The organism is Tildeniella sp. (genome assembly GCF_059505325.1).
In genome coordinates this window covers 57,672-115,342 of the sequence record NZ_JCACKI010000008.1, presented here as the reverse complement: position 1 = coordinate 115,342, position 57,671 = coordinate 57,672, and the positions used below count along the sequence as shown (strand labels likewise).

Below are 57,671 nucleotides of genomic sequence, written 5' to 3'. Positions count from 1 at the left end.
CTTGGCGAACGCGGGCGATCTAACCTCAGCCGTGCAGACAGCAGAACAAATTGGGGCAGGGCGATCGCTCTATGCTGATGCTCAGGTCGATGTAAAGCAATGGCGCAGTCAGCTACGCGCTCAAGAGCTTCAGGCACAAGCGCAGCAGAACCTTCAGAATGCTCGTCAATTAGCCAATACAGGCTCTCCAGATGGCTTAGCAAATGCGATCAAAGCCGCTGCTCAGGTGCCATCTAGTAGTGCGCTGCGATCGGACGCTGATAATGCCATTAATGAATGGAGTACTCAGCTTTTGCAGGTGGCAAAAAGTCAGGCAGTCTATGATGTGCCAGGAGCGATCGCGGTGGCTCAAAAGATTCCTTCCCGCTCTAGCGTATATGCTGAGGCACAACAAGAGATCCAGATCTGGAAGAAGGCGATCGGGCAGTAGAAACCGCAGAGACGCAGAGGGCGCAGAGGTTAACCTTGGTGATGAGAATGCAGGTTTGGTCATTCTGTTTCTCAAACTGTAACGATTCAGGGATTTCATTTTAGCAAGGGCATAATAGCAGCCATCCAATGTTCTTCGCTGAGGGCTATTGATGCTGTTATGGAATGATGCCCGCACGTATCAAATTCTCTTCTTGGCGCTCTTTCTAGTGGTCGGTCTGGGTACACGTGACTGGACACTGCAACCAGGCATGATTGTGGTGGCGATCGCAACGTGTGTAACAACTCAATGGATGATGGTAGCGGTCAGCGGTCAGCGGTCAGCTAGAAGCCAGAAGCCAGAAGGTGACTCAACACTTTATCCTTTAGCCTTTAGCCTTTATCCTTCCTTTCTTTCCTCCCTCCCCAGTGCCCTCGTCACCTCGCTTGGACTCAGCATTCTCGTTCGCGCTGATCATTACAGCACAATAGTTTTGGCATGTGTGGCAGCGATCGTCAGCAAGTTTCTCATCCGGGTTAACGGGAAGCATGTCTTCAACCCTGGCAACTTTGGCATTGTGACAGCTCTCACGCTCACACCTGATGCCTGGGTGTCGCCGGGACAATGGGGCGAAGAAGGCTGGTATGCCCTGATGTTTTTAAGCTGCGGTGGGTTGGTGGTGGGGCGAGTCGGACGATGGGATACGACGATCGCCTTTCTCGGTAGCTATGCCGTGCTGGAAGCCATCCGCAACGTTTTGCTGGGCTGGACGTGGGATGTCTGGGCGCATCGCTTGATGAGTGGTTCGCTGCTGATGTTTTCCCTGTTTATGATTACCGACCCGCGCACAATTCCCAATGCTCGGTTTGGACGAGTGCTATGGGCAGTGGCGATAGCGCTCCTCACCTTCTTTCTCCGCAACTACCTGTTTCTTTCAACCGCCGTTTTCTGGGCACTCTTCGCGCTGGCACCGTTGAGCATTTTGATCGATGCTGTGTTTCCGGGCGATCGGTTTGTTTGGCAGAGCCGAGCAGGGGAAGCAGGGGAAGCAGAGGTGGCGGGGGAAGCAGAGGAGCGAGAAATGTCAGCACTGGTTACTTACAGCGGTTACTGATTGGGTAAACCACAGTCCAGTGAATATGGGTGTGGGGTGTAGGGTTTGGGGTGTGGTGAATGCAAATAAAAACGGCTGTAAAGCTCGTAAATCTAGGCAGCTATCAGCCTTTTAGCCTTCATACTTCATACTTCCTCCCTCCTCCCTCCTCCCTCCTCCCTCATCCCTCATCCCTCATCCTCTAGCCTTTCTTTCAACTCAAAACTCCTAACTATGATCATGAAACCCTTCCGTATTCTCATTACCTTATTTTTCACCTGCCTGGTTTGCCTGCTGGTCGCTCCTAGCGCCTGGGCGTTTTGCGGCTTTTATGTAGCAAAGGCAGATGCCAAACTGTACAACCAGGCATCGCAGGTGGCGATCGCGCGTGCTGGTAATCGCACGGTGCTGACGATGGCAAACGACTTTCAGGGTGAGGTCAAGGATTTTGCGATCGTCGTGCCTGTCCCGGTGGTGCTGCGAAAGGATCAGATTAAGGTGGCTGACCCGAAAATCATCGAGCGGCTGGATGCGTTTAGTGCACCCCGTCTGGTGGAATATTTTGACGAAGATCCCTGTGAACAGCGGCTGTACGATCGGGCAGTTCCGGCTCCTTCCGCTGCGTCAGGCATGGCTCAGGAGTCAAATAGAGCGCGTAGAGATTCGCTGGGTGTCACTGTGGAAGCCCGATACACCGTTGGCGAGTATGACATTCTGCTGTTGAGCGCCAAGGAGTCAGACGGGCTGCAAACCTGGCTGACCCAAAACGGCTACAAAATTCCCAAAGGTGCAAACCAACTGCTAAAACCCTACATCCGGCAAAAGCTGAAGTTTTTTGTGGCGAAGGTTAATCTGGATGAGTACGACAAAGCGGGCTATCAATCCCTGCGTCCCCTGCAAATTGCCTATGAGTCACCGCGCTTTATGCTGCCGATTCGGTTGGGAATGATCAATGCAAAGACGGCACAGGATTTGCTGATCTACGTTCTGTCGCCTCAAGGACAAACGGAGGTCACAAACTATCGCACCGTCAAAGTACCGTCGGATTCGGAGATTCCGGTGTTTGTCAAAAACGAATTTAGTGATTTTTACAAAGCGATGTTCCAGACGGCGTACGATCGCGAAGACCGCAAAGTTGCCTTTATGGAATACGCCTGGGACATGGCAAACTGCGACCCCTGTTCCGCAGAGCCATTATCGCCAACAGAACTGAAGCAAGCAGGTGTGTTCTGGCTCGACAATTCAGACAGCGATGCAGTTCTTTTCCCATCGGGTGGTTTCCGCCGTCCGTCGCCGTCCTCCAGCGTTTTCATCACCCGTCTGCATGTCCGTTACACCCGCGATAAATTCCCCGAAGATCTAGTCTTCCAGGAAACGGGCAACCGTGAGACGTTCCAGGGACGCTATGTGTTGCGTCATGCCTTTACCGGAGCGCCGAAATGTCAGGCAGCATACCAGTATCGCCGATCGCTCCCCCGGCGGTTTGAACAGCAGGCACAAAACCTGGCGCGTTTAACCGGGTGGAACATTCAGGACATTCGCAAAAAACTGCCGCAAATCGAAGGGGATGCGCGTCCCTTCTGGCAGCGGATTCTGTCCAGTCTGGTCGGTAGATAGCAATTGATTAGCAAGTACGATCGCGCTGTCCAACTGTGGGAGGTTATCAACTGTCTTCCATTGTTGGACAGTAGGATAGAGTCGAGGGCAGAATAAGAAGGTTGCAACTCAGCGAAGTGGTTAGTTATGGACAGCTTGAACGATCTGTTTCAAAAAACCCTCTATTTTGGGGCAGGGCTGGTGGCAGTGACGATCGAACAAATCGAGCGTTTGGATGAAAGCATCGCAGCGGTACAGGTCGAGGTGCAGCAAACAGTAGATGAACTGATTGAGCGAGGCGAACAGGTGGTGACGCAAACTCAGCGATCGTCCCCTGCAACTGACTGGCAAGTAGCACCCCTGCATCGTCGCTTAGTGATGTTGCTCAACGGGAACGAATCGATGGCAAGGCATTTAGTTGAACAGGCTCAAGAACAACATCCCGATCGCTCCTTAGTTTGGATCTATGAGAAAGTCATCCACGATTTGGAGCGCGATCGGGGCTTGTAAGTAAAGTCTTACAGAAGGAAACCAAGCCAATTACTGTGACTCCAGCCAAACTGAATCACTCCGACGGATACTGCCGCTTTGCAAGACGGAGGCGCGGATGCCTGCAATGACGTTGTTATGCTTCGCAGTTGTTTGCAAAATGCCCAAATCATTAGGTAAACCAGCTTGTGCCAATGTGGTGACGACGCAGCGAGGACAGGCGGTGTCGATGCTGAGGCGCACTTTGTCACCGATCGCCAGCACACTCCCCACCCAGGCATCTTCCACGAATGAAGCTTCATCCGCTATCGGTTTAATCAGAATGTTGGGTCGAAAGCGGCGTAGATCAAATTGTCCGTCTGGGTAAAGTTCCTGAAGCCTTGCTAACGTTGCGGTCGTAATCGCGTGGACAAAGCACGAATCGAAGAATGTACCGGGAGGCAAAACCAGTTCGGTGGTCGTCTCCTGGTGTGCGGTGCCTTCAACATTGGGCCAATATTGATCCAGGCTGGCAGTCTGCGGTGCCGAAGAAAGTAGCTGCACATCTCGACCGAGCAAACCAGAGAGAATACTGCTGGTGTCGATCGCCTCACTTGTAACAGAACCCCCATCCGGCAGAGAGACGGTTACCGGAGGCAGCGCTTCTCGCATGGGCATTGCCGTGTAAGCCGCCTGAAATGACAGCAGTTTTGCCCACTTTTTGGGATTTTTCGCACTGGCGACCCTACCACTTTGGGTATCCAGCAGCGCGTAGGCTCGATCGCCCAGCAATCCCTGCTCCGTTACCTCCGAAGCCTCCAGTTCTTCTCCCAGCATCGATTTCACGGGATAGCGCCAGAGCGTTGCGACTGAACCGACGAGCGATCGCACCATACATCACACCTTGCTGACCACTGGCTAACGCTAGCAAAGCTTAAGCAATGCAGGCGTATCAGAACGTACAGGGTCGAACTTTTCCGCGCTTTCTCCATACCGTCACTGTCGCTGCGACTGAAGTTCGACACTGACCAGACCCGCTAAAATGGGGTGAGATGCCCAAGCCGTAGAGTCTGCTATGACCGTGCGATCGTCCGTTGAATTTTTGGATGCCTTTGATGTCATTGTTGTAGGAGCCGGACACGCTGGCTGTGAGGCAGCACTGGCAACCGCTCGGCTGGGTTGTCGGACGCTCTTGCTGACCTTAACGCTAGACAAAATTGCGTGGCAGCCGTGTAATCCTGCGGTGGGTGGTCCTGCCAAGTCACAACTGGTGCATGAAGTGGATGCCTTGGGTGGTGCAATTGGCAAACTGGCAGACCGTACTTATCTGCAAAAGCGAGTGCTGAATGCGTCGAGAGGTCCTGCGGTGTGGGCGTTGCGGGCGCAGACGGACAAGCGTGAATATGCGGCTGTGATGAAAACGATCGTCGAAAATCAGCCCAACCTGACCATCCGCGAAGGCATGGCAACCGATTTGGTTTTGGGCGAGAACGATGAAATTATCGGCGTGCAAACCTACTTTGGTGTCGCGTTTCAGTGCAAAGCGGTGGTGCTGACCACAGGCACGTTTCTGGGCGGCAAAATCTGGGTGGGCAACAAGTCAATGGCAGCCGGACGTGCGGGCGAATTTGCCGCTGTGGGCATGACCGAAACGCTCAATCGGCTTGGCTTTGAGACGGGACGGCTGAAAACGGGTACACCTGCGAGGGTCGATCGCCGCTCCGTCGATTTCACCAACCTGGAACCTCAACCTGGTGATACGGATGTCCGCTGGTTTAGCTTCGACCCAGACGCATGGGTAGAACGTGAACAGATGCCCTGCTACCTGACGCGCACTACGGCTGAAACTCACCGCATTATTCGTGACAATCTCCATCTGTCACCCGTTTACGGCGGCTGGGTGGATGCCAAAGGTCCACGCTACTGCCCCAGCATTGAAGATAAAATTGTACGCTTTGCCGATAAGGAAAGCCATCAGATTTTCATTGAGCCAGAAGGACGAGACACGCCAGAGCTTTACATCCAGGGCTTTTCAACCGGGTTGCCTGAAGCCATTCAACTGCAAATGCTGCGATCGCTCCCCGGTTTAGAAAGCTGCGCGATGCTGCGTCCCGCCTATGCGGTGGAATACGACTATCTCCCCGCAACGCAGTGTTATCCCACGCTGATGACCAAAAAAGTTGAGGGGCTATTCTGTGCGGGACAGATCAACGGCACGACAGGCTACGAAGAAGCAGCAGCACAGGGCATTGTGGCAGGCATCAACGCCGCGCGTCTAGTGCACAACCAGGAAATGGTGATCTTTCCGCGTGAGCAGAGCTACATCGGCACCTTAATTGATGATCTGTGTACCAAGGATCTACGAGAACCGTATCGCGTGCTGACTTCACGATCGGAATATCGCCTGCTGCTGCGATCGGACAATGCGGATCAACGCCTCACACCCCTCGGTCGAGAGATTGGACTGATTGACGATCGCCGCTGGCACTTATTCACCCACAAACAAGCACGTATTGTTGCCGAAAAAGAACGCCTGCACGAAACTCGCGTGAAAGAGCATGACGAACTGGGTCAAAAAATTGCAGCGCATACCCAACAGGCAATCAAAGGCTCAGTGACTTTAGCTGACTTGCTGCGAAAGCCAGGGTTTCACTACGTTAATTTAGAGCAGTTTGGTTTAGGAAACCTGGAGTGCGATCGTGCTGAAAAAGAAGGTGCGGAAATTGACATCAAATACGCGGGTTATATCCAGCGGCAACAGCATCAAATTGACGCGATCGTCCGTCAAGAGCATCGTCAGCTACCACCCGATTTAGACTACAGCGCGATCGCCACCTTGTCTAAAGAATCCCGCGAGAAACTGGCGAAAGTGCAACCGTTGACAATCGGGCAAGCCGCTCGTATTGGTGGTGTCAATCCTGCCGATGTGAATGCCTTATTGGTTTATCTCGAAATCCAGGCACGTCAACAGATGAAAGTGGGGGTTTTATGACTGCGTTCATTATCAATTTTGATGCGATCGTTCAAATGACTGACGAGCATTTAGAGCAGCTTTGTCGGGCAAATCCCGATGTCAAATTTGAACGCACCGCTAAAGGGGAATTAGTTATTGTGGCACCCACAGGCGGCGAAACAGGCAGCTATAACTCTGAATTAAATGCAGACTTTGTGATCTGGAATCGGCAGACAAAACTAGGGGTCGTTTTCGATTCATCAACCTGTTTCAAACTTCCCAATGGAGCGCTCCGTTCTCCTGACGTTGCCTGGATTAAACAAGACCGTTGGGATGCACTCACTCCAGCACAGAAAGCAAAGTTTTCACCGATCGCGCCTGATTTTGTGCTGGAATTAATGTCACCCAGTGATGAACTCAGCGATGCACAGGCGAAGATGCGAGAGTATATTGAAAACGGTGTCAAGCTTGGCTGGTTGCTGAACCGCAAAACGCGCAATGTGGAAATTTACCGCCCTCATCAGCCCGTAGAAAATTTGGCATCTCCACCAATACTTTCGGGTGAAGATGTCTTACCTGAATTTGTCCTAAATGTTCAATCGATCTGGTAATTAATATTTGCGTATATACGGCACAATCGTCTCCTAAAGCAACACATATTATGATTACCCGAAGCTTTCAACCACATAGTAAGAATTACCATAGCCGCTATCGATAAAAATCAGACTGCTGTCATCACTTCCTAGTTCTCGACTGCCCGCAATACCGCGATTGAGAATGTGGATAAGCTGTTGAGGCGTAAAAGATTCTAGCTCAACCATATTGCCTGCTTCTAACCACGCAATCTCTTCATCTGAAAGGCTCGATCGCACGTCAGATGGCATCTGTTTTGCGGTTTGAATAGTATCAGCCGCACGTTGAATAAATATGGATTTACTGAGAAAAACTTGTCGCGGTAGCAAGCCAACATCAAAAATTTCAACGTTGCTATTTTGAAACCATTTAGGACTGGTTTTGATTTGATGAATCAAGCTGATGCCTCTAGGATTGCAATCATGAAAGGCATACACTTTTAGTTCAGGATTGCGGCGTAGCATTGCCATTGTGGTGTCAAAAATACCCTGTGGATAACCTGTAATACTGAGAATCGCACAGTTATTTTCAAAGTGAAAATTGTTGGCAATTAAGATTTGAGCGATCGCAGCACTACTACAAACAACTAGCCGATCAAAGCTATAAGCAGTAATATCGGGATTCACTGTTGCAGGTGTTGCACTTTCACGAGTCGGTGGTAGCAAATTAGATGCCAAACCATTAATTTGCTGCCAGCGATCGAGCCAACCTTGAAACTGAGTAGGATCAACCGTAAATTCTTGATATTTCAGTGTTTGGTGTCCGCGCAAACGAACACCTAAGTAGAGCATTCCAATTCCTAGAAGAACGCTGATAAAAAATAGAAAAAATGAGTTGCCTACAATACCAGCGATGATGCCTACTGCCAGAACGATGCCACCAATGATTTGCAAGATTCTGGCGCTACTCTGGCGTAGTTTAGGATCAGATTTAGTAGAACTACTTATTTTGAATAGGATGATTCCTGCAACGGTACTAAGCAGAATTCCAGGTGCAAAGAGAGCCAGAACGCTTCTTGTTCCCTCAAAGAGAACAGAACCTGCGGTAAATGTTGCCATCGTTGCTAAGAAAAGGTAAAGAAAGAGACAGCCGATCGTTGGTATCGTCCCCTTCTTTTTAAAGCGTTTATCGAGAAAATAAAGGAATTGTTTGGATGTAAAAAAGAGCGTATTGTTTGCTGAAAGATCGGCGATCGCTTTTGCAAACATTGGATCAGTTACTTTAACTTTGCCCATCGCTGTTGGCTCAAACGCAAACGGGTGCTGGCAGCTTTTACACCGACCTTGATTGTCCGTCCGATCTTTTAATGTATTGTCAGTGCTACAGCGAATACATTTCATATAGCCTCCGGTGAATAACTTAAAATACCTGATTTTCTATTAGTGTGCTGTAGCTTTCTCGCGTCCGAATCAGGCGATGTTTTTTGTTTTCTAGTAACACTTCGGCGGGGCGGGGACGGTGCAAAAAATGAGAGGACATTGCATAACCATACGCGCCTACATCCAAAATGGCGAGAATGTCACCTGTTTTTAGAGCTGGCAACTGACAATTTTTGCCTAGATAATCACGGGAGTAGGTCGTGTTGCCGCAGATGTTTGTGAGAAAGTCGGGAGTCGGGAGTCGGGAGTCGGGAGTGAGGGGGTGAGGGGGTGAAGGGGTGAAGAGGAATGTGGATTCTGAATCAGCTCTGCCTTCTGCCTTCTGCCCTCTGCCTTCTGCGTTCTGCCCTCTGCGTTCTGCCTTCTGCCTTCTGCCTTCTGCCTTCTGCCCTTCTTGCCACGCTGCGATTTCTCGGTACCCGCCGTGAACAGATGGTACAGAAAGATTTGCAACAGTGGTGTCTACGCCAACGATTTGCTTGCTATTTTGCCATTTGACAGAGACAACTTGAGTTAGAAGTGTGGCGCAGGACGCGATCGCAGCGCGTCCTGGTTCAATCACTAGATCAATTGGTCGATCGAGTTGCGAGAGACGATCGCTCAAGGCAGCACCAAATTGATGCCAGTCGAATGTAACGCCATCGTGATGATAGGGATAGCCGAAACCGCCACCAAAGTCGAGATAAGTCCAATCTGGTAGTTGGCTGGCAGTGGCGAGAACGATGGCGATCGCCTCTGTAAAAGCAGTCGTGGCGTTAGTTCCCGTCCCTTTGTAAAAGTGCAGCCCACTGATTTTAAGTCCAGCTTGCCGAGCCATGTTCACCGCAGTGGGAAAGTCATCCGGATGCACCCCAATCCGACTCTTGCCCGTCAGTGCAGGAAAATTAAGCCGAAGCCCGATCCGAAGCGGTAGAACATTTTGAGCTAATAAGCCTTCTCTGCGCCTCTGCGCCTCTGCGGTGTCCTCCTCCTCTACCTTATTCGCTGATCCCTCGCTCAACGATCGCCAAACCTCACCACACAACTGCAACTGTGCGAGGCTATCGAGGTTGAGCGTAGTAACGCCCCAGCGAAGAACTTGCGCCATTTCAGCGCGATCGAGGTTGCTACCGCTGTAGATAATCTGGCTAGGATGAAAGCCTGCATGAAGTCCAAGGTAAATGTCACCAGGGGTATTGGCATGAAGCCCCCACCCTGACTCGCGGAAAATTTGCAGTAAGGCAATATTGCCATTGGTCACGCTGGCAAAGTGAAAGCGAGTCTGTGGATAAAGAATAGACTGCGTGATGTGTCGAATGGTCTGGCGCAGGCGATCGCCCTCATAGACGTACAAAGGCGAACCATACGTTGTGAGTAATTGTGTTGCCAGCTCCAGACAGAAAGGTGGAGATGGGGCTGAAACCGCTACCATTGCTGAGCCTCCCGTTGCAGCCGAAGGTATTGCCGTCCCAGCAAAGCAGGCAGCCAGAAGGGATGATCCAACGAAGCAGATGGGCGTGTCGTACCGAGAACGACGTGTTGCCACACCTGCCACATCATAAGCAACCAAAGGCTCTCACCGATACGGCGACCTTGAATAGTGCCAAGCTTGCCAGCCGCAATCCGAGTTGCCACATGAGGCTGCCACACACCTTCGTCGCGCAAACAACCAGGGTTCAGCCAGACACCCAGTTCATGCCACAGACCATCTAAACACCAGGAGGTTAAAGGCACACCCATGCCACGCTTCTGCCGCCAGACAATGTCCGCTGGTAGCCAGGGTTCCACCGCTCGTTTCAGAATGTACTTCTCGCAGGCAGCGTTCAGGTGCAGTTCGCCTGCGAGTTGAAATGACCATTGCGCGAGGGCTAAGTCGCAAAAGGGCGATCGCACTTGCAAGCCATGTGCCAGCCCTAAATTTGTTGCACGGGGATGAATATTCTGTGCCCCTTTCAGCATTAAGGTAGCGCGACGGAGACGATGTAGCAATGTGCGCGAAAAGCTTGGATTCAATGCCTCGTGCAGCCAAGTTTGCGGCGCGATCGCTGGCAGTTGAGCCAGAACCGTTGGCTGAAAAATTTCTGCCTCGTAGCCCCACAAGCGATGAAAAGTACGAAGGTATTGCTGCTCAAAGGACTCTACTGCCTGCACGGTTTGATACAGATCGGCTGCAATCAAGGGTTTATTCGTCCAACCTGCAAACAGTTGATCGCCTCCTTCACCATTAAAGATCACCCGTACATCCTGGCTGGCAGCCTGCATTACGAGAAACAGTGGCACCGTCACACCATCACCAAAGGGCAGATCCAGCGCTCGTACGGTCGAGATCAGCGCTTGCCGCACACGTTTGGGACTGGCATCGACTTTGACCAACGGAATATTGAGAAATTCAGCTACCTGCTCGGCGTAGGGATACTCTGAAATGCCATCGGTCCCAAAATCAAGGGTATAGGCACGGACTTTGATGCCTGCTTCTACTAACAAGGCAGCCACGATCGACGAATCTAGCCCACCTGACAGCAAAACACCCACTGGTTCATCGCTCAGATCCGTGATTTGGCGTTCCACTGCGTCCTTGAGCAACGATCGCAGTTGGGCGATCGCGATCGCCTCATCCTGAATTTGCTCTGACGCTTCCTGCCATTCGAGCGATCGTGTTTCATTGAGTGCCGACAACGTGCAGGTATCCTGATCAGCGATCCAGGTTTGCTCGGTTCCGGCTGGTACAGAGTGAATCTGAGCAACAGGGGTCAGTGGAGTCGGCACATAGGAAAAGTAACTATAGCCATAGAGCGCAGGAATGCTGACCTGGGGCGCTTCCACTAGAGGCAGCAGTAGACTCAGGCGTGAGGCAAACCAGAGCACCTGTCCCCTTTGAGTCCAGTACAGCGGCATCCGTCCAAAGAGTTCTCGACCCAGCGTGAAGCGATCGCCGCCCAGTGTTGCCCAACCATCCAGTAAGGAAGCACCATCGGCTTGCTGACACTGACCAGACGCAGCGAGGGCGGCGATCGTTCTTACTGGCAACTGTGAACCGTCAGATAACTGCAACCCCAGGTAAGCAACACCCCAAACCTGCCTAACATCACTGGACGATTGACCCAGTTGGCGTGTGCATTGATTGCTACCATGATTGGCACTCACACTGCCAAGCACACAGGTCAGCATCTGTTCCAGGTCAGCTTGGCTGCCATACCCCCAGTAACCGACTGCATGATGAGGCTTGATTGCAGTCAGAATTGCCTTACCCATAGCAAATAGCTTTAGTGCAGACTACTTTACGTCAAATTTGGCATCGCTGAGTGGGCGATCGTCTAACCGCAGCCGCACCTGCCAGGTTCCCGTTGGTGCAGAGGCATCAAGCCGATAGCGGCAGTGAGTCGTCCAAACCGCTGTGTCAATTTGGCGAGTCTCATAACGATTTTGTTTGACAACCTGTCCGTTAGGGGCAACCCAATCGCAAGTGAGGGGGAGCTTTTTACCCACTGGCGCATCGTTCAGCGTCACATTGTAAAACAACTCTGGACTGCTTTGGCGAGACAGGGTTCGATCGTCGCAGCTATCCTGAGCTAAAGCAACACAGCTTTGCTCTGCCGAAACGCGATTAAGGGTTTGATTTTGCTGCTGCATGAAAACTGTGACACCTGCGATCGCCACGACCAAACTGGCGATCGCACCACCGATTAGCCAACGTTGGCGGCGTTGTTGCACGATCAACGCATCCTTGCGCTGTAGCTGGATCATTGCCTCATCTAGCAGATCGGGCGACAGGTTGAGTTCCCGCAGAATGTCTTGCACCTGACCACGATCGAGTTCGTCTTGCTGTCGTTGAGAAAGCCGTTCGACTTCGCCAACCAGTCTTGTTAGCTGTGCCTGTGTCAATCGGTTTTCCATTGATCGACCTCTTTTTAGTGTTTCAGAGAATGTGTTGAGTCAGTGGATGGGACATCAATCAATTAGGAATATAGAAGGGCGCGGTTCTTGAAGGCACTCACCACATCTAAAAGATTTTTAGGTGTGTCATACCTAACGGCTCTGCGGATGAAGGCAGCAGCCTTAGACCACCATAAAGGAGAAAAACCCCAGAGGCAATATGGCTCTGAGGTTTTCTCGTTTTCTAAAGGTGAGGTTAGATCGCTATGAGACGGATGCGCTCACGGCAACTGGCTGACCTGTTACCTCGGTGACAATGCGACGAAAATCCTCACCTTCGATCGTTTCTTCCTCTAATAGCAGGTCAACCAGGCGATCGACCAGCGTGCGGTTTTCCCGAATCACCTTTCTCGCTTCTTCGTAGCATTTAACGGCAATGCCCCGCACTTGCTGGTCAATCTGCGTAGACATGTCTTCCGAGTATTCGGTGCGGGGTGACAAGCCACGACCTAGAAAAACCTCACTGCCTGCGCTTTCCAGCGCGACCAGTCCTAGCTCAGACATGCCGTAGCGCGTGACCATTTCTCGCGCCAAATCAGCCACCGCTTTAATATCGCTGCTGGCACCTGCTGTCACTTCAGCATCCCCAAACACCTCCACTTCGGCGGCGCGTCCACCTAGCGCAATCGTAATGCGATCGGTTAACCAGCCACGAGTGTAAAGACCGCTGTCGATCATATCTTCATTAAATGCCTGCTGAGCAAAACCGCCAATGCCACCCGATCGCGGAATGATGGTCACTTTGTTGAGCGGGTCGGAGTTTTTGAGCAGGGTCATCAGCAGCGCATGACCAATTTCGTGATAGGCAATCAGCCGTTTTTTCTTGCTGTCAAGTAGAGGCGTAAGAGTTAAACCGATCGTGACGCGATCGATCGCATCGTCAATCTCCAGCATCGTGACGGCATCTTTACGACGACGTGCAGTGAGAATGGCAGCTTCATTGAGCAGGTTTGCCAGTTCCGCACCCGAAAAACCAGGAGTCCGACGAGCGATCGCCTCTAGAGAAATATCTGTGTCCAGCTTCTTGTTGCGAGCGTGAACCTCCAAAATACCCAATCGCCCTTTGTAGGTGGGCAAATCGACCATCACCTGCCGATCGAAACGACCAGGACGCAGCAGCGCCGAATCCAACACATCAGGGCGGTTGGTTGCCGCGATGATGATGATGCCCGTATTACCCTCAAAGCCATCCATCTCGGTCAGCAACTGGTTGAGGGTTTGCTCCCGCTCATCGTTGCCGCCACCAATGCCTGCACCGCGCTGCCGTCCCACAGCATCAATCTCATCAATAAAGATGATGCACGGCGCATTCTCTTTCGCTTTCTTGAACAGGTCACGGACGCGAGAGGCACCCACACCCACAAACATCTCCACAAACTCAGAACCAGAGATGCTGAAGAAGGGTACGCCCGCTTCACCCGCGATCGCCTTGGCTAGTAAGGTTTTTCCCGTACCCGGCGGTCCGATGAGCAGCACCCCTTTGGGAATTTTGGCACCCACTGCCGTAAAGCGTTCGGGCTTTTTGAGGAACGTCACCACTTCTTGCAGTTCTTCTTTTGCCTCTTCAATGCCCGCGACATCATCAAACATCACGCCTGTTTTCGCTTCCATCTGAAAGCGGGCGCGGGACTTGCCGAAGCTCATCGCCTGTCCAGGACCACCGGGAGCATTACTGGAGCGGCGCAAAATCATGAGCAAACCGCCAATCAGCAAGAAAAACAGCAGTAGGTTTGCCAAAATTCCCATGACGGCGCTGTTATCTTGCGTTGGCTGCACGGTGATGTCAACTTTATTGGCTAAAGCTTTCTTTGTCACTTCACCGTAATTGTCAAACAATGGCACTTCGCGCGGCGGATCGCCTTTCTTCTGCCCTTCCATCGTCACGCGTGCAACCCGCTGCGTCGGATCGATTTCAATCCGATTGACCTTGCCAGCATCAATTTCTGTCAGCAACGCACTGTAGCTCAGCGGCTCACGAGTGCTTTGTGCAGCGACAGGTAAGCTGAGCGTCATCCCATGAGCAATGACCCAAAAAGCGGTGGCGATTCCCACGGCGGTAGAACCTCGTCGGGGCAGTCGTTTTACCAGTGCATTTGTCCAGGAACCTTTCATACGTAGCGCCTTCTACCTGTTACCTTTGTTTTGCTGATGATGCCCCCGCTTTACGGCACTGCTCGATCGCTTCTTTCAGCGTAAGCACAAAACTGACGGGACTTCTTCCAAGTTTAGCTCACTCATCTTTATCCTAGCGAACGAAATACTGGTGAGTGGAGTGCTTCTAGGCAAAGCCATCGTTGCCAGAGAAGAAATGAAACCACACTTAGCACTCAAAAATTGACAGCGTGAAAATTGACAGTGTGAAAAATAAATCGCTATGATTAAATCGTAGTCGTTATGAGTTTATTTTCTGCGGGGTCGCTACATCAAGCGCTCTAATAGAAAAAACAATCGTTCTGGTAAACGTTACACCGATTTAAACCGTTCTCACGATGTGTGGGGCAGTCGAAGGGGTCGGTTTGAGCACTGTCGGTTTGAGCACTATGGAGTCGGTTTTGCTGTTGCTTTAAGACAAACCCCCTCCTACAGATATGTGCCGTGAGCGCAACTTGATTTGGCGCTACTCGAGCATCGCAGTCTAAGCTATCCAATCTCACGCAAAAGGGTTTCTGAACAATGGTTAGATTCGTAGGTATTGCTGGTAGTCTCCGAGCTGATTCCTACAGCCAGCAGGCATTACAACTTGTAGCGCAGCGATTAGAGGCGTTGGGAGCAACGGTCGAAATTCTCGATCTTCGGACTTTAAAGCTGCCGTTTTGTGATGGTGGCAAAGAGTATCCAGATCACCCAGATGTCGATCGGCTGCGTCAGGCGTTTCATCAAGCAGATGGCATGATTTTGGTCACACCGGAATATCACGGCAGTGTCAGCGGTGTGATTAAAAACGCGCTAGATCTAATGAGTTTCGACCAGCTATCGGGTAAAGTGGCTGGACTGGTTAGCGTTTTAGGCGGGCAGCCAAACAGCAACGCGCTGAATGATCTGCGCCTTATCTTACGCTGGGTTCACGCCTGGGCGATTCCTGAACAGATTGCGATCGCGCAAGCCTGGAAAGCCTTTGGTGCCGATGGCAAGTTACAGGATGAAAAGTTATCAGAACGCTTCGATCAGTTTGCTCAAAGCCTGGTCGAAAATACGCAAAAGCTGAGAGAAGTCGGTTGAAGGAGCGGTCAGTTATCAGCTATCAGCGATCAGCTTTTACTGATGGCTGACGGCTGACAGCTCTTATTTTTCTGACCGCTGGCTGCTGACGGCTATTTCAATGATGGTGATGTCCGTTGCCGTGCTGGTGCCCATGATCATGGTGGTGATCGTGATGCTCATGCTTAGCTAGGCTGGGGTTCACAGCTAGCGCTTGCTCTGCTAACAGTGCCTCAATTTGAGGGTGTGCCCAGTCTGCGACCATCTTGAGAAATTCTGGACGATCGTTCGCGCATTCCATCTGCACATACGTGACTTCAGGATGCTTGCGACGCAGCGTATGGATGATGTGATCCACATCCAAGAGGGTTTCGTGGTTCTCAGTGGCAAACCCGATCGGCATGAAAACAAGTGCCGTTGCACCTAGATCAATTAAATTTCTCGCGGCGAGTTCTGCGTTCGGCTGCGTCCATTCAATGAGTGGCGTTTGGTGGTTGAGCCAGCCAACGGATGTAAGGGGATAGCGGTAGATCAGCTTTTCGCGGATGCGATCGTACAACGCCTGACTCTCGTCAATGCCGGACGTAAAGCCTTTCGCTTTGTGAGGGCAACCGTGGTTCATCAGTACAATCCCAGTCTGCGAGGGAAGATGCGCCACTGCCAGATCAGCTTTGATTTTGTCCTCAACCATCCCTGCCATGAGATCGATATACTCAGGCTCACTGTAGAAGGATGGAATGTAGCGAGTGCCTTTGACCCAATGCTCATTGCCATCTGCCAACTGCGTGAGTGCCTTGTTGACTTGCTCAACCGCAATGCCACTCGTAAAGATGGAATCGACGACCAGAAGGGGATAGATCAGTAGCTTGTCAAATCCTTGTGCCTTGACCTCAGCTAGCACCTGTTCTGGAAGGAAGGGAGCACAAAAGTTGAAGGCTTTAAAGACTTTAACGCGATCGCCCCAACGCTCTTGAAGAGACTGCTCAACGCCAAGGCGCTGGCGCTCAAAAATGGCATTGTGCGGTGATATAAAGTGGTCGTGCTGATGGCTCCACTCGTGCAAGTCAAAAGCGGCTAACAATTTGGCTAGCGGTGGATAGATCCATGTTGGCACAGGCGCAAACTTCGCTGTCAATAGGTTCAACGCTTGCTCATTATAGTTGGCAAAGTCTTCGTAGCTTTCGACCTCACCATAGCCCATTAACAGCACTGCCACCCGATCCTGAGGGAAAGAGACGTTAGCTAATGGCTGGGTTTTTTCAGGAGTAGCGACCACTGATACTGCCTCAACGTTGTTGTACTGGTTTTAGTCACGATCGCTTAAGCAGTCGGTTCACTGCCCTGCACAGGCAGTGTTCAACTCAAAAGCCTAATTGACCCTTACTAGACTAACATCCTATCCAGGGGGAGGGCATAAAACTGGCACTAAGTTGTCTCATTAGGACTCACGCAGTCAAAACGCGTCAGTCCTGCTTCTAGGACGTAGCTAAATCAGTACGAGAAAACACGGAATCGAGACCAGACACGATTAAAGATGAACAGCCACTACGACAGTCATCTTAACTTTTTAGCTCATCCTCAGTTTCGAGAGGAATAACAAAGTGGGGATTGTGCTCTGCCCTGGAATACACGATCGGAGGCTAACGCAGCAGTTCATTCAAGGATTGCTGGAAGCTGCCGATAACACAAGCTTACGTCCAGAATCGCTGCTGGTTTTTCCAGTCGAACGTTATCCTGCGTACTCAGGACTGCACATTTTGCGCTTTCTCCACGAACAGCTTAGCCAGCGTGATCCGGATTTGGCGTTCAGCACACCGATAGTATTAATTGGGTTTAGTGCGGGTGTCGTCGGTGCCGTCAGTGCTGCTTCTGCTTGGCAAGCGATGGGTGGAACGGTAACAGCACTGTTTGCGATCGACGGTTGGGGCGTACCGCTTGTGGGTAGGTTCCCCATGCACCGACTCAGTCACGATACTTTCACACATTGGAGCTCAGCACTCTTGGGCGCTGGAGAGGACAGTTTTTATGCTGACCCTGCTGTAGCGCATCTCGAACTCTGGCGATCGCCACAAGCTGCCGACGGTTGGTGGCTTGTACCCGATCAACGACAACTTCCCGTCGCCATCTCGGCTGCCAGTTTTCTAACTGCCCTGTTGCACCGCTATGGTGAGCTGTAATGAGCGAACTTAGACTAAGAAAAACTTTTTTGTTGCAGGTGGGAACACTAGAATAGCTCAGCTTGTAGTGTTGGATTAGGTATTAGCTGTTACCGAATCTGATTTAAAACTGCAACGGGGAGTTGTGCTTCACCGCAACGACGCAAACGAGGGAGGACGTTCAACTGGTTCCCAAACGCTTTTCTAGACGAGACGCTATGCTTCCAACCAGCTCTTCTGATGGTGGGTTCGGTACACTGCTGAAAAATCGACCCTTTCTGGCGCTGTGGACGGCGCAGGTTTTGTCGCAGGTTGCCGATAAGATTTTCTTTGTGTTTCTGATTGCGCTGCTCGTTAACTATCAGCCACCTCCTGGGTTGGAGAATTCGGCTCGCTCAGCACTCCTGTTTGCGATCACGTTGCCTGCCATCTTGTTTGGTTCAGCAGCCGGAATCTTTGTCGATCGCTTCGATAAACGGCAAATTCTGGTGGGCTGTAATCTCTTACGCGGGTTGCTCATTCTCGCCATGCCGCTGTTGCCCAGAGAATTTGTCATCCTGATCATCATTGGGTTTGCGGAGTCTGTTTTAACTCAGTTTTTTGCGCCAGCAGAGCAGGCTGCCATTCCGCTATTGGTGCCACGGCAGGGCTTGATGAGTGCCAATGCACTGTTTACGACCACGCTGATGGGATCTTTGATCGTGGGTTTTGCGATCGGTGAACCGCTGCTGACTCTGGCAAAAACAGGCGGGCAGTTTGGTCAAGAAATTCTGTTAGGTGGACTGTATATCTTGGGTGCTGCTATCTTGTATTTTCTGCCGATTCGTAAAAGTGGCGCTGATCCCCAAATTGTGCAAGCGCACCCCTGGCATGACTTTAAAGCAGGGTTGGCTTATTTGAGAAGCGATCGCTTGGTCAGCAGTGCGATGGTGCAGTTGACCATTTTGTATTCTGTCTTTGCCGCCCTGACCGTGCTGGCGATCAAACTGGTGCCAAAAATTGGGCTGAAAGAAACTCAGTTTGGCTTTCTGCTAGCTGCCGCAGGCATCGGCATGGTCTTCGGAGCTGCTGTATTAGGGCACTGGGGCGATCGTTTGCACCACAAACCGCTTCCGCTCATTGGATTCCTCATCATGGCGGCGAGTTTGACCATGTTTACATTCACTAATAATCTGTGGCTGGGCTTGACGTTAAGTGTACTGCTGGGTCTCGGAGCATCAATGGTTGGCGTACCGATGCAGACGTTGATTCAGCGGCAAACGCCAGAGTCGATGCGTGGCAAGGTGTTTGGCTTTCAGAACAATGTCGTGAATATTGCCCTGAGCCTACCGCTGGCGATCGCAGAACCACTGACCCATGCCGTTGGACTGAGAGTGGTGATGTTGGGCATGGGTACGATCGTCAGCCTGGCTGGACTGTGGGCATGGTATAGTACACGCCGCGTGTTGCAAGATGTTATCTAATGCAAGCCGTCCTTTGCAGATGTAGCGCACCTTTTCCAAAAAACCTTGAGCTGATCGCTTTACCAATGGCTAAAGTTTTTGCCTCCATTACCAACGACCTTCAGCGCTTTATTGAGGCGCAACAGATGTTTTTTGTCGCCACCGCTCCGCTTACAGCCGATGGGCACATTAACGTGTCTCCAAAGGGTTTAGACAGCTTTCGCATTCTCTCTCCTAGTCGAGTTGTCTATCTTGATGTGACTGGCAGCGGCAATGAAACGTCCGCGCATTTGCAGGAGAATGGGCGCATTACCCTTATGTTTTGTGCGTTTCAGGAGCCTCCTTCCATTCTGCGGCTCTACGGCACGGGGAAGACTATCTTACCCGATGCACCAGAATGGGCTAAGCTCTACGCACTATTTTCACCCATTCCTGGGACTCGTCAGATGATTGTTGCAGACATCGATCGCGTTCAAACATCCTGCGGGATGGGCGTGCCGCTATATGAATACATCGGACAGCGAGAATCGCTAGTTAAATGGGCTGACAAAAAGGGGGAAGAGGGCTTACGCGAATATCAGCAGCAAAAAAACGCTGTCAGCATTGATGGTCTGCCGACAGCGTTAGCAGGAAAGTAATACGGTTCAAGTTTTGAGTTCAACTTAACCCCGGAATTCAGAAGCAGGAGGAAGCAGAGGGGCAAGGGAAGCAGGGGAGGCAGAGGCTCACTCCGAACTCAAAACTTAAAACTCAGAACTCTCTAAGCCGCGATCGCCTCCATCTCAGGCTCATACTGCCCCAACGCTGCGGCACTATTGAGTTTTGCTCGACGATACAGTTCCTTCTGAGCCGCTGCAACATTCGCATCCTGCCCGTTCCAGGTCTGCATAGCCGCTTGCTGGAGCGCACGACCATAGGAAAACGTCAGTTGCCACGGCAGTTGGTCTTTGAACAACACATGCATTGCATTCAAGTGAGCCGTCGCCGCTTCGTCACTTTGTCCACCAGAGAGAAAAGCACAGCCAGGAACAGCAGCCGGAACACGCTCTCTCAAGCACTTCACAGTCCACCGTGCAACATCTTCAACGCTCGCCTGCTGAGGACACTTCTCGCCAGGAATGACCATGCTGGGCTTGAGGATCATTTGATCCGGTTCCACGCCCTGAACATACAACGCATCGAATACGGTCTTGAGGACTTCGTGATGCACACCGTAGCTTTGTTCTAAGGTGTGATCGCCATCCATGAGCACTTCGGGTTCAACGATCGGCACCAGTCCCCCTTCCTGACAAAGCGCGGCGTAACGGGCAAGCGCGTGAGCGTTGGTATCAATACATTTGTGGGAGGGAATGCCGTCACCGATCGTAATGACAGCACGCCATTTGGCAAACCGCGCACCCATTTTGTAGTACTCGGCAATGCGATCGCGCAAGCCATCCAAGCCTTCTGTCACTGTTTCACCAGGTGCTTTTGCCAGCGGTTTTGCACCTTCGTCCAACTTGATGCCGGGAATAATGCCAGCGTCCAGCAAGACTTTCGTGAAGGGAGTGCCGTCCTTCGCTGCTTGGCGGATCGTCTCGTCAAATAAAATCACGCCGCTGAAAAAATCGCCGATACCAGGAGCAGTAAAGAGCATCTCGCGGTATGCCCGACGCATTTCTTCGGTTGTAGGAATGCCAAGCTTCTCAAAGCGCTTATTCGCAGTGCTGTAGCTCTCGTCAGCCGCCAGAATACCTTTAGCAGGGGCGACCATTGCGTTTGCTGTAGCAATCAATTCTTGCTCATACATAGTTGTACCTCGGTCAGGAGCGATACGTCAGCAGTTTCACTAATGCTTCTTAAGCCTAGCTAATCTTCTGAAATCTGTTCGTTTGCTGCGTCACTCTATGGGCAAAGGCGCACCAGACCCTCATTTGATGCAAAAATCGTGCGTCAGTCCTATAGCGATCGCACGTGTTCAAGTAACTCAGCATCTTGACCACTTGATATCCGTTCGACAAAAAATCAGGAATCTTACTGAGCAGTAGCGCTTGCCCTCGTGGGAACGCTAACAAAGTAACGTCCACTTGGGGAGTGCTCAAGCGAGTGAAAACCGCGTTTGAAGCTAAACTGCAACATCTTGTGCAACAACGGCAGAGTCAGGGGTTCACGTTGATTGAACTGCTGGTGGTGATCATGATCATTGGCATCCTATCGGCGATCGCCTTACCGTCGTTCCTCAATCAAGCGAGCAAAGCCAAAGAGTCCGAAGCAACGCAGTTGATTGGTGCAGCTAATCGTGCCCAGCAGGCGTATTATCTGGAACGAAACCAATTTGCAGCGGAATTCACATCACTGGGCATTGGTGTCAAGACCAGCACGAATAACTTTACTTATGCCGTTGACACGACGGCTGGCAGCACCTCGGCGATCGTCCGCAACGTCTCCTACCCACGGAGTGCGACGGCGTTGCGGGCATACACAGGCGCGGTTGAGCTTGACAATGTAAATACGGGGATCTTTACTGCCATCGCTATTCTTTGCCAGTCTCAAAAGCCATCCGTTGGTGATCCGGCAGGTGTTACGCCTAGTGTTGCTACTGGGACTCTTTCTCAATGCCATACGGGTTGGCAAGACTTGAGCCAATAGCGAGAATCCTTTCGGTCATGACTCGGAGCGTAGAGCGATAGAATGGGAAAGATTATTTTTTCCTGTTTCTATGCCCGATCGCGCTGACGGTTCTAAGAAAGCTAACGGTTCCAAGAACGCCGTGGCTGAGTCGCATGATGGTCATCCCGCCAGTCATGCCATCGCTCAAAATACGATTCGCATCCGGGGAGCGCGCCAGCACAACCTGAAAGATATTGATCTGGAGTTGCCGCGCGATCGCCTGATTGTCTTTACAGGCGTTTCTGGGTCAGGCAAGTCCTCGCTGGCGTTTGACACCATTTTTGCTGAAGGTCAGCGTCGCTACGTCGAATCACTGAGCGCCTATGCCCGTCAGTTTTTGGGACAGGTTGACAAACCCGATGTGGATGCGATCGAAGGCTTAAGTCCCGCCATCTCCATCGACCAGAAATCCACCTCGCACAATCCCCGTTCAACCGTCGGCACCGTCACCGAGATTTACGATTACCTGCGGTTGTTGTACGGACGAGCAGGTATTCCTCACTGTCCTCATTGCGATCGCTCCATTTCACCTCAGTCCATCGATCAAATGGTCGATCGGGTCATGGAACTGCCCGATCGCACCCGCTTTCAGATCCTCGCGCCTGTCGTGCGTGGCAAAAAAGGGACACACAAAAAGCAGCTATCCAGTCTCGCAGCCGATGGCTTTGTGCGCGTTCGCATTAATGGTGAAGTGCGAGAACTGAGTGACGCGATTGAACTCGATAAAAACCAGTCGCACACGATCGAGATTGTGGTCGATCGCTTAGTCAAAAAAGCAGGCATCGAAGAACGCCTGACGGATTCTCTTGGCACTTGCCTCAAGCATTCGGGTGGCATTGCCGTGATTGACATTCTGCAAGGGGAGGCAGCTAAAAGTCAGGAGGCAGAAGGCAGAGGGCAGAAGGCAGAAGGCAACGTGGTCGAACTCCCTACTGGACAAGCTCTCCGCGCCGCTGAAAAAGGAGGCGACTACGGCAACAACCCCACACCCCACACCCCACACCCCACACCCCTCGTCTTCTCCGAAAACTTCGCCTGCCCCGAACACGGCGCAGTGATGGAAGAACTATCGCCTCGCCTGTTTTCTTTTAACTCGCCCTATGGTGCCTGCCCTGCCTGTCACGGCTTGGGGAGCCATCGCAAGTTTTCGGCAGAGCTGGTGGTGCCGAATCCCGATCTGCCTGTGTATGCGGCGATCGCGCCCTGGTCAGACAAAGACAACACGTACTATCTATCGCTGCTTTGTAGCGTCGCCGCTGCGTTTGGGTTCGATATTCAGACCCAATGGAGCCAGTTAACGGATGAGCAGCGCCACATCTTGCTGCACGGTTCCAAAGAGGCGATTTGGATTGAAACCGATTCTCGCTATCGGCAAAACAAAGGCTACCAGCGGAAATATGAAGGCGCATTACCGCTGTTAGAGAAGCAGTATCAAGAAGCCAATTCAGACGTTTACAAACAGAAGCTAGAGCAATATCTGGTTGATCAACCCTGTGAAGACTGTAAGGGGAAGCGGCTCAAGCCCGAAGCGCTGTCTGTGAAGCTGGGACAGTTCCGCATTGCCGACCTGACGGGCGTTTCGATTCGAGACTGTCTGAACCAGGTGAACAGCATTGCGTTGAGCGCACGACAGGCGCAAATTGCCGATCTTGTCCTCCGCGAAATCAAAGCCCGCTTGCAATTTTTGCTGGATGTGGGCTTAGACTACCTCACACTCAACCGGACGGCGATGACGCTGTCGGGCGGCGAAGCGCAGCGCATTCGTCTGGCAACGCAGATTGGCTCTGGACTAACTGGCGTTCTCTACGTCCTGGATGAGCCCAGCATTGGACTGCATCAGCGCGACAATGCCCGCTTGCTCAAAACGCTCCACCGACTGCGGAATTTAGGCAATACGCTAATCGTGGTTGAGCATGATGAAGAGACGATTCGGGCAGCCGACTATGTCGTGGATATTGGTCCGGGTGCTGGGGTGCATGGTGGACGCATCGTATCTCAAGGCAGCTTGCAGGCTATGTTAGACGCTCCCGATTCTCTCACAGGAGCATATTTGTCAGGGCGAGAAGTCATTGCAACGCCTGCTCAGCGTCGATCGGGCAATGGGCGCGTCCTCAAAATTCGTAATGCTTATCGCAATAATCTGAAGCAGATCGATGTCGATATTCCTCTCGGCGCACTGGTTTCAGTGACGGGTGTCTCTGGCTCTGGCAAATCTACCCTGATTAATGAACTGCTCTATCCAGCGCTGCAAAACCACTTTGGCAGCAAGACCCCACAACCAAAGGAGATGGAGCCGATCGCTGGCTTAAGTGCATTGGACAAGGCGATCGTCATTGACCAATCTCCGATCGGGCGGACTCCTCGCTCCAACCCTGCGACCTACACAGGCACCTTCGATATCATTCGGGATGTGTTTGCTGAAACGGTCGAAGCGAAAGCAAGAGGCTACAAGCCCGGTCAGTTCTCCTTTAACGTCAAAGGTGGACGCTGTGAGGCGTGTGGTGGTCAGGGCGTAAACGTCATTGAGATGAACTTCTTGCCCGATGTCTATGTACAGTGCGAAGTCTGTAAAGGTGCCCGCTACAGCCGCGAAACGCTTCAGGTAAAGTTCAAAGGGAAGTCGATCGCCGATGTGTTGGGCATGACCGTCGATGAAGCGCTGGAGTTTTGCCAAAATATTCCCCAGGCGGCAGCACGGCTACAAACGCTGGTAGATGTGGGTCTGGGTTACGTTCGCTTAGGACAAACCGCACCCACCCTTTCTGGTGGTGAAGCGCAACGGGTCAAACTGGCAACAGAACTTTCTCGCCGTGCTACAGGCAAAACCCTTTACCTCATTGATGAACCCACCACCGGACTCTCCTTTTATGATGTCCACAAACTGTTAGACGTGCTGCAACGCCTTGTAGACAAAGGCAACACGGTTCTGGTGATCGAACACAACCTGGACGTGATCCGTTGTTCTGATTGGGTGATCGACCTGGGACCCGAAGGCGGCGATCGGGGTGGCGAAATTATCGCAGTGGGCACCCCCGAAGACGTTGCCGAAAACACTCGCTCTTACACAGGGCACTATCTCAAACAGGTGTTGCAGCAGTATCCGTCGGTACCTGCCACCGCATGAGCTAGCAGTATAGGACAGCAAGATAATTGACTTCGACATTTAGCAATAAGATTGATACTTTATTGCTATGGACTACTGCTGAAAATATATGAGTACAGATCAAGAGTGGGAGAAATGGGGCAAGGTAGATCCTTACTTTGCAGTCATTACTAATGCTAAATTTCGGGCGGAAAATCTCACCCAAGAAGCAAAAGAAGAGTTTTTTGAATTTGGTAAAGACCATGTTAGCCATGTACTAGAAGTCTGTAGACAGCATCTTGATCAAGGTTTTACACCTAAACGAGCTTTAGACTTCGGATGCGGGACTGGAAGAATTGTCATGCCACTTGCAGAGATAGCTGAACACGTTGTTGGACTTGATGTCTCCAACTCAATGCTAGATGAAGCTTGTAAAAACTGCGAGGAGCGCTCTATCAGCAATGTCAGCTTTCTCAAGTCTGATGATAACCTTTTCTCCTTAGATGGCTGTTTTGATTTTATTCATTCAGCTCTTGTCTTTCAGCACATAGCTCCCAGTAGAGGAAAGCTTATTTTAATGAATCTTCTAAAGCACCTAGAGAATGGAGGTATTGGCGCTATGCAGTTCACATACGCCAAAACAAAATATGAAAAAAGCTATGGTCTAGAGACATCAGGAGAAAGGTTATTAAACCCACTTAAAAAACTCGTTAAAGCTTTTCTTAGAGTGTTGCCACATCGAGATCCAGAGATGCAAATGAATTTATACAATTTGAATGAGCTACTGTTCTTAATCCAAAGTACGGGAATATGTAACTTTTACGTTGAGTATACTGATCACGAAGGACAACTAGGAGTCTTCTTGTTTTTCCAGAAATTTAGAAAGGTAAAAGAAACAAACGCTTAATGAATAATGAAACCTGAAATCTGCTGGCTTAGTGAGTTAAAGCAACTAATAACTGAGTAGCGAAGACACGATGTATTTTAAAGTGCCAAAAGCTGTACTAGACTTGAGTATTATTTCTCATGACTCAAAGTGTTGAAATTATCTGCGTTGGCACCGAACTGCTCCTGGGTGACATTCTTAACAGCAATGCCCAGTTCTTAGCGCGGGAACTGGCGCAACTAGGGATGGCTCATTACTATCAAACGGTGGTGGGCGATAATCCCGAACGTATCAAAGGGGTGGTTAAGGCTGCGGGCAAGCGATCGCAACTCCTCATCTTTACAGGCGGCTTGGGTCCCACACCCGACGATCTTACCCACGAAACGCTAGCAGACTGCTTCGGCGTTTCCCTTGTAGAGCATCCCGCCATTCTTGCCGACATCACCCGTAAATTCGCCCAGCGCGGACGCACCATGACCGCCAACAATCACAAGCAGGCGTTGCTACCTGAAGGCGCAGCAGTGCTAACGAATGATTCAGGCAGTGCTCCTGGCATCATCTGGCAACCCCGTCCTGGTCTTACGATCCTGACCTTTCCCGGTGTGCCAGCCGAGATGCAGCGCATGTGGCGCGAAGTCGCTATACCCTATTTACGCAGCCAGGGCTGGGGGCAAACAACGATTCACAGCCGGACACTCAAGTTTTGGGGCATTTCTGAATCGTTGCTGGCAGAAAAAGTAAACTCATTTTTCGATCTCCAGAACCCGACTGTTGCGCCCTATGCCAATCATGGCGAAGTAAAGCTGCGAATTTCTGCCCGCGCCAACTCAGAAGCAGAGGCACAGCAGCTCATTGCACCGATCGAAACACAGCTTCGTGCGATCGGCGGTTTAGATTGTTACGGTGCAGATAGCGACTCTCTGGCATTCGTGGTTGGTGCGTTGCTTAAAACCACGCGATCGACCCTTGCCGTTGCCGAATCCTGCACAGGCGGCGGCTTAGGCGAAGCAATTACGTCCGTCCCTGGCAGCTCCAGCTATTTTTGGGGCGGCATCATTTCCTACGACAACGCCATTAAAGTACGACTGCTGGATGTCAACGAGCAAGACCTGAACGCGCATGGTGCCGTCAGCCATACTATCGCCAAACAAATGGCAGAAGGGGCACGATCGCGCCTCGGCACCACCTGGGGACTCAGTATCACAGGCATCGCTGGACCCGACGGCGGCACTCCAGAAAAACCTGTCGGCTTAGTTTACATTGGGCTGGCGGGGCTGGATGAGGTGCAAAGCGTTGAGTATCAATTTGGCGCACTACGCGGGCGAGATTGGATTCGCAGACTCAGTGCGGCTACGGCGCTAGATTACTTGCGACGGCAATTGTTAATAAATCATTAATAAAATCGAAATCTCTGCCCGATGCGCTTGCTTATTTGCAACGTTTGATTAAGACTTAAATCAGGTACTCATAATTTACGAAATTTATACAGTTTCTTTCCGGGCTGTTAACTAATTGATAAATTGGGTACAATTCTAGATAAGTAACCAGGCTCAGTCTGCCCTGCGATCGCAATTCAGAGGCGTAGGCGGCAGCTAGGCTTTAGCAAAGGAGCAATCTGTTCGATGGATTACCTTGAAAAGGTGCTTGAAAAAGTTAAGGAATGGGCGCGTAAGCTGATTGAGGCGATTCTTGGTCCCGAAGCCCAGCCTGAAGGCGAGTTAATCCCGATTCCGGTGAAAGACTCCCAGCGCCGTTAGTCGTCGGTTCACATGTTGTTACGCTTCCCTTTTCGGCATGTATCGTAACCGCCGTGTATCGACAGGCGGTAAGAGAGGCAGGCGTGAGAGCGACTTCGGTGAGCAATTTTTTGGACAAACAGCTTTCTTAGGCAGGCAACTTTTTTGCTCATTTTGTAGGTCAAGAGGCTTGGCACGGTTGATTGGTATTTTGGTGCTGCACGGACCAAACTTGAACTTACTGGGTCAACGAGAACCGGGCATCTACGGTTCCACAACGCTGGAAACGATCAATGCTCAGCTAGAGCAAGAGGCTAAGGCACTTCAGGTCAGTACAACATCGCTTCAGTCTAACCATGAAGGTGTTTTGGTCGATGCCATCCACGATGCGTTTGCGCGGTATCAAGGCATCTTGATTAACGCAGGGGCTTACACCCACACCAGTGTGGCACTTCGAGATGCGATCGCGGCTGTTGCTATTCCCACCGTAGAAGTGCATCTCAGCAACCTTTACCGTCGTGAGGCATTCCGCCATCACTCATACATTGCCCCTGTTGCCATTGGTCAAATTAGCGGTTTCGGGGCTGACAGCTATCGCCTTGGGTTGCAAGCACTTGTTCATTACCTTCAAGCTGAGTAAGTGAGCGATCGTACGCTATCTGTATGTCAGCTAAGAAAGTTAGCTGCTCATAACTTGGGAAGGTCACACTGACGTGAGATAATGCTTGCAATGTACATTTAACGCTTGATGGCTGCACTGCCCTACCACCGTCCCAAACAGCTTTCGCTCGGTCCCCTAGAGGCTGAGATCTTACACATCGTTTGGGACATTGGTACCGTGACGGTCAAAGATGTGCATGATCGCATTTTGTCTGACCCAGAGCGTGAACTAGCTTACACATCGGTCACGACGATCCTTCAGCGTTTGACTCAGAAAGGCTGGCTACTCTGCGATCGCCAGAGTCGAGTTTACACGTGGCAGGCACTCATCTCAAAGGAACAAGCGCTTGCATTGCGGGCGTATGAACAGCTCAACCAATTTTTGGCAGTCGGTAACCCTGATGTGGTAGCCGCCTTTGCCGACAGCCTAGACCAAACCAGCGTGGATCAACTGGAAGCGATCGCTCAGAGACTCCGCGCCATTCGTGAAGCAAGAGAGGATCAGTGATGCATTTGACGCTGCTGTTTTTCGGGTTGTCTTGCGCTTGTGGGCTGCGACTGCTAGAGATGCGCCCTGAGGGTACGTGGCAAGAGCGCTGGCAACGATCGCTAGGTCTCTTTCTCTTTCCGCCGCTCATATTGCTGATGACAGCCGTGGCTCTCGTTTGTATGGGACCGCAGGGGCAGATGGTGCGCTGGTGGGAAGGCTGGATGAGCTACTGGCTAGCAGTCGGGTTTCTGGCGGTTGCAGGCGTTCTGATACTCAAGCTTATGGTGGAAGGACAGCGATCGCTCCGCCAAGTGCATACATATTCTCAAGTGGCTTTGAGAGGACGGTACGGTCGTCTATTAGCAACGCCAATTCCGTTTATTGCACAAGTTGGGTTTTGGCGATCTGAACTAGTAGTCAGTCAGGGCTTGTTGGATACCTTCAGCACCGACCATCTAGATGCAGTGTTAACCCATGAGCAGGCTCACGCTCACTACCACGATACGTTCTGGTTTTTTTGGTTGGGCTGGTTGCGCCATCTTAGTACCTGGCTGCCGCAAACTGAAGCGCTGTGGCAAGAACTGCTGCTGCTGCGAGAACGCCGAGCCGATCGCTGGGCAGCCCAAACGGTTGATCCATTACTACTAGCTGAATCACTACTGCAAATGGTGCAAGCACCCGAACTTTACGCTGAAACGATCTGTGCCACGTTTAGTAGCGCTACACCACGCAACCGTCTTGAGGAGCGCATTGATGCGTTGCTGTCAGTACCAGAAGCCTTGCAACCAGCCAATCCCTGGATGTGGACTTGGCTGCTACTGGTCTGCCTGCCTTTGCTAACAGTGCCTTTTCATTACTAGAAATCGTTTACTGAGATCATTGGCTGCTTGCGTTCTAGCTATAGTCTAGGGCGTTGCAGTCTGTCGCTGCTCTGTCGAAAGAGCCAACAGATTTGAAATACTATCATGCTACCTGTGTCATGTAGCCGTACGCTCATGGTTGAACTTAAGGGTTATCTACGATTCGGACTGAAGGGTGTTAGTGCTAATTTGCGAGATGGAGCGATCGCGATACCCTCTCCCGCCCTTCAGCGACCAAAATGGCAACACGAAGCAATCAACTCCACGCCCCTTTGCCTGAAAATGAGCCTGCCCGACGACAGGCTTTGCTAGAATGCAAAATTTTAGATACAAAGCCAGAACAAGCGTTTGATGACCTAACCCAGTTGGCTGCTTATCTTTGCCAAACGCCGATCGCACTGGTGAGTCTGATTGATGCAGAGCGCCAGTGGTTCAAAGCGAGAGTTGGGCTAGAGGCTACACAGACACACCGTGATTTAGCTTTTTGTGCCCACGCTATTTTGCAGCCAGAAATTTTCGTGGTGCCTGATACGCTGAAGGACGATCGCTTTGCCCAAAATCCCCTGGTCACAGGTGCGCCACAGATCCGCTTCTATGCTGGAGTGCCATTAACCACCGTTGAGGGCTATGCACTAGGTACGCTTTGCGTCATTGATACGGTGCCTCGACAGCTTAATACAGAACAAATCAAGGCGCTATATACTCTAGCAAGGCAAATAGCAAAGCAGCTTGAACTACGGCGTAGCATCGCAGGATGGAAGCGTACAGCAGTAGTCCGTCAGTCGCTAACGAAGCCGCGCTGGCAGTGGTTACAAACAGCAGCATTGGGCTTGAGTCTTGCTTCAGCAGTATTGATTGACATTAGCATTGCATCGTACTGGAACGTTAACGGCGTCACGATCGACCAACTGATTGGCAGCCTCTTGCTCAACGTCAGCACACTGCTACTCATCTCTTACCTGAGTTATCGAGAAATCACCAAACGGCAGCAGACTGAGAGTCAACTCAAACAGGAGCGCGATCTAACAGCTGCGATTACAGATACGGCTGCCGTATTGATCGTCGTACTTGATCGCCAGGGCTGCATTGTTTGCTTTAATCAAGCGTGTGAACAGGCAACAGGCTACACTTTTGAGGAACTAAACGGCAGGCGGTTGGACGAGGTATTGCTACCAGCCGAGGCTATAAAACCCATGCAAGCCGTGCTGGAGCGCTTGCAAACAAAGCAGCAGCTAACTAGCCAGTATGAGCATTACTGGCTCACACGATCGGGCGATCGTCGCCTGATTGCCTGGTCTACCACAAGCCTTTTGGCTGCCAACCATACGGTGGAGTACTTTGTCCAGACGGGCACTGATATTACTGAGCTGCGGCGTTCTGAAGCGGCTTTACAAGCAAGTGAGCATCGCTACCGTTCAGTCGTTGATAGCGTCAAAGAGATTATTTTTCAGCACGATCTGGCTGGTCAGTGGATGTTTCTCAACCCAGCCTGGACAGAAGTCATGGGCTTTTCAGTCAGCGAAAGCTTGGGCAGATACTTTTTGGACTTTGTTCATCCTGACGATCGCCCGTACGTTTTGCACTCTCTCCAGCCCGTACTCACCGGACAGAAAGACTACCATCGCTACAAAACTCGCTATCTCACGAAAATGGGCGATGTTCGCTGGGTAAACGTTTCTGTGCGCTTGACCACCAGTGTGGATGGAGACGCGATCGGCGTTTGCGGGACGCTGAGAGACATTACTGAGCAGGAGCAAGCTGAGCACCGTCGCCATGCTCAATATGCCATCACAAAAGTTTTGGCAGAGTCCACAACGCTGGCTGAAGCTACTCCCCGGATTTTACAGGCTCTATGCGAAAGCTTGCATTGGGATTTAGGACAGCTTTGGCGCATTGATGCCGAAGCTGCCATGATGCACTTTATCGCGACCTGGCATCAACCCGCGCTTGATGTCGCTGAGTTTGAAGCCCATACGCAACAATTGACTTTCACCCCTGGCGTTGGGCTGGTCGGTCGCGTTTGGGCAGAGAAAAAATCGGTTTGGGTGGTTGATATCGCTCAAGAGCAAAACTTTCAGCGTCGATCGACTGCCCTGGACGCAGGCTTTAAGCAAGCGTGCGCCTTTCCCATTCTGGCTGAAGACACAGTCTTGGGCATTATTTCTGTCTTCAACCAGAAGCCGCAACAATCTGATGATGATTTGCTCGCGATGATGACCGCGATCGGGCGGCAGATCGGTCAATTTATCGAGCGCAAGCGGGTAGAAGAAGCTATGCAGCGGCAGAGTCAGCGATCGCACCTCCTCTCTGCCATGACCCTCCGTATCCGACAATCGCTAGATCTGGATGCGATTCTCAGCACCACCGTTGCAGAAGTACGAGAGTTTTTGCGCGCCGATCGAGTGCTGATCTATAAGTTTCACAATCATTGCGACAGCACAATTGTGGTTGAATCGGTTGGCGCTGACTGGATGCCCCTGCTTGGCTTTCAAATGCCGAGTGCCTACTTTGAACATGGGCTGCTGCACAAGTGTCTCATGGGACAGATCATCGCGATCGATAGCCTTGAGCAACCCGACGTACCCCAATGGCACAAAGACTTACTCAGCCAATTTCAAATTCAAGCCGCTCTGGGTGTGCCGATTCTAGAGAACGACCAGTTGTGGGGCTTACTGTTTGCCGATCAATGCTCAGAGCCGCGACACTGGAAACCGTTTGAAATTGAGTTTCTTAACCAACTGGCAGATCAAGTTGGCATCGCTCTAGCGCAGGTTCGCCTCTTGACGGTAGAGGTACAGCAACGCGAACAACTCACACAGCAAAACCAGGCATTGAAACAAGCACGTGAAGCAGCAGAGCAAGCACGCAAAGCAGCAGAGCAAGCAGCAGAAGCAAAGAGCAACTTTCTCGCAACCATGAGTCACGAAATTCGCACACCAATGAATGCGGTCATCGGTATGACAGGTTTGTTGCTGGATACAGCCTTAGACTCACAGCAGCAGGATTTTGCTGAGACGATTTGTCGTAGTGGTGATAATCTGCTGACCTTAATTAATGAAATACTCGATTTCTCAAAGCTGGAAGCGGGAGAGGTAGAGCTAGAAATACTTACCTTTGATCTCACAACGTGTGTGGAAGAAGTGGCTGACCTATTAGCCACCACTGCTCAAACCAAAGGCTTAGAAATTACCACTTTTATTCCAACAAATGTGCCCGTTGCTCTACGTGGTGATGTGACTCGGTTGCGCCAGATCTTGATCAATCTAACCAGTAATGCGATTAAGTTTACGCATCGCGGAGAAGTCATTATACGACTGACGTTAGCGACAGAAACCGACACCACTGCAACGATCGCCTTTTCTGTTGATGATACGGGCGTGGGCATTCCAAAAGCAGCCCAGGCGTTATTGTTTGAGCCTTTTACACAAGTAGATGCCTCAACGACACGAAAATATGGTGGTACAGGGTTAGGACTGGCGATTTGTAAACAGTTAGTCGAGCGCATGGGTGGCACGATCGGAGTCGAAAGTAGTGCCGATCAAGGATCACAATTTTGGTTCACGCTAACGTTTGAGAAGCCATTATTAGCAGACAAAAGTCTGGATGACCGTACACATCAATTTAAGCAACGCCGATTACTGATTGTTGATGACAATGCGACTCATCGTGAAAGTGTACGCTGTCAAACGGTTGCTTGGGGTCTGGCAGTAGATGAAGCCGATGGTGCGATCGCTGCTTTAAAAGCACTCAAACAAGCAGCGTTAGACGGTAAACCTTACGATGTAGTCCTTCTAGATCTGCAAATGCCAGCTACAGATGGCGAACAGTTAGCTCGACAAATTAAAACCGATGACGCGCTCAATCAAATCCCATTGATTGCCATGACTTCACTGAACCAACGAGACATAAAGCAACTGCTAGACGCTGGGTTTGTATCCTATCTTGTGAAGCCAATTCGTCGATCGCGGCTGTTGAATTGCCTCGCTGATGCTCTCATGCAAATGCCGTATGCTGCTATGCCCCAAACGATAAAACCAGTACAGAACGCATTACAAGCAATTAATTCGATCGCTTCACAGCAGCCTTCACCTTTGCCGCTTACTGCTAAGTTAAAAATATTGCTGGCAGAAGATAGTGCTGTCAATCAAAAAGTGGCACTCCATCAATTAAAAAAGCTGGGTTATGCCGCTGATGTAGCTGCTAACGGTCAAGAAGTTCTAGCTTTAATGGCAACGATTCACTACGATGTGGTGCTAATGGATTGCCAGATGCCAGTGATGGATGGCTATGAAGCAACACGTGCGATTCGTGCGGCAGAACACTCAAACCAGCACACCATCATTATTGCTATGACGGCAAACGCGATGAAAGAAGACCGCGATCGCTGCCTTGACGCTGGTATGGATGACTATCTCAGCAAGCCTGTACGTATAGAAGATTTACAAACAAAGCTTGCTAAAGGAAGCCAGCTTCTTCAAGCTACTGCGCGTACCCGTCAAACCTCAGCGTAGTAGCACCAGCAGCAAACTGATCAATACCAGACCAATGAGTGCCAGTAAACCAGCTTTGCGCTTCACCCAGGCTTGGAGGCGAAAACTGCCTGTATAACCAGGACGAGCCACTAATAACTGCTTTCTCACGTCGGTATACAGCGTACAGTCCATTGCCAACGGTCGTTTGGGAAAGGTGCAGGTATTGTCCGCATGATAGGTGCATGTCAGGCACAGCGGCTCATCTCCTGTAGCCTGGTAAAGCGGCATTCCCGGATGTCCATACGCTTTCAGCAGAGTACGGCAATGAGGACAGGCGATCGCTTGTGGCTCAACGGGCTGGTGACAACGAGGACAGTCTGGCATCAATGATGGAGTAGGGCATATCGTCTCCTACTCTAGCAATTCTCGATCGACTGCCGTTTAGGTAAGGCAGGAGGCAGGAGGCAGGAGGCAGGAGGCAGAAGGCAGGAGGCAGGAGGCAGAGGGCAGAAGCTAATACACCTCACACCTCACACCTTACTTCCGCGAAGAGCTGACCGCTGAAAGCTGAAAGCTGACCGCTGACCGCTGAAAGCTGACCGCTAAAAGCTAATTGCTCATGGGTGAAACGGAAGCTTGCGGCGCACGCTCTCAATTTGGTCTGGTGTCAGCACATCAGTTGCCTGCTGCCGTGTGGACATCAAGATTTGCATGAGTTCGGTTTGCTGCGCTGGAGACAGGTTAAGCGCTACGATCGCCGCCTGACTGATGCCATCGGTACTCTCTAGAACAGCTTCAAGTTGTGTCAGTTGTTTTGATGTGAGGATGGTTTGCAGTTCCGATCGCGTCTGTGCGTCGAGTTGGTTCATAGGTTCTGCTTGCTCTGAAGCCAAGGTGATACCCGGTAGTCCAGGAAAACTAGACAGTGCTGGCTGAGCAAGAGACAAAACGGGGGCAATGGCTGAAATTGCCCCCGAAACCGTTAGCACACCGATCGAGTAACCGATCAGCTTCATGTGAGCACCTCTTACGGTCTTCAGTGGATAAATTGAAGACCGTGGGTTCATCGTAGAAGGGTGCGATCGGTTGCACATGAAGCAGAAGTCCTGACTCTCTCAGCCCAGAAGTACTGCACTGGATCAGTACTATAGTCATGACTCATGATGAGTAACCATGACGCTAGTTTCTGGTCGCACAGGGCTTCGTGACCTACAGTAAAGACAAGTCAAACTACTGATGGTTAACGGTTGTGAAACAGGTGTTTCCAGTGCAGCGCAATGTCTTTCGTCTGCTTCTCTGCTTAGAGTGGCTCTTGCTGGGTATCGCTATACTGGCTTCACTTTTGCCCAACCCGATGAATCGGTTTACGCCGTTGCCGTTACTTACCATCCCAGCGATCGTAGTGTTGGGACTAATGGGGTTATGCGTCCCTAAAGATCGGCTGGTTGTCAAGCTGCTCTACACCAGCCTGGAATTTGGGTTGATTATTCTGCTACACCCTTTCAACAGTGGAGTTGGTCTCTTTCCGCTGCTTTATTTGATCGTGGCGATTCGCAGTTGTGCCATGTTTCAACCACGCGGTCGTCTAGTGGTTGCAGGTCTAACCTTCCTTTCTTTTGTACTGACCATTTTTTTCCGAATGCCTCCGCTGCCGCATCACTCGGCTAATGCAATGATGCAAGAGCTAAATGGGATGACGGTCTTCACCTTAAAGTTAAACGCCACACTGACCTTTGGACTCACGCTGGGGTTTGTGCTGCTTCTGGTGAATGCACTGCTGGCAGAACGTGAAAGCCGTGAGCAGTTGGCAACCGCCAATGAACAACTACGCCAATATGCGTTACGCATTGAGAATCAGGCGACCTTACAAGAGCGCAACCGGATCGCCCGTGAAATTCATGACTCATTAGGGCACTTGCTCACAGCACAAAGCATTCAGCTTGAAAACGCGCTGCTCTTTTTGCCGCCAGAGGCAGAGAAAACGCAGACCTTTCTCACTGAAGCAAGACAGCTTGGCTCTGGTGCCCTGCACGAAGTCCGGCAATCGGTTGCCACTTTACGATCTGATCCCTTGCGGGGAAAATCGTTGGAGACTGCGATCGCCTATCTAGTCAAGAATTTTCAGCAAACAACAAGCATCATTCCAGACACCATTCTAGAGGTGCGATCGCCCCTACCCTGTGACGTAAGCACTGGCATTTACCGCATTCTTCAGGAAGCGCTGACCAATATTGCCAAACACGCTGCTGCTACCCAAGTCTCCCTACAACTCTGGGAAAAACCAGACGGCGTTCATTTGCTGGTCGAAGATAATGGCTTTGGTTTTCACCCCGATCAAAACACGACAGGCTTTGGTTTGAAAGGAATGCGAGAGCGGGCGATCGTCCTGGGCGGACACTTCACCATTACCAGTCAACCTCAAACAGGCTGCCAGATTGCGGCGGTCATACCCTTATCGAGACAGTTCCTATGATTCGCGTCCTGTTAGTTGACGATCAGACCATTATTCGCCAGGGCTTGCGGAGTTTGCTGGAGTCGAAGCCCGATTTGACGGTGGTGGGGGAAGCGGAGAATGGTCAGAAAGCGCTTCAGCAGGTCGAAACGCTGCAACCGGACGTGGTGCTGATGGATATTCGTATGCCCGGTATGGATGGAGTTGCAGCAACCCAATCAATCACCCAAAAATTTGCAAACACCAAAGTTCTGGTGTTAACCACGTTTGATGATGATGAGTATGTTGCTCAAGCGATGCGCGTTGGCGCAAACGGCTACCTGCTCAAAGACACCCCTTCAGATGAAGTGGCGCTTGCCATTCGCTTGATCCATCGCGGCTATACGCAACTGGGACCCGGTTTGCTTGAAAAAGCCTTCTCAGCCCCTGCTGAACCTGCCGTACCTCCGATCGTGCTGCCCCAGGAATTGGCAGAACTCACCCCTAGAGAACGTGAAGTGCTGTGCCTGATTGCTGGAGGAGCAAACAATCGTGAAATTGCCGAAGCACTCCACATTGCTGAAAGCACGGTTAAAAACTATGTCACCAATATCTTGAGTCGCCTGCATCTGCGCGATCGCACTCAAGCAGCGCTTTTTGCCAACTCATTTTTGCCTCTCCTAGAGAATTTGGGTTGAGAGAGTGAGGGGGCGAGGGGGTGAGGGAGAAGACGCAATTTAAGTCTTCTGATGCCCTTTTTAGCCTTCAGCCTTCAGCCTTTAGCCTTTAGCCTTTAGCCTTTAGCCCTCCTCCCTTACTTGTGGGTATTTAACGCGTTCTTGGGCATAGTAGTGGTGAGATTAACTTGCTCTTCACCAAACACCTGTTATGCTGCCACAGGAACCAGAGCCTCCGTTGAGCGCAAATACCTCTGAGACAGACGATCGCCCGCCCAACAACGTTCACTGCTCTGAGCGATCGCGTTTTCTGGTTTGCGGACTCGGCAGTTTGGGGCAGTATTGCGCGATGGTGCTCAAAGAATTTGAGGTGCCTGTGAGTGCCCTCACAAACCCAATGCCGGAAAGCTGGGAGAGCACAAAGCTGCCAGGACTGCTGGATGATCTGGTCATTGGTGATTGCCGTCAGCCAGAGAGCCTGGAGAAAGCAAAGATACACGCCTGTCGTGCGGTCTTACTGGTGACGAGTGATGAGCGGGTCAATGTTGAGGCAGCGTTCGCTATTCGGTTGCTCAATCCAGAGGTGCGACTGGTGGTGCGATCGGCAAAACAAAATTTGAATGCACTATTGGGTGAGAGTCTGGGTAATTTTGTAGCGTTTGAAGCCACTCAACTGCCTGCTCCTGCTTTTGCGATCGCGGCTCTGGCGAGTGAAGTGCGGGGTTTTATCAATCTGGGTGAAGCGTTGCTGCGCGTGGTGAAAGTGCCGATCGACGCTGATCACCGCTGGCGAGATTTGCGCCTGCTGCATGAACTCAACACATCAACCCGACGATTGCTTAGCCACATTCCAAACAGCCAACCGTTGCCAACAGAATTCCATCAATGGGAACCAGATGCCAGAGTACAGGCGGGTGATCTGGTTGCCTACGTTGAAGTCACGGGAAATTTAGCCGATCTTGCCGCTACGACAGCTTTAGCCTCTCGCTCGGAAAGTCGTGTCAAGCACCTCTGGCAAAAGCGACGACAGGTTCTGTCGGTCAGCTACTTACGGCAGAAGCTACTGTCATTCTGGCGTGCTACAGCGCAGCAGCAAACCAAACGAGTGGCGATCGTGGTGGGCAGTACCATGCTCTTACTGTTAGTCTGTGGCACTGTGATTTTCAAGCTGGCGCAACCCGGCGTTGGCTGGCTTCAAGCATTCTACACAGCAGGGGTCATGCTGCTCGGTTCGTATGACACAGTGTTTGGCATTCTCAGCCCCCAAGATGCGATTCCTCTGTGGATGCGGTTGATGAATCTGAGCTACATGATGGCAGGCACAGCATCCATTGCGGTACTCTATGCGCTGTTAACCGAAACACTTTTAGCTGCCAAGTTTCAATTGCCCAAAAAGCGCCCCCCGTTGCCGCAGCAAGACCATGTGGTGCTGATTGGTTTGGGTCGGGTGGGGCGACGGGTTGCTACGTTTCTACAGCAGATCAAGCAACCGCTGATAGGGGTTAGCAATCAGGCAGTCGATCCTAACCTGTTGCCTCAGATGCCGCTAGTCGTGAATGAACTCACTAACACTTTAACGAAAGTGAATTTGGCGACGGCGAAAAGCGTAGTGATTGCAACCGATGATGAAATGGCAAACCTGGAGCTTGGCTTGATGGTACATGCTGCCAATCCTCATTGTGCGCTGGTGATTCGCACGTTTGATGCACGGTTTAGTGCCAGTATCGATCGCCTGTTGCCCTACGCAAAAGTGCTGTGTGCTTACGATCTAGCAGCGGAAGCGTTTGTCGCCACAGCCTTTGGTGAAAACGTGCTCAATCTGATTCGCCTGAACGAACAGACGGTTCTGGTCACTGAATACACCGTTGCACCAGATGACCATCTACAAGGACAGTTACTGGCTGAGGTTGCCTATGGTTACGGTGCTGTACCGATCTTGCACCAGCGATCGACGCAGGCTTCTGTCCGCTTGCTGCCATCGGATGACACTCGCCTGGAAGTGGGCGATCGTCTGGTCGTCCTGGCAACCATCAACAGTTTGCAGCAGATTGAGCGCGGTGAACTGCTGCCCCGTCAATGGCAGGTCTGCATTGACAAAGCCTTATCTAAAGACGCTCTGTTTGATGGTGCGACCACGATCGCGCGGATCTCTGGCTGTAGTATCAACGTGGCACGCGATCGGATGAATCAACTTCCAGGCATTTTGCCCGTTCCGCTCTACAAGCACCAGGCACAGCGCCTTGCACGTGAACTGGGTAAAGCGCAGGTGCTTGCCCACCTAGTGCCACTTTAGAGTTGCTGGCAGTTGGACGCGCCTACTTGAACCAAGTCTGCCTCCGCAGGCTGACAGCCAAAGTTTTAACCCGCACAGGCGGTTTTGTTTCTGTAGTGGCGGTTTTAACCGCCACTACAATACCGAACTATACCAAATCTAAAAATAGACGCTACAGATCAATCGATCCGCCCTCACCCTAAATCCCTCTCCCAAGGGGCGAGGGACTTTGCCTTTAGCTCCCTTCTCCCTGGGGAGAAGGGCTGGGGATGAGGGCAAAAGATCTGTAGCCTTTGCAATTTGATGTGGTATTAAACTGCGATCGTTGACGCTTAATCAGTCCTGCCTTGTTTAAGTCGGTATGACTTAGCGCGATCGTGATCAGACAAAGTAACATCGCGATCATGCAAAGCAACATCGTGACCACACAAAGCAAGATCGGCGCATTACTTAGTGCGATCGCGATCACGCAAAGTAACATCGCGACGTTACAAAGTATGATCGCGATCATACAAAGCAACATCGTGATCATACAAAGCAACATCGTGACGTTACAAAGTTTGATCGCGATCACGCAAAGCAAGATCGGCATGTTACTTAATGCGTCTCCAAGACGATAGCGCTCACCCTCGCCAGCGCAAAACAACGACCTCTTCTCGCATTTGTTCATTGGTGGCAGTTGCAAGCCGCGTCCGAAAGAGGTCGATCGCCACAACTTCGTAGCCGAGCGATCGCGCAATGTCCGCCAGAATCTGTCCCGTGCGGATCATGACCCGTAAGTAAGACGCTTGATCGCCGACCACATAGGCAAGTTGGGCACCGGGGCGCAAAATCTGTCGGAGTTCTGCGAGATGTCGTGCCATCCCACCAAAATAGAGTCTGGTCGCTCTCGCGTAGAGTCGCTCAAATCCGCTCGTTTTACCCAGGGCAATGCGTCGAGCCTCGATTTCGTTCGCAATCCGTTGCACTTCAGGTTGTTCAGCCACCCAGCGATCGTCGTCATCGACGGTATAGACATTTCTGGTGTTAGACCGCACCAGTCCTTGCTTCAGGGAGCGCAGATCCGCTTTGTCCTTAATGAAGCCCAGCAGCACAGATTCTAAGCGAGTAGTGCGCGTATAGTCCTTCTCGTTGGGATAAGGTGGTGAGGTAATGACGGCATCGATCGACTGTGGTTCTAGAACACTCAGTAACTGGCGCGAGTCGGCATGATGCACGATCGCCTCTACGGGTGGAGACTGTCCCAATTCACGCAGATCGCTGGCAATGGTGGCGATCGCGGCTAGCCAAACGTCAACAACGGGTGCATCGAGCTTCGCACGACCAACACCGACCTCAGGACCAAAGTGTAGATTGCTGATGGTGTTAACGACCGACTGGGCTAGAGCCAGACGCTCGTGGTCAGAGAATGATGCATCCGCTTGCTGCTGGAGGTGATCGAGCAGCACCAGGGTTTTATGCAGCGGGAGAGGACTGATGGAGTTCTTAAGGATCAGCTTTTCTTGCTCACTGTTCAACGATCGCAGGCATTCAGTCGCAATCGCGCGATCTAACTCCGCGATCGTGGCTTCAGCTACTTGCGTGGCATGGGCAAGCAGGCGATCGGGATCGGGGCACCAATCGACTTTTACCTGCCCAGCAAAATGCGCCATTGGGTTCGCCTCAACCCCCACGCTGGGAATACCCAACTTTTTACATTCCACAACCGTTGTGCCCGTCCCGCAAAACGGATCTAATACCCGATGCTCCGATGTCACCCCAAAGCGTTGCAGATACTCCCGCACCAGATGGGGTGGAAAGGAAAGCACGAACCTGTACCAGTTGTGTGCCGCGTGGTCAGCAGTAAAAAGCTGGTTGATTTCACTACGATAGCGGGCTTGTTTTGTTGTAGCGGCGGGAGCATCCAAAGGCGGCACAAGCGTTAAATCGTCGGTGATTAACTAAGAGGCTGTTTGAAAAGTGTCTGGCGGTTAAAACCGCGACTACATCAACAAAGTCCGCCTGCGCGGACTACCTCAGCACGAGGGTTTTGGAACCTGCGTAGGCAGGTTTTGTGCGTGTAGCCGCGACTTCAGTCGCCAGAGCTACACGCATCTGGACTTTTAAAACATCCTCTAAGAAGGACAGTTTAACCCAATACTTCTCGGTTAGAAGCGATTGTTCGCGTCGCGTTCCGACGGATAAACGCAGGCGTTGTCTTTGGGAGCCGCAAAGTGATGCGTCAAGACTGAACCGCTGGTTAACTGATAGAACTTTTGTTCCCTCTCCTTTTGGAAGAGAGCTAGGGTGTCGCTTGCTTCCAAAAGCGTGGGCAAGTTGAGGCATTCATACATCAATTCAGCAACACCCGCTATGTTAAACGTCTGCCGCGCAGGTTTACTTCGTAGAAGCAGTGTTGACCGCATCACGGAGTTGTGGAGCTTCTGCAAGAATGGCGATGATACCCGTGCGCTCGGTTTCAAGGGTGGCATCGCTCAACAAATCAATGACAGGAACTCCCACAATCTCCTCGATTAAGTTCTTCAGGTGTGGTCGAATCGCCTCATCCAGTTCATCATGAAGTTCCTCGACTAGCTCATCTTCACCCTGTCCGACTAAAAGCTGCTCTGGTTGAGTCACTGATTGCTCCAGGACGATCGCAATCTTTGCCTCTAAAAGTTCGCAGTCCACTTCGCTCACGCGATGCCCTAGCTGGCTAAGATAAAGTGCTCGAATGCGTTGGGAAAGCGATCGTTCGAGCTGACCGCGTGTGGGAAGTTTAGTACTCATAGATGGCTGATGACGAAGGAAATAATCTTGATATGGCAGATAAGTGAGATTAGACTGTTTAAGCCACATATCGCAAGAGTAATCTCAACTTTTAGCCCAATAACCGCCAGAAAGTAACTACAGGCTAATCTTCTACAGAGGGCTTATTTTTACTCAGAAGCTATCCGTTTTTAATTGCTTCGTTTAAGATCATGCTCTAAAATGTAGCTGAATGTATAATTTTAGAAATAAGTCTCAGCTTCACTAGCTTGTTGCACTGTCTGAGGTCACAGCGATACAACCTGGTGTTTGCACTAAGATGAGTCATTGAGAGCGCCGTCTAGCCGCTTAAAGAACTTCGTCCTTCCTTTTTCAGAGACTGCGTTTTTGCTGAAAGGAGTATGGATATCCAACCTTCCCCTGCGATCGGTGCTCAGGTAAAGATTCTAGTCGTTGATGACGATCAAGATAACCTGTTGCTCGTCAATTACCAATTGCTACAGTTGCTCGACTGCACCGTGCTCAGCGCCCAGGATGGTCAAACAGCACTGTCATTGGCTGAAACGTACGAGCCAGACTTGATTCTGTTAGACATCATGCTGCCTGAAATGGATGGCTTTGAGGTTGCGCGCCGTCTAAGGGAAATGCCTCAGACGCAGAAGATTCCGATTATTGCTGTGACAGCAATGGCTCGATCGCTCGATCAAGACTTGGCGCTTGCTTCAGGCTGTGATGGCTATGTTTGCAAGCCCTATGAGATGGAAACCCTGGCAGCCGCGATCGAGCGTCACCTTAACTTGCCAGCTTCACTGCTGCGTCTTTCCTGAAGAGCGGTGTTCTCACCATACGGTTTGCCCTCTGGTTATTGACTATGGGCTGTCATCAATGACCACTACACATGACTTGCAGCAAGGGTTCAAGCCCCTAGCCTGATGTGTTGGGGCGGGCGCGATCAGGCTGATACCGCAAGGTTTTAGAGCTAATTGATGACGCGCCCTAACCCTTTGGTGCTGCCTTTGCTTGAGCGACCTGCATGGCTGTCACTAGCTGCGCCAACGCGTATTCTAACTGTGCCCCTGCATCCATAGCGACCCAGCCTTCGGGAGTCAGTTGACGAAACTCAAAGTGTAGGTGAGGTCCAGTAGACAGCCCTGTGCTACCCACGCGACCAATCACCATGCCCTGCTTGACCCATTCCCCCGGCTTGACGAAGATTTCGGAAAGATGAGCATAAACGGTTCCCTGTGTGCCTTTGTTGTGATCGAGGGCAACGGCAAGACCATAGCCACCTAGAAAATCAGCGATCGCCACTTTGCCAGCATAAGCTGCTAAAACGGGTGTGCCCAGCGGTGCTGCTAAATCGGTGCCCGAATGAAACCGCTGTGCGCCCGTCACAGGATGCACACGCCAACCGAAAAGGGAGGAGATGGGAGCTGGAATTGAGAGCGGAAATATAAGGCGAATGTTGCCATTTCCCAACCGTCCAGACGGACGTGCTGTACGTTTGTAATACGCTTGCCAGGTAGGGGAGGCACTCGTTCCAAGTCCAGTCACACTCGCCAAAGCGCTGACGCTAACCGCTGGTAAGCCACCTGACGCGATCGACGCTTTGGGTGTCTGCCGCCGTTCGTCTAAGGCACACGGACTTCCCTCTAACACTTGCCCACTCTGCAAGACGGCACGGCATCCCGTTGAGCGTTCCGTCAGCACGATCGAGGTTGGTGCGTCGTAGCCATCGTCGGGACGGGAGTTGGTTGGGCTTGGCTGTACGATGCTTGGCTGTACGATCTTCTCCGGTGCTGTCGGTGTCACCACCAAATGCGGTATTGCCGCTTCTGTGCTTGGCAACGCTACAGGAGCCGTCACTGAAGGACTAACCTCTACTGGAGAAACAGCAGGTGAGGCTATCTGCACCGCATCGGTTGCCCCTTGAGCCAGCGCCATGCTGCTCAGTAGACTCACTCCAACACAGCTAAGCCCACAAATAAGTAGGACGCGGGTTCGACGATCGGGCAGCGCGGGACAGGCGTTTAAAGTCATTTGCAGTTCCTGAAGGGGCGATCGGTTTGGGGCTAGCAACCTAGTCGTGCAGATGGACTGCTTAGTTCCGCAAGGAATGAGCAATGGACTCTAGACTAAAGCTTGTAGCCATCTTATGTCTGTAGCAATCTTAGTCGATACGTTGTGATGTGGTTGCAAGGTCAAGCTCATAACGAAGCACTCATTCAACCTATAGCTCACAGCCTCGATCATTGTACCTGGCTTTGAAAAACCTTCTTCAGTAAGAATACGTTCAGTCGATTTTCGCGTTCTTTGCTCTCTTCTTTATACCCCATGCATACCTGGCACTGGCAAACCTGGAATGAACTGCCCTACCTCACCTGTAGCTTATTAGAACCGTGGTCACATGGCTTTTTCACACAGCAGTTTTGGCAGCGATCGCCCAACGAGCTGACTGAGATTTTGGAGCCAATGGCTCAGGCGTATCGAGTCAAGCAAGTGCATGGCAACACAGTCTTGACACCGTCCGAAGTCAAAGCTTGCGAGTCAAACGAGGCTCCGCCAGCAGATGGATTGATCACGGAGCAAAGCAATCAGGCAGTTTGGGCGTGTAGCGCCGATTGCACACCCGTTCTCATTGCTGATACTGTCACGGGGCAAGTCGCAGCCGTTCATGCTGGCTGGCGGGGCACCGCACTAAAAATTGTGCCGCAAGCGATCGCCCGTCTATGTAGTCAAGGCAGTCAATTGCAAAACCTGCGTGTGGCAATGGGTCCCGCGATCGCGGGTGAGGTCTATCAAGTCTCCGAGCATGTTGCGGCTGAGGTCGGATCTACCGTCGTTACGCTTGACGATCAAGCCGCATTGCTGGATGCCTTACACCAACTGCCAGATTCTCCATTGTTAAACGATCCTGAACCAGGACGGGTGCGACTGGATGTGCGTCGCGTGAATGCGCTACAGCTAGAGCAACTGGGCATTCACGCTGAACAAGTGGCGATCGCGCCGTACTGCACGTATCAAACACCCGATCGGTTTTTTTCCTATCGTCGTAACCGCGAGAAAAAAGCTCAGTGGTCTGGCATTGTCAGTCGCTAAACGTTTATGTTTAACTGCACAGTTAAACATAAACGTTCAACTTTATGATCAGCACAAAGCTAGCGGAGAGAAAAATGATCTCCTCTTGCCAGCTTTGCTTTATTTAGTGAGTCTCAAAGCATGAAGACGGTTAGTTAAGTGCTGTACTCATTAGGACTACGCGTTTGTTGCGATCGCAGCCTTAACTTCTTGCCAGACTCACTTTCTGTCAGACTCACTTTCTGTCAGACTTACTTCTTGCCAGACTTACTTCTTGCCAGACTTACTTCTTGCCAGACGCACTTCTTGCCAGACGCACTTCTTGCCAGACGCACTTCTTGTCAGACCATCAGTCAAGTGGCTTCGTCTTCTTGTTTGGTGTACCCTCGAACGGCTGCACACCAGTTTCGGGGTAGGCATCATCGCTGGGTCCAAAAATGCGTACAAACGCACCTGAGAAGTATTGAACCACGTTATCAAACTGCTTGAAAACAGACATAAACGTTACCTCAAAGAAACATAGCTTAATTTGAGTTCAACAGCAGCAAAGCTTTGTTTTCAACACTGCATACATCAACACTTTTATTATGCCGTAGCAGCAGAAAAGGAATCTTTTTCGTATTAATTGTTTAGAGGATGTCTGAAAAGGTATGGTCTGTAAGCTTAAGCACTCAGCGATCCCCCCTGCCCCCTTAAAAAGGGGGAAAATATGTCTGTAGTCCCCCTTTTTAAGGAGGATTGAGGTTTAAGGAGGATTGAGGGGGATCTAGCTTTTTGCTACTAACAGGAGGACTCTTTAAACATCCTCTTAGAGTTGATTGGTTGCGATCGAGCGTGGCTACTTTGATGATTCTTCAGGCAACCATATGGTTTGAGACCGCTGAGCACAGCCGTACTGATTAGCGAGCCTTGAGCAGGGTCAAGAACCGATGAGAAAAACAGGTGTTTTAATGAGATTCACTATAAACAAAAGGCTTTTAGATGGTAAAAAATAGTGTTTCTCTTTGATTAACAAGATACTTTAGGCGTTTTGGAGGGGAAATTCCGGTGTTCACTTTGGCTTCTGTTTTCTAGTTTTGGTTTTTCTGACTATAATCAAGAAACGTACATCTCACGAGTCGATCGATGGGTATTGCCATGACCGCAAAGCAATTGACCAACAGTGAATGTCTTTTCGATCAGACTCGATCGCCGCTCCAACAACAAGCTTCGATCGCCCATCAAACAACTGTAGGCTCCACGCCTGAGTTGCCCTCCTATCAATTAGATGAGCAGCTAACTGTTTCACCGCAAGATTACAGCCTCCTGACTGATCTCTACCAGCTCACAATGACCGCCTGCTATGTCGGTGAAGGGCTGGATCAGCGACGTGCCAGCTTTGAGCTTTTTACGCGACGGTTGCCTGAAGGCTTTGGCTACCTAGTGGCAATGGGGCTGGCACAAGCATTAGACTACCTGGAACGATTTGTCTTCAATGCAGCGCAGATTGAGGCATTGCAGGCAAGCGGTATTTTTGCCGACGCACCCGATCGCGTCTGGTCGTTGTTAGCAGACACCCGTTTTAGCGGTGATGTATGGGCAGTCCCCGAAGGCACGATCGTCTTTGCAAATGAACCGTTTTTACGGATCGAAGCACCGCTCTGGCAGGCGCAAATGGTTGAAACGTACCTGCTCAACACACTCAACTACCAGACGTTGATTGCGACCCGTGCGGCTCGTCTACGCGATGTGGCAGGTTCACAGACAACCCTGTATGAATTTGGAACGCGGCGAGCCTTTAGCCCTCAAGCTTCTCTGTGGGCAGCGCGGGCAGCTTTGGCAGCAGGGTTGGATGCAACCTCTAACGTGCTAGCAGCCTTCAAGCTGGGGCGCAAACCTGTGGGCACAATGGCGCATTCCCTCGTCATGGCGTTGTCGGCAACCGAAGGCAGCGAAGCGGAGGCATTTACGGCTTTTCATCGCTATTTTCCGGGCGCGCCGCTGCTGATTGATACCTACGACACGATCGCCGCCGCCAAACACCTTGCGACCCAATTGCAGCATCACGAAATGGAGTTGGCAGGCATTCGCATCGACTCTGGTGATTTAGCAGCATTGTCTCAGCAAGTGCGTCAACTTTTGCCGGGTGTCCCCATTTTTGCCAGCGGTGATTTGGACGAATACAAGATTACTCAATTACAAGCGGCTGGAGCCTGCATTGATGGCTATGGTCTGGGCACCCAATTGGTAACAGGCGCACCTGTAAATGGTGTTTACAAACTGGTAGAAATTGATGGCATTCCCGTGATGAAGGAAGCCACAGATAAAGTGAGCTATCCAGGGCGCAAGCAGATTTTTCGCCGCTATGAGCAGGGGCAGGCAGTGAGCGATCGCTTGGGTTTGATGGCAGAAGGTGAGGAGCAGCGGTCAGCGGTCAGCGGTCAGCGGTCAGCAGCACATTCCCCCGGCACCTTCACTGGAGAACAAGCGCTGATGCAGTTAGTCATGAAGCAAGGTCAACGTTTGTACTTGCCTGAAACACTGGAGACGATCGCTCAACGCACAACTTCTTCCGTCGCCAGTCTCCCAGCCACAACACGCCAAATTTACAATCCTATCTCCATCCCAGTCGAACCATCCACTACTTTACTCGACCTGATTGCAACCACTCAGCGCAGACGGCAGAAATAGTAGCTTAAAACAACCTCCTTTATATATTTACTCCCTAATCCCTAATCCCCACTCCCTAATCCCCACTCCCTAATCCCCACTCCCCACTCCCCACTCCCCATGCTCACCATTGCTCTCTTTGGTACCAGCGCCGATCCACCGACCGCAGGACATCAGGCAATTTTAGTTTGGTTGTCTCAATACTTCGATCGCGTAGCCGTATGGGCAGCAGACAATCCCTTTAAGTCGCATCAAACGCCGCTCATCCATCGGATGGCAATGCTGCAACTGTTGATTGACGACATCAACCCGCCTCGCCACAACCTCCATCTCGATCCAGAGCTGAGCAAATCGCGCACCATTCATACCTTAGAAATTGCCGAAGCCCTGTGGACTGATGCCATCTTTACTTTAGTGATTGGCTCTGACTTGATTTACCAACTGCCCAATTGGTATCAAGTTGAAACGCTGCTAGAACGGGTTAATTTATTGATCATTCCACGACCGGGATTTGTGCCAAACGATATGGCTCTGGCAGAATTGAGGCGACGGGGAGCACGACTGACGATCGCCGACTTGACGGGTCCCGATACATCCTCCACCGCATATCGTGAGCATGGAGATACTGATGCACTGACACCTCCCATCGAAGCTTACATCCACCGGGAGCACTTATACCCATGCCAGAACGCCTCCAACGAAAAGCAGCCCATTCACCAACCCATGCATTGAGCGATCGTGCCCTTGCAGACTTCAAAGTGGGCGTTGACAACGTGATTTTCTCGGTCGATACCGCACAAAATCGGCTGCTGGTACTCCTGGTGATGCGGCAAGAAGAACCGTTTCTCGGACAGTGGAGTTTCCCTGGTACCCTTGTGCGACGCGGTGAATCGCTTGAAGATGCCGCCTACCGTATCCTTGCTGAAAAAATTCGCGCCCGCAATCTTTACCTGGAGCAGCTTTATACCTTTGGCGGTCCTAACCGCGATCCCCGCGAGGCAATGGACAGCTACGGCATCCGCTATCTGTCTGTCAGCTACTTTGCTCTCGTTCGCTTTGCTGAAGCCGAACTCATTGCCGATGGAGTGAGCGGTATTGCCTGGTATCCACTCGATCAGGTGCCCCAACTTGCGTTTGACCATAACGAAGTGCTGGAATACGGTCATCGTCGCCTCCGCAACAAGCTGGAATATAGCCCCGTTGCGTTTGAAGTGTTACCCGAACTGTTTACACTCAGCGATTTGTATCAACTTTATACAACCGTTTTAGGCGAGAACTTTTCTGATTACTCCAACTTTCGATCGCGCCTCTTAAAGCTTGGCTTCCTATCAGATACAGGCGTAAAAGCCTCTAGAGGCGCTGGCAGACCTGCAAGCCTTTATCGCTTTGATGCCGAAGCGTTTGCACCTCTAAAAGATAAGCCTTTAGTCTTTATCTAGTTTTTGGTTGTTAGTTGTTAGAAGTACGATTTCCAATGCTACATCGACGTAAGAAGAAACTTTGCTTTAAAAGTGAGCGAGATTTAGAAGATTTTGTTTGGGTTCACTTAAATGACCTTTTTGCACTTAAAGGATTAAAACGTCAACATATGCTCAAACAAGATGTATGCGACATTTTAGCCATTGATGAAATCGGAGCATTAACAGTTCTGGAACTGAAGAACACAGCCGATCGCTACATAGTCCAGCAACTAACTCGCTACTACGATCGCCTCATCGCCGAAAAGCCACTTGCTGCCGAAATAGACTATAACTTGCCCATTCGCTTGATTGCGATCGCGCCTGCATATCATGAACACAATTTAATTGATCAAAAATATAGCGCGTTAGAAATTGAGTTTTTAACTTACGAAATCTCAGAATTAGAAGATAAGTCAATCTGCTTTATACTAAGCGATTTGAAGAAAGCGCGTTATGCACAGGTTTTAATTTCTTCATCCCAGGAGCATAAAGAAGATAGTGGCGAACGCTCTGAAAAAGAACTAAAGCAAGAAAAGATTGATCGGATTCTACATCATTACGTCAGAGTTCGCTGTGCCCATAAGCTAGGCTTGCCAGATGTCAGCCCAGAGGAACTTGCCGCTAGTAAAGCAAAGTTCACTGCTAAAGGCTCTAAGTTTTTTAAGATTCGGTTGAATGAGTATACACCTTCTGGTAGTCCCAAGTTTGTCTCTGTAAGAGTTCCTTCAACGATTGGAGTATATGCTTTCATGAGATGGGTTGGAAAAAATGTTCCAAAAGCTGTTGCCATTAAATTAAGTGGGCACACCTGGGATGTAGGTGCGTATTGTAGAGAAGAGCTAAATCAAGTTGATGAAGAGGAACCAAATCAAGCTGATTTTGAAGCTGTTGATGCTCTTTAGCAGATAGAATTTTGAATTCTTTTAACTAAGTAAAAGCGAAATATTATCTAAAAAATATTATGAGTAGAGAAGTGCAATTTAAGTCCGATCGCTTGGCTGTGTTGATTGATGCAGACAATGCGAATGCTGATTTGATTGAATCGTTGCTGAAAGAAGTCGCTAAATATGGCACATCGCATGTTAAGCGCATTTATGGCGATTGGACTAGCACACAGCTTGGCAAATGGAAAGATAAACTGAATAAATTTGCCATTCAACCCATTCAGCAATTTCGTTATACCGTTGGTAAAAATGCAACCGATAGTGCGTTAATTATCGATGCAATGGATTTGCTGTATACGCGAAACTTTGACGGCTTTTGTATTGTTTCAAGCGATAGTGACTTTACAAGATTAGCAAGTCGCATTCGGGAATCTGGCTTGGTTGTGTATGGGTTTGGTGAGAAGAAAACACCGTTAGCTTTTATCAGTGCTTGTGATAAATTTATCTATACCGAGATTTTAGGGCAAGCAAAGGAATCGACCCCAGCTACTTCAACTGATAGCGCTATCGAGAAAGATACCAAAAATTTAGCTAAAGATAGCTCAAGCCAAAAAGTAGAAGCGCTGAATAGCCAAACGTTAAAGCGCGATCGGGAATTAGTTGATTTACTCAAAGATGCGTATCAAGCGATCGCCGAAGAAGACGGCTGGGCAAATCTAGGATCATTTGGAGCACAACTAACCAAAATTTCGCCCTCCTTTGATCAACGCAATTACGGGTATGAAAAGCTGGGGAGTTTAGTTCGAGCAACTGACATGTTTGAAGTGAGAGAAATTCCTCACGATAAGAATCCGGCTGCTAAGCAAATACACATCAAATTCAAGTCTTGACGTATGAAGATTGCGATCGCACAACTCAATCCCACCATCGGCGATCTAACAGGCAACGCCCAAAAAATTCTGGCAGCCGCACAACAAGCCGCAAACCAGGGCGCACGACTGTTATTAACACCAGAACTTTCACTGTGTGGCTATCCACCCCGTGATTTGTTGATGCATCCTGGTTTTATTGCATCAATGGCAAAAACATTGGAACAGTTAGCCCACGACCTGCCGCGATCGCTCATTGCCCTAGTTGGCACTGTAGAGGTAAATCCACACGCTTTGTTGAAAGGCGGCAAGCCACTGTTCAACAGCATGGCACTCCTTGAACACGGCAAAGTCCGACAAATTTTTCATAAGCGCCTTCTGCCCACCTACGATGTGTTTGACGAAGACCGCTACTTTGAGCCAGGGCAGCAGGCGAATCATTTTGTGTTGGAGATTGGCAGTCAGCAGTCAGCAGTCAGCAGTCAGCAGTCAGGAGTTAGGAACCAGAAATTTCAACTTTCTGCCCCCCTCACCCCCTCACCCCCTCACTCCCCCACTCCCCACTCCCCACTCCCCACTCCCCACTCCCTCCGCATCGGCGTAACCATTTGCGAAGACCTCTGGAACGATGAAGAATTTTGGGGCAAACGTAGCTATACAGCGAATCCGATCGCGGAACTGGCGCAGCAGGGCGTTGATCTCACCATCAACTTGTCTGCGTCTCCTTACACAGTGGGCAAACAACGGTTACGCGAAGCCATGCTCAAGCACAGTGCGACTCGTTTTGCTCAGCCTGTTATCTACGCTAATCAGGTTGGTGGCAACGACGACCTGATTTTTGATGGCTGTAGTGTCGCGTTCAACCGTCAAGGGGAACTTGTCTGTCGTGCGCGTGCGTTTGAAACAGACCTGGTGCTGCTGGAGTTTCAGGATGGTGACTTGCAGCCCGGTGTTATTAACGCTTTGCCAGAAAGCGAAGACGCTGAAATTTGGGCAGCGCTGGTTTTGGGAGTGCGGGATTACGCCCAAAAGTGCGGCTTTTCAAAGGTTGTCATCGGGTTGAGCGGTGGTATTGACTCAGCCCTGGTAGCGGCGATCGCTGTTGAAGCACTCGGCTGTGAAAACGTTCTGGGTGTTCTCATGCCCTCCACCTACAGTTCCGACCATTCCATCAAAGATGCGCTGGCGTTGGCTAAAAATCTGGGCATTCATACCGAAACCCTACCCATTGGCGATCTAATGCAGGCGTACGATCACACGTTTGCCAATCTGTTTGCAGGCACCGAGTTTGGGCTGGCAGAAGAAAACATTCAGTCGCGGATTCGTGGCAATTTGCTGATGGCAATCTCCAATAAATTTGGTCATCTGCTGCTTTCGACCGGCAACAAATCTGAGATGGCAGTCGGCTACTGTACGCTCTACGGCGATATGAACGGTGGGTTAGCCGCGATCGCCGATGTACCAAAAACTCGTGTTTACTCACTGTGTCGGTGGCTCAATAGCTTTCAGCCGTCAGCCATCAGCTATCAGCCATTAGCTTGCAGCACTCAACACTCAACACTCTCTAGCGTAGCGGCGCAAAGCGCTACTCAAAACTCAAAGCTCAAAACCGAAATCATTCCGGCAAATATTCTCACCAAGCCTCCTAGTGCCGAACTCAAGCCTGGTCAGGTTGATCAGGATTCGCTGCCTGACTATGACACGCTGGATGATATTCTGGCGCGGTTGATTCATCACCGTCAGACTCCCGATCAGATCGTGTCAGCGGGACATGAGCCTCAAATTGTCGATACGATTGTGAAGCTGGTGACACGCGCCGAGTTTAAGCGGCGGCAAGCCCCACCCGTGCTCAAAGTGACCGATCGCGCCTTTGGGACTGGTTGGCGAATGCCGATCGCCTGTCATGTAACGCCTTAATCTCTACAAGTAGAAGCGACTCGCTATCTTCTCTGAACAAAGCTACTGGGGAACTGATTACTGTTTTCGCGTCAGGCTGACGAGTCTTTCCCGCAGAAGTCCTTCTTGTTTGGCATCGTCTAGATTGCGGGCAATTTCGATCGCCTGTTGGTAGCTCTGCTGTGCTTTGGGCGCATCACCTACTTTTTCGTAGAGTTGACCCAACGCTTGTAGCGAGATCAGTTCCTGACGATCGTTCTCCAGCATATGGGCAACCCGTAGCCGATCGTTGAGCAACTCTAGCGACTGGTTATAGCTGCCGATGGTGTTGAGGGCAACTACCATGCCATCGATCGCACGGAACTGATTGGGACGATCGCGGTTGATATCGGTCAGTTTCACCGCCAGCCCGTAGTATTTCATCGAATCGCGGTAGTTGCCTGTTGTTTGATAGAGGTCGCCTAGATTATTCAGCGTGGTCGCTTCCCGAACGGGACTGCTTGCTCGTCGAGCGGCGGCTAGTGCTGTCGTGTATTGCTCAAGGGCACGATCGTTGTTGCCCAACCCAAACGCCAGCAATCCCAGGCTATCGTGAGACAGCGCTGCACCATCGGCACTGTTGATGCTCGCTGCAATCGCAAGCGCTTCGTTGAACAGCGCTTCCCCCGATCGAGTGCCACCACGCTGTGCCAAGACCCTGCCCAAACTGTTCAAAGCGTAAATTTGCCCTTGAAAGTCCTGCCCATCACGGGCGATCGCCAACTGTCGGCGCAAGACATCTTCTGCTTCTGTCGGTCGTCCCAAACGGGCATACGCTGAACCAAGGTAGCTATAGGCAAGTGCTTCGCCAGGGCGATCGACCAGATTTTGGTACAGCCTCAGTGCCTGCTGCCACGATTGGACAGCATCTGTCAGAGAACCATCAAAGTCCTGATCCTTGCCCAGTTGCAACAGTCGATCGGCTTCATCTCTGGAGGCACCGCGTGTCCCATTGTTGATGTGTACATTCAACTGCTGATTTAAATCGGCTGCCCTGGCAGGGAGAGAAAGTAACACGATCGCACTGGAACCTAGCGCCATCGCTCCAAGGATGATTGATTGGCTCAGAAGGTTTATGCCCCGACGGTTCATCATCCTGCCCCTAGCGAGTGTTTGGCTGACTGAAATATGATTGAGCAATCTACTCAACGCTGGTTTCTACCGGAACCGTGCTGAAGCCCAAGCTACTTCTAGAGTTCCCTTCCAGATAGATTGTTCGCACATCGTCTGGTAGTGTTGCTTCCAGCAGTCGGTAGCCTTCTTGCACCTGCGATCGTACCTCTGCTGGAGACATCACTTCACCCTCAGCCCTCAAGTAAGCTGAAATCCGTGTCTCGCTCCAGTTAAACGTTTGCGCCATCAACACAATCAACCGCAGCGTGGGAGGCATTTGATCCAGCGCCCGCTCAATGTAGCACCACAGCGGGGGCGGTGCCGCTTCGAGCTTGTATTGGATAGCCTCAACAGGCGGTAGTTCTGCTCGATTGATGCAGATCGCTGTCACGTTGATCAACCAGCTTTGTAACGTCATGCCCGCTTCACTTTCACTGCTGCCGCTACGTAAATCAACGCCGCCCAGTTCATGAAAAATATGTCTCCAGGTATTACCAAAAAGATAGTCTGCCTGCACGGGCGATCGGGCTGAGTGCCGAATCAACGTATAAACCATCGGGCTGTAGCGACAAAAAATTGTCGTAAAGTATTGCCCAGAGTCTGGATAACGCTGGAACAACGTCAGCAAATCCTGATCACTGTAGTGCGTTAGCCCTTTCACCACTGGGTGGTTACATTCGGGGAAAGACGGAATTGCAGGAAAGGTAGGAATGGACACAGCCCAAATGACCAGCTAGTTGTGCAAACGACCTCCAATATATAAGCGGTTTTGAGTAAATTGACACGCTTTTTTTATAAATTGGTAAGGAATGGCGAGTCGGGAGTCGGGAGTCGGGAGTCGTATTAAGTATTGAATTGCTTCCCCTGCTTCTTCTGCCTCCCCTGCTTCCTCTGCCTCCCCTGCTTCCTCTGCCTCCCTTCGACCTCCTGCCTTCGACCCGCTCACCGACTCCTCCCTTTCCACTACGATTCTTCTTGATAGAATGGTTAAAGGTGCTTAACCTTAGAATGCCTTTAGACAAATCGATATTTTGCTTTCCGCCATCCTGAACAGCGTTTGCTTTGTTCCCGTTATGACTTTACCCATCAGTAATATGCAGGTTCCTTTTCAACCGTTGCCGCTGGCATCCTTCATTCCTGGCTTAGATACGCTGTTCTCCACTCAAGGCATTATGGTAATGCTGCTAGGCGCATATGCTGTAGCGATGTGGATGTTTCTGACTAGCGCACCGAAGGTTCACACCATTATGGTGACAGATGTGCAACTGGCGCGGAACCTGTATGAAGGGTTGCTAGAATTGCCAGCGGCAGATATTCCGTTGCACTATTACTACAATTACGAGCAATCGTTAGGCACGGCGGCGATCGATCCCCTGTACGTCACTCCGGGCATTGGACGATCGAGCATTAACGCTGCCAGCACCCCAGAAGGTCTCTGGTATCAACTGAAGAAAAATACTCAACTGCACGTCATCTCTGGGGCAAGCCTGGGCGAGAAAAATCGTCAGCGCCATGTGTGCTTCGATCGCGATTGCCTGGAGCAAGTGCTGTTACGGGTGCAAATGCGAAACGTGAAGCACAAGATTCGGCAGGAGAAGCCTTTAAACTTTCTGGTAAAAGATTACGACGGCAACGTCATTGAAATGGCAGAAGTGTCAAATTAAGGTTGGGAGGCAGAAGGGCAGAGGGCAGAAGGTGGGTGAAGGCTGACCGCTAACCGCTGACCTCCCAATCAACTCAAAACTCAAAACGTTCCTTCTCCACCCCTCACTCCTCACTCCTTATCGCTATGCAATATCGTCGGTTTGGGCGCACAGAACTAGCGATGCCTGTCTTTTCGTGCGGCGGCATGAGGTATCAGTACAAGTGGCAGGATGTCTCGCCCAAGCAGATTCCTGCGGATGGTCAGGCGAATTTGGAGGCAACGATCCGGCGATCGCTAGAATTGGGCATCAACCATATTGAAACAGCACGCGGCTACGGCACATCAGAAATGCAGTTGGGGCAGATTTTGCCAACCCTGCCACGTGAGAAACTCATTGTTCAGACAAAAATTTCACCCGTTGCAGATGCGAAGGCATTTCGGCGCACGTTTGATCAATCGCTGTCGTATCTGAAGCTGGATTACGTTGATCTGTTGGGCTTACATGGCATTAACACACCTGAACTGCTGGACTTTTGCATCCGTCCAGGTGGCTGTCTGGACGTAGTACATAGCCTACAGGCACAGGGCAAAGTACGATTCGTCGGCTTTTCGACGCATGGTCCGACGGACGTAATCGAGCAGGCGATCGCTACCAACCAGTTCGACTACGTAAATTTGCACTGGTACTACATTAACCAAACCAACTGGTCTGCGATCGCAGCCGCCACCAGACATGACATGGGTGTTTTTATCATCAGCCCGTCTGAGAAAGGCGGGATGCTCTTTAAACCGCCGCAACGGTTAGTGGAACTATGTGCGCCGCTGAGTCCGATCGTCTTTAACGATCTGTTTTGTCTCAGTCATCCCCAGGTGCACACCTTGAGCATTGGTGCTGCCAACCCTCAAGATTTTGACGAACATCTGAAGACGCTGGAGCACCTGGAGCACGCTTCAGACGTTTTACCGCCGATTTTAGAACGATTGGGGCAAGCCGCGATCGCGCGTCTTGGTGCAGACTGGATGCAAACCTGGCATATCGGTCTACCTGCGCCAGCCGAAACACCAGATGGATTGAATATTCCAGTGATGCTGTGGCTCAGAAATTTGGCGATCGCTTACGACATGGTGGACTATGCCAGGATGCGCTACAACTTGCTGGGGCAGGGCAGCCACTGGTTTCCTGGCGGAAATGGCGATCGCATTGCAGAGCTAGATTTGCGTCAATGCCTTGCCCATAGTCCTCATGCAGACAAAATCCCTGCTCTTCTGATCGAAACGCACGCGCTTTTGGGCGGTCAAAAAGTGCAGCGCCTGTCTCGGCATTAGTCGTCGTATACCAAATATACCGTTTAGGTCCGTCGCACTGTTCCGTCTAACAGTTCCAGCGTTAAGGTTAATATCCTTCTAAGAAGGTTTTCACGCTGCCGTCAGGGCTGAGCACCAGCCGAATCTTGGCGTTCTGTCTACGATCGAGGGCTGAAACAAAGGGTTCCCCCGTGAGCGGTATGCTCGTGCGATCGACGTAATCGCCTGCAGCTTGCCCTAAAGGAACAGTGCGCTGAATAGAGCCATTTGCATCGACCAGAAGCGTATACTCCAGGGTTTGCGTCAGCCCCTGGGGTGGCTTCCAGCGCTGTTGAAAATACTGTCTGGCTTCTGCCACTTGCGGAATCGTATCAAAGACTGTGCCCGTTTGCTCAATCTGAGCGCTGCGATCGCCAACAGACGATCGCGCCTCTGCACTGGCTGGTTGATTTGATGGCGCGTTGGCAAGCTCTCGCTTCAGGGAAAGGGGGGCTGGCATCGGTCGGGCAGGCTGCGATCGCGGCGTAGCAG

Annotated in this window: 52 protein-coding genes (2 of these 52 cut by a window edge); 33 read left to right on the top strand and 19 right to left on the bottom strand. The window is 51.0% G+C overall.

Features of this window, described 5'->3' with window-relative positions:
• The 4 genes from AC5JO6_RS03885 to AC5JO6_RS03870 form a co-directional block, all read left to right on the top strand.
• On the top strand, window positions 1-430 hold the final stretch of the coding sequence (locus AC5JO6_RS03885) for a chromosome segregation ATPase (RefSeq protein WP_496079728.1). The gene continues 1,535 nt to the left of window position 1, outside the view; only the last 430 of its 1,965 coding nucleotides appear in the window; its start codon lies beyond the left edge, outside the window; the stop codon is at window positions 428-430.
• Window positions 431-581: 151 nt separating this feature from the next.
• Window positions 582-1,523: an RnfABCDGE type electron transport complex subunit D gene (locus tag AC5JO6_RS03880; protein WP_496079727.1), complete on the top strand. Its 942-nt coding sequence runs from the start codon at window positions 582-584 to the stop codon at window positions 1,521-1,523.
• Between the two features lie 219 nt (window positions 1,524-1,742).
• A complete protein-coding gene (locus tag AC5JO6_RS03875) occupies window positions 1,743-3,119 on the top strand; it encodes a DUF2330 domain-containing protein (protein ID WP_496079726.1) in 1,377 nt (458 codons plus the stop codon).
• Window positions 3,120-3,245: 126 nt separating this feature from the next.
• On the top strand, window positions 3,246-3,608 hold the full coding sequence (locus AC5JO6_RS03870) for a hypothetical protein (RefSeq protein ID WP_496079725.1): 363 nt from the start codon (window positions 3,246-3,248) through the stop codon (window positions 3,606-3,608).
• A 30-nt stretch (window positions 3,609-3,638) separates the two neighbouring features.
• Here the strand turns inward: AC5JO6_RS03870 and AC5JO6_RS03865 are convergent, their stop codons facing one another.
• The gene (locus AC5JO6_RS03865) at window positions 3,639-4,460 is read right to left on the bottom strand and encodes an MOSC domain-containing protein (RefSeq protein WP_496079724.1); all 822 of its coding nucleotides are present in this window, start codon (window positions 4,458-4,460) and stop codon (window positions 3,639-3,641) included.
• Window positions 4,461-4,641: 181 nt separating this feature from the next.
• Between AC5JO6_RS03865 and mnmG the strand changes: the two genes are divergently transcribed.
• A complete protein-coding gene (gene mnmG / locus AC5JO6_RS03860) occupies window positions 4,642-6,558 on the top strand; it encodes a tRNA uridine-5-carboxymethylaminomethyl(34) synthesis enzyme MnmG (RefSeq protein ID WP_496079723.1) in 1,917 nt (638 codons plus the stop codon).
• Window positions 6,555-7,130: a Uma2 family endonuclease gene (locus tag AC5JO6_RS03855; protein WP_496079722.1), complete on the top strand. Its 576-nt coding sequence runs from the start codon at window positions 6,555-6,557 to the stop codon at window positions 7,128-7,130. Before mnmG ends, AC5JO6_RS03855 begins: the two co-directional genes overlap by 4 nt.
• A 54-nt stretch (window positions 7,131-7,184) precedes the next feature.
• Here AC5JO6_RS03855 and AC5JO6_RS03850 read toward each other — a convergent pair whose 3' ends face one another.
• The 5 genes from AC5JO6_RS03850 to ftsH form a co-directional block, all read right to left on the bottom strand.
• Window positions 7,185-8,492 (bottom strand): toprim domain-containing protein, encoded by a 1,308-nt coding sequence (locus AC5JO6_RS03850; RefSeq protein WP_496079721.1) that lies wholly within the window; start codon window positions 8,490-8,492, stop codon window positions 7,185-7,187.
• 19 nt (window positions 8,493-8,511) lie between these two features.
• On the bottom strand, window positions 8,512-9,942 hold the full coding sequence (locus AC5JO6_RS03845; RefSeq protein ID WP_496079720.1) for a diaminopimelate decarboxylase family protein: 1,431 nt from the start codon (window positions 9,940-9,942) through the stop codon (window positions 8,512-8,514).
• The gene (locus AC5JO6_RS03840) at window positions 9,936-11,762 is read right to left on the bottom strand and encodes an asparagine synthetase B family protein (protein WP_496079719.1); all 1,827 of its coding nucleotides are present in this window, start codon (window positions 11,760-11,762) and stop codon (window positions 9,936-9,938) included. Before AC5JO6_RS03840 ends, AC5JO6_RS03845 begins: the two co-directional genes overlap by 7 nt.
• A 21-nt stretch (window positions 11,763-11,783) precedes the next feature.
• Complete coding sequence (locus tag AC5JO6_RS03835; protein WP_496079718.1) at window positions 11,784-12,404, bottom strand: DUF3859 domain-containing protein; 621 nt, start codon at window positions 12,402-12,404, stop codon at window positions 11,784-11,786.
• A 243-nt stretch (window positions 12,405-12,647) separates the two neighbouring features.
• Complete coding sequence (gene ftsH, locus AC5JO6_RS03830; RefSeq protein WP_496079717.1) at window positions 12,648-14,555, bottom strand: ATP-dependent zinc metalloprotease FtsH; 1,908 nt, start codon at window positions 14,553-14,555, stop codon at window positions 12,648-12,650.
• A 561-nt stretch (window positions 14,556-15,116) separates the two neighbouring features.
• Here ftsH and AC5JO6_RS03825 point away from each other — a divergent pair.
• Window positions 15,117-15,662: an NADPH-dependent FMN reductase gene (locus tag AC5JO6_RS03825; RefSeq protein ID WP_496079716.1), complete on the top strand. Its 546-nt coding sequence runs from the start codon at window positions 15,117-15,119 to the stop codon at window positions 15,660-15,662.
• Between the two features lie 97 nt (window positions 15,663-15,759).
• Here AC5JO6_RS03825 and AC5JO6_RS03820 read toward each other — a convergent pair whose 3' ends face one another.
• On the bottom strand, window positions 15,760-16,917 hold the full coding sequence (locus AC5JO6_RS03820) for a ferrochelatase (RefSeq protein ID WP_496079715.1): 1,158 nt from the start codon (window positions 16,915-16,917) through the stop codon (window positions 15,760-15,762).
• Between the two features lie 325 nt (window positions 16,918-17,242).
• Here AC5JO6_RS03820 and AC5JO6_RS03815 point away from each other — a divergent pair, with 325 nt between their 5' ends.
• The 3 genes from AC5JO6_RS03815 (at window position 17,243) to AC5JO6_RS03805 (ending at window position 19,877) form a co-directional block, all read left to right on the top strand.
• The gene (locus tag AC5JO6_RS03815; RefSeq protein ID WP_496079714.1) at window positions 17,243-17,818 is read left to right on the top strand and encodes a hypothetical protein; all 576 of its coding nucleotides are present in this window, start codon (window positions 17,243-17,245) and stop codon (window positions 17,816-17,818) included.
• Window positions 17,819-18,015: 197 nt separating this feature from the next.
• Window positions 18,016-19,260, top strand: coding sequence for an MFS transporter (locus AC5JO6_RS03810; RefSeq protein WP_496079713.1), 1,245 nt, complete (start codon window positions 18,016-18,018; stop codon window positions 19,258-19,260).
• Window positions 19,261-19,325: 65 nt separating this feature from the next.
• Window positions 19,326-19,877 (top strand): pyridoxamine 5'-phosphate oxidase family protein, encoded by a 552-nt coding sequence (locus tag AC5JO6_RS03805; RefSeq protein WP_496079712.1) that lies wholly within the window; start codon window positions 19,326-19,328, stop codon window positions 19,875-19,877.
• Window positions 19,878-19,999: 122 nt separating this feature from the next.
• Here the strand turns inward: AC5JO6_RS03805 and AC5JO6_RS03800 are convergent, their stop codons facing one another.
• Window positions 20,000-21,028, bottom strand: a complete 1,029-nt coding sequence (locus tag AC5JO6_RS03800; protein WP_496079711.1) for a class I fructose-bisphosphate aldolase — start codon at window positions 21,026-21,028, stop codon at window positions 20,000-20,002.
• Between the two features lie 296 nt (window positions 21,029-21,324).
• Between AC5JO6_RS03800 and AC5JO6_RS03795 the strand changes: the two genes are divergently transcribed.
• The 9 genes from AC5JO6_RS03795 to AC5JO6_RS03755 all read left to right on the top strand — a co-directional run bounded on the left by AC5JO6_RS03795 (window position 21,325) and on the right by AC5JO6_RS03755 (window position 34,113).
• A complete protein-coding gene (locus AC5JO6_RS03795) occupies window positions 21,325-21,867 on the top strand; it encodes a type IV pilin-like G/H family protein (RefSeq protein WP_496079710.1) in 543 nt (180 codons plus the stop codon).
• A gap of 70 nt (window positions 21,868-21,937) precedes the next feature.
• Window positions 21,938-25,012: an excinuclease ABC subunit UvrA gene (uvrA, locus tag AC5JO6_RS03790; protein ID WP_496079709.1), complete on the top strand. Its 3,075-nt coding sequence runs from the start codon at window positions 21,938-21,940 to the stop codon at window positions 25,010-25,012.
• 88 nt (window positions 25,013-25,100) lie between these two features.
• Window positions 25,101-25,877: a class I SAM-dependent methyltransferase gene (locus AC5JO6_RS03785; RefSeq protein WP_496079708.1), complete on the top strand. Its 777-nt coding sequence runs from the start codon at window positions 25,101-25,103 to the stop codon at window positions 25,875-25,877.
• 119 nt (window positions 25,878-25,996) lie between these two features.
• Entirely contained in the window at window positions 25,997-27,253 is a 1,257-nt protein-coding gene (locus AC5JO6_RS03780; protein ID WP_496079707.1) for a competence/damage-inducible protein A, read from the top strand.
• A 225-nt stretch (window positions 27,254-27,478) separates the two neighbouring features.
• Entirely contained in the window at window positions 27,479-27,613 is a 135-nt protein-coding gene (locus AC5JO6_RS03775) for a hypothetical protein (protein ID WP_281258983.1), read from the top strand.
• 178 nt (window positions 27,614-27,791) lie between these two features.
• Window positions 27,792-28,232: a type II 3-dehydroquinate dehydratase gene (gene aroQ, locus AC5JO6_RS03770; RefSeq protein WP_496079751.1), complete on the top strand. Its 441-nt coding sequence runs from the start codon at window positions 27,792-27,794 to the stop codon at window positions 28,230-28,232.
• A 108-nt stretch (window positions 28,233-28,340) separates the two neighbouring features.
• Window positions 28,341-28,760 carry a BlaI/MecI/CopY family transcriptional regulator gene (locus tag AC5JO6_RS03765; protein WP_496079706.1) on the top strand — a complete coding sequence of 140 codons (420 nt, stop codon included), beginning with the start codon at window positions 28,341-28,343 and terminating at the stop codon, window positions 28,758-28,760.
• Window positions 28,760-29,602 (top strand): M56 family metallopeptidase, encoded by an 843-nt coding sequence (locus tag AC5JO6_RS03760; protein WP_496079705.1) that lies wholly within the window; start codon window positions 28,760-28,762, stop codon window positions 29,600-29,602. Before AC5JO6_RS03765 ends, AC5JO6_RS03760 begins: the two co-directional genes overlap by 1 nt.
• Before the next feature lie 239 nt (window positions 29,603-29,841).
• Window positions 29,842-34,113 carry a GAF domain-containing protein gene (locus tag AC5JO6_RS03755; protein WP_496079704.1) on the top strand — a complete coding sequence of 1,424 codons (4,272 nt, stop codon included), beginning with the start codon at window positions 29,842-29,844 and terminating at the stop codon, window positions 34,111-34,113.
• On the opposite strand, the gene AC5JO6_RS03750 is transcribed toward AC5JO6_RS03755, so the two are convergent.
• The gene (locus tag AC5JO6_RS03750) at window positions 34,105-34,458 is read right to left on the bottom strand and encodes a zinc ribbon domain-containing protein (RefSeq protein WP_496079703.1); all 354 of its coding nucleotides are present in this window, start codon (window positions 34,456-34,458) and stop codon (window positions 34,105-34,107) included. The two genes, AC5JO6_RS03755 and AC5JO6_RS03750, sit on opposite strands and share 9 nt — an antisense overlap.
• Window positions 34,459-34,691: 233 nt before the next feature.
• Complete coding sequence (locus tag AC5JO6_RS03745) at window positions 34,692-35,090, bottom strand: hypothetical protein (protein ID WP_496079702.1); 399 nt, start codon at window positions 35,088-35,090, stop codon at window positions 34,692-34,694.
• Between the two features lie 233 nt (window positions 35,091-35,323).
• Between AC5JO6_RS03745 and AC5JO6_RS03740 the strand changes: the two genes are divergently transcribed.
• The 4 genes from AC5JO6_RS03740 to AC5JO6_RS03725 all read left to right on the top strand — a co-directional run bounded on the left by AC5JO6_RS03740 (window position 35,324) and on the right by AC5JO6_RS03725 (window position 40,074).
• Window positions 35,324-36,547, top strand: coding sequence for a sensor histidine kinase (locus AC5JO6_RS03740; protein WP_496079701.1), 1,224 nt, complete (start codon window positions 35,324-35,326; stop codon window positions 36,545-36,547).
• Complete coding sequence (locus AC5JO6_RS03735; protein WP_496079700.1) at window positions 36,544-37,203, top strand: response regulator transcription factor; 660 nt, start codon at window positions 36,544-36,546, stop codon at window positions 37,201-37,203. The genes AC5JO6_RS03740 and AC5JO6_RS03735 overlap by 4 nt, the downstream gene beginning before the upstream one ends.
• 190 nt (window positions 37,204-37,393) lie before the next feature.
• Complete coding sequence (locus AC5JO6_RS03730; protein WP_496079699.1) at window positions 37,394-39,475, top strand: NAD-binding protein; 2,082 nt, start codon at window positions 37,394-37,396, stop codon at window positions 39,473-39,475.
• 383 nt (window positions 39,476-39,858) lie between these two features.
• Entirely contained in the window at window positions 39,859-40,074 is a 216-nt protein-coding gene (locus AC5JO6_RS03725; protein ID WP_496079698.1) for a hypothetical protein, read from the top strand.
• A gap of 3 nt (window positions 40,075-40,077) precedes the next feature.
• Here the strand turns inward: AC5JO6_RS03725 and AC5JO6_RS03720 are convergent, their stop codons facing one another.
• The 3 genes from AC5JO6_RS03720 to AC5JO6_RS03710 form a co-directional block, all read right to left on the bottom strand.
• Entirely contained in the window at window positions 40,078-41,370 is a 1,293-nt protein-coding gene (locus tag AC5JO6_RS03720) for a DNA methyltransferase (RefSeq protein WP_496079697.1), read from the bottom strand.
• Between the two features lie 231 nt (window positions 41,371-41,601).
• Window positions 41,602-41,859, bottom strand: coding sequence for a hypothetical protein (locus AC5JO6_RS03715; protein ID WP_496079696.1), 258 nt, complete (start codon window positions 41,857-41,859; stop codon window positions 41,602-41,604).
• Window positions 41,831-42,223 carry a Na-translocating system protein MpsC family protein gene (locus AC5JO6_RS03710; RefSeq protein ID WP_496079695.1) on the bottom strand — a complete coding sequence of 131 codons (393 nt, stop codon included), beginning with the start codon at window positions 42,221-42,223 and terminating at the stop codon, window positions 41,831-41,833. Before AC5JO6_RS03710 ends, AC5JO6_RS03715 begins: the two co-directional genes overlap by 29 nt.
• A 380-nt stretch (window positions 42,224-42,603) precedes the next feature.
• Here AC5JO6_RS03710 and AC5JO6_RS03705 point away from each other — a divergent pair, with 380 nt between their 5' ends.
• On the top strand, window positions 42,604-43,029 hold the full coding sequence (locus AC5JO6_RS03705) for a response regulator (RefSeq protein ID WP_496079694.1): 426 nt from the start codon (window positions 42,604-42,606) through the stop codon (window positions 43,027-43,029).
• Window positions 43,030-43,198: 169 nt separating this feature from the next.
• Here the strand turns inward: AC5JO6_RS03705 and AC5JO6_RS03700 are convergent, their stop codons facing one another.
• Complete coding sequence (locus tag AC5JO6_RS03700) at window positions 43,199-44,242, bottom strand: M23 family metallopeptidase (RefSeq protein ID WP_496079693.1); 1,044 nt, start codon at window positions 44,240-44,242, stop codon at window positions 43,199-43,201.
• Window positions 44,243-44,536: 294 nt separating this feature from the next.
• Here AC5JO6_RS03700 and pgeF point away from each other — a divergent pair, with 294 nt between their 5' ends.
• Window positions 44,537-45,301 (top strand): peptidoglycan editing factor PgeF, encoded by a 765-nt coding sequence (gene pgeF, locus AC5JO6_RS03695; RefSeq protein ID WP_496079692.1) that lies wholly within the window; start codon window positions 44,537-44,539, stop codon window positions 45,299-45,301.
• A gap of 328 nt (window positions 45,302-45,629) precedes the next feature.
• On the opposite strand, the gene AC5JO6_RS03690 is transcribed toward pgeF, so the two are convergent.
• Complete coding sequence (locus tag AC5JO6_RS03690; protein WP_496079691.1) at window positions 45,630-45,779, bottom strand: isochorismate synthase; 150 nt, start codon at window positions 45,777-45,779, stop codon at window positions 45,630-45,632.
• A gap of 638 nt (window positions 45,780-46,417) precedes the next feature.
• Here AC5JO6_RS03690 and AC5JO6_RS03685 point away from each other — a divergent pair.
• The 6 genes from AC5JO6_RS03685 (at window position 46,418) to AC5JO6_RS03660 (ending at window position 53,059) form a co-directional block, all read left to right on the top strand.
• Window positions 46,418-47,950: a nicotinate phosphoribosyltransferase gene (locus AC5JO6_RS03685; RefSeq protein WP_496079690.1), complete on the top strand. Its 1,533-nt coding sequence runs from the start codon at window positions 46,418-46,420 to the stop codon at window positions 47,948-47,950.
• Between the two features lie 99 nt (window positions 47,951-48,049).
• Entirely contained in the window at window positions 48,050-48,661 is a 612-nt protein-coding gene (locus tag AC5JO6_RS03680) for a nicotinate-nucleotide adenylyltransferase (RefSeq protein ID WP_496079689.1), read from the top strand.
• Window positions 48,610-49,368: an NUDIX hydrolase gene (locus AC5JO6_RS03675; protein ID WP_496079688.1), complete on the top strand. Its 759-nt coding sequence runs from the start codon at window positions 48,610-48,612 to the stop codon at window positions 49,366-49,368. Before AC5JO6_RS03680 ends, AC5JO6_RS03675 begins: the two co-directional genes overlap by 52 nt.
• A gap of 35 nt (window positions 49,369-49,403) precedes the next feature.
• Entirely contained in the window at window positions 49,404-50,291 is an 888-nt protein-coding gene (locus AC5JO6_RS03670; protein WP_496079687.1) for an endonuclease NucS domain-containing protein, read from the top strand.
• A gap of 59 nt (window positions 50,292-50,350) precedes the next feature.
• Window positions 50,351-51,163 (top strand): NYN domain-containing protein, encoded by an 813-nt coding sequence (locus AC5JO6_RS03665; RefSeq protein WP_496079686.1) that lies wholly within the window; start codon window positions 50,351-50,353, stop codon window positions 51,161-51,163.
• A 3-nt stretch (window positions 51,164-51,166) separates the two neighbouring features.
• Entirely contained in the window at window positions 51,167-53,059 is a 1,893-nt protein-coding gene (locus AC5JO6_RS03660; RefSeq protein ID WP_496079685.1) for an NAD+ synthase, read from the top strand.
• Between the two features lie 57 nt (window positions 53,060-53,116).
• On the opposite strand, the gene AC5JO6_RS03655 is transcribed toward AC5JO6_RS03660, so the two are convergent.
• The 3 genes from AC5JO6_RS03655 to AC5JO6_RS03645 all read right to left on the bottom strand — a co-directional run bounded on the left by AC5JO6_RS03655 (window position 53,117) and on the right by AC5JO6_RS03645 (window position 55,136).
• Window positions 53,117-54,118, bottom strand: coding sequence for a tetratricopeptide repeat protein (locus AC5JO6_RS03655; RefSeq protein ID WP_496079684.1), 1,002 nt, complete (start codon window positions 54,116-54,118; stop codon window positions 53,117-53,119).
• 100 nt (window positions 54,119-54,218) lie between these two features.
• Window positions 54,219-54,908: an RNA polymerase sigma factor gene (locus AC5JO6_RS03650; RefSeq protein ID WP_496079683.1), complete on the bottom strand. Its 690-nt coding sequence runs from the start codon at window positions 54,906-54,908 to the stop codon at window positions 54,219-54,221.
• 15 nt (window positions 54,909-54,923) lie between these two features.
• Window positions 54,924-55,136: a hypothetical protein gene (locus AC5JO6_RS03645; RefSeq protein ID WP_496079682.1), complete on the bottom strand. Its 213-nt coding sequence runs from the start codon at window positions 55,134-55,136 to the stop codon at window positions 54,924-54,926.
• A 127-nt stretch (window positions 55,137-55,263) separates the two neighbouring features.
• Between AC5JO6_RS03645 and AC5JO6_RS03640 the strand changes: the two genes are divergently transcribed.
• Both AC5JO6_RS03640 and AC5JO6_RS03635 read left to right on the top strand, forming a co-directional pair.
• Entirely contained in the window at window positions 55,264-55,854 is a 591-nt protein-coding gene (locus AC5JO6_RS03640; protein ID WP_496079681.1) for a VOC family protein, read from the top strand.
• 125 nt (window positions 55,855-55,979) lie between these two features.
• Complete coding sequence (locus AC5JO6_RS03635) at window positions 55,980-57,161, top strand: aldo/keto reductase (RefSeq protein WP_496079680.1); 1,182 nt, start codon at window positions 55,980-55,982, stop codon at window positions 57,159-57,161.
• Between the two features lie 67 nt (window positions 57,162-57,228).
• Here the strand turns inward: AC5JO6_RS03635 and AC5JO6_RS03630 are convergent, their stop codons facing one another.
• On the bottom strand, window positions 57,229-57,671 hold the final stretch of the coding sequence (locus AC5JO6_RS03630) for a DUF4335 domain-containing protein (protein ID WP_496079679.1). Its footprint extends 946 nt past the window's final position; the window shows 443 of its 1,389 coding nt (coding positions 947-1,389); its start codon lies off the right edge, out of view — the gene reads right to left on this strand; its stop codon occupies window positions 57,229-57,231.

Coding starts and splice junctions, on each gene's coding strand:
- AC5JO6_RS03700 (WP_496079693.1), bottom strand. CDS start 44,242: ATGACTTTAAACGCCTGTCCCGCGCTGCCCGATCGTCGAACCCGCGTC.
- AC5JO6_RS03800 (WP_496079711.1), bottom strand. CDS start 21,028: ATGTATGAGCAAGAATTGATTGCTACAGCAAACGCAATGGTCGCCCCT.
- AC5JO6_RS03850 (WP_496079721.1), bottom strand. CDS start 8,492: ATGAAATGTATTCGCTGTAGCACTGACAATACATTAAAAGATCGGACG.
- AC5JO6_RS03705 (WP_496079694.1), top strand. CDS start 42,604: ATGGATATCCAACCTTCCCCTGCGATCGGTGCTCAGGTAAAGATTCTA.
- AC5JO6_RS03865 (WP_496079724.1), bottom strand. CDS start 4,460: ATGGTGCGATCGCTCGTCGGTTCAGTCGCAACGCTCTGGCGCTATCCC.
- AC5JO6_RS03640 (WP_496079681.1), top strand. CDS start 55,264: ATGACTTTACCCATCAGTAATATGCAGGTTCCTTTTCAACCGTTGCCG.
- AC5JO6_RS03660 (WP_496079685.1), top strand. CDS start 51,167: ATGAAGATTGCGATCGCACAACTCAATCCCACCATCGGCGATCTAACA.
- AC5JO6_RS03760 (WP_496079705.1), top strand. CDS start 28,760: ATGCATTTGACGCTGCTGTTTTTCGGGTTGTCTTGCGCTTGTGGGCTG.
- ftsH (WP_496079717.1), bottom strand. CDS start 14,555: ATGAAAGGTTCCTGGACAAATGCACTGGTAAAACGACTGCCCCGACGA.
- AC5JO6_RS03870 (WP_496079725.1), top strand. CDS start 3,246: ATGGACAGCTTGAACGATCTGTTTCAAAAAACCCTCTATTTTGGGGCA.
- AC5JO6_RS03745 (WP_496079702.1), bottom strand. CDS start 35,090: ATGAAGCTGATCGGTTACTCGATCGGTGTGCTAACGGTTTCGGGGGCA.
- uvrA (WP_496079709.1), top strand. CDS start 21,938: ATGCCCGATCGCGCTGACGGTTCTAAGAAAGCTAACGGTTCCAAGAAC.
- AC5JO6_RS03690 (WP_496079691.1), bottom strand. CDS start 45,779: ATGTCTGTTTTCAAGCAGTTTGATAACGTGGTTCAATACTTCTCAGGT.
- AC5JO6_RS03670 (WP_496079687.1), top strand. CDS start 49,404: ATGCTACATCGACGTAAGAAGAAACTTTGCTTTAAAAGTGAGCGAGAT.
- AC5JO6_RS03780 (WP_496079707.1), top strand. CDS start 25,997: ATGACTCAAAGTGTTGAAATTATCTGCGTTGGCACCGAACTGCTCCTG.
- AC5JO6_RS03750 (WP_496079703.1), bottom strand. CDS start 34,458: ATGCCAGACTGTCCTCGTTGTCACCAGCCCGTTGAGCCACAAGCGATC.
- AC5JO6_RS03765 (WP_496079706.1), top strand. CDS start 28,341: ATGGCTGCACTGCCCTACCACCGTCCCAAACAGCTTTCGCTCGGTCCC.
- AC5JO6_RS03875 (WP_496079726.1), top strand. CDS start 1,743: ATGAAACCCTTCCGTATTCTCATTACCTTATTTTTCACCTGCCTGGTT.
- AC5JO6_RS03725 (WP_496079698.1), top strand. CDS start 39,859: ATGCAAAGCAACATCGTGACCACACAAAGCAAGATCGGCGCATTACTT.
- AC5JO6_RS03665 (WP_496079686.1), top strand. CDS start 50,351: ATGAGTAGAGAAGTGCAATTTAAGTCCGATCGCTTGGCTGTGTTGATT.
- AC5JO6_RS03880 (WP_496079727.1), top strand. CDS start 582: ATGCTGTTATGGAATGATGCCCGCACGTATCAAATTCTCTTCTTGGCG.
- AC5JO6_RS03845 (WP_496079720.1), bottom strand. CDS start 9,942: ATGGTAGCGGTTTCAGCCCCATCTCCACCTTTCTGTCTGGAGCTGGCA.
- AC5JO6_RS03730 (WP_496079699.1), top strand. CDS start 37,394: ATGCTGCCACAGGAACCAGAGCCTCCGTTGAGCGCAAATACCTCTGAG.
- AC5JO6_RS03805 (WP_496079712.1), top strand. CDS start 19,326: ATGGCTAAAGTTTTTGCCTCCATTACCAACGACCTTCAGCGCTTTATT.
- AC5JO6_RS03775 (WP_281258983.1), top strand. CDS start 27,479: ATGGATTACCTTGAAAAGGTGCTTGAAAAAGTTAAGGAATGGGCGCGT.
- AC5JO6_RS03685 (WP_496079690.1), top strand. CDS start 46,418: ATGACCGCAAAGCAATTGACCAACAGTGAATGTCTTTTCGATCAGACT.
- AC5JO6_RS03655 (WP_496079684.1), bottom strand. CDS start 54,118: ATGGCGCTAGGTTCCAGTGCGATCGTGTTACTTTCTCTCCCTGCCAGG.
- AC5JO6_RS03710 (WP_496079695.1), bottom strand. CDS start 42,223: ATGAGTACTAAACTTCCCACACGCGGTCAGCTCGAACGATCGCTTTCC.
- AC5JO6_RS03680 (WP_496079689.1), top strand. CDS start 48,050: ATGCTCACCATTGCTCTCTTTGGTACCAGCGCCGATCCACCGACCGCA.
- AC5JO6_RS03825 (WP_496079716.1), top strand. CDS start 15,117: ATGGTTAGATTCGTAGGTATTGCTGGTAGTCTCCGAGCTGATTCCTAC.
- AC5JO6_RS03810 (WP_496079713.1), top strand. CDS start 18,016: ATGCTTCCAACCAGCTCTTCTGATGGTGGGTTCGGTACACTGCTGAAA.
- AC5JO6_RS03715 (WP_496079696.1), bottom strand. CDS start 41,859: ATGCGGTCAACACTGCTTCTACGAAGTAAACCTGCGCGGCAGACGTTT.
- AC5JO6_RS03735 (WP_496079700.1), top strand. CDS start 36,544: ATGATTCGCGTCCTGTTAGTTGACGATCAGACCATTATTCGCCAGGGC.
- AC5JO6_RS03835 (WP_496079718.1), bottom strand. CDS start 12,404: ATGGAAAACCGATTGACACAGGCACAGCTAACAAGACTGGTTGGCGAA.
- AC5JO6_RS03675 (WP_496079688.1), top strand. CDS start 48,610: ATGCCAGAACGCCTCCAACGAAAAGCAGCCCATTCACCAACCCATGCA.
- mnmG (WP_496079723.1), top strand. CDS start 4,642: ATGACCGTGCGATCGTCCGTTGAATTTTTGGATGCCTTTGATGTCATT.
- AC5JO6_RS03840 (WP_496079719.1), bottom strand. CDS start 11,762: ATGGGTAAGGCAATTCTGACTGCAATCAAGCCTCATCATGCAGTCGGT.
- AC5JO6_RS03785 (WP_496079708.1), top strand. CDS start 25,101: ATGAGTACAGATCAAGAGTGGGAGAAATGGGGCAAGGTAGATCCTTAC.
- pgeF (WP_496079692.1), top strand. CDS start 44,537: ATGCATACCTGGCACTGGCAAACCTGGAATGAACTGCCCTACCTCACC.
- AC5JO6_RS03855 (WP_496079722.1), top strand. CDS start 6,555: ATGACTGCGTTCATTATCAATTTTGATGCGATCGTTCAAATGACTGAC.
- AC5JO6_RS03635 (WP_496079680.1), top strand. CDS start 55,980: ATGCAATATCGTCGGTTTGGGCGCACAGAACTAGCGATGCCTGTCTTT.
- AC5JO6_RS03755 (WP_496079704.1), top strand. CDS start 29,842: ATGGCAACACGAAGCAATCAACTCCACGCCCCTTTGCCTGAAAATGAG.